At 68.8% G+C, this 54661-nt stretch carries 56 protein-coding genes (2 of these 56 cut by a window edge); 29 read left to right on the forward strand and 27 right to left on the reverse strand.

What is annotated here, in order from left to right; translation table 11 throughout:
- From PGB34_RS15080 to PGB34_RS15110, 7 genes are all read left to right on the forward strand, one after another.
- A protein-coding gene (locus tag PGB34_RS15080) for a branched-chain amino acid ABC transporter permease (RefSeq protein WP_271428926.1) crosses the window boundary here: on the forward strand, positions 1–342 show its 3' end. The gene continues 534 nt to the left of window position 1, outside the view; only the last 342 of its 876 coding nucleotides appear in the window; the start codon falls outside the window, past its left edge; its stop codon occupies positions 340–342.
- A gap of 29 nt (positions 343–371) precedes the next feature.
- Entirely contained in the window at positions 372–1448 is a 1077-nt protein-coding gene (locus tag PGB34_RS15085; protein WP_271428927.1) for a branched-chain amino acid ABC transporter permease, read from the forward strand.
- Positions 1445–2257 carry an ABC transporter ATP-binding protein gene (locus PGB34_RS15090; protein WP_271428928.1) on the forward strand — a complete coding sequence of 271 codons (813 nt, stop codon included), beginning with the start codon at positions 1445–1447 and terminating at the stop codon, positions 2255–2257. The genes PGB34_RS15085 and PGB34_RS15090 overlap by 4 nt, the downstream gene beginning before the upstream one ends.
- Positions 2258–2285: 28 nt before the next feature.
- Positions 2286–3059 (forward strand): ABC transporter ATP-binding protein, encoded by a 774-nt coding sequence (locus PGB34_RS15095; protein WP_271428929.1) that lies wholly within the window; start codon positions 2286–2288, stop codon positions 3057–3059.
- A 46-nt stretch (positions 3060–3105) separates the two neighbouring features.
- A complete protein-coding gene (locus tag PGB34_RS15100; protein ID WP_271428930.1) occupies positions 3106–5043 on the forward strand; it encodes an AMP-dependent synthetase/ligase in 1938 nt (645 codons plus the stop codon).
- Between the two features lie 19 nt (positions 5044–5062).
- Positions 5063–6223, forward strand: a complete 1161-nt coding sequence (locus PGB34_RS15105) for an ABC transporter substrate-binding protein (RefSeq protein ID WP_408647904.1) — start codon at positions 5063–5065, stop codon at positions 6221–6223.
- Positions 6224–6469: 246 nt separating this feature from the next.
- Positions 6470–7444 carry a Bug family tripartite tricarboxylate transporter substrate binding protein gene (locus PGB34_RS15110; RefSeq protein WP_271429171.1) on the forward strand — a complete coding sequence of 325 codons (975 nt, stop codon included), beginning with the start codon at positions 6470–6472 and terminating at the stop codon, positions 7442–7444.
- A gap of 152 nt (positions 7445–7596) precedes the next feature.
- Here PGB34_RS15110 and PGB34_RS15115 read toward each other — a convergent pair whose 3' ends face one another.
- Together PGB34_RS15115 and PGB34_RS15120 are read right to left on the reverse strand one after the other, a co-directional pair.
- Entirely contained in the window at positions 7597–8511 is a 915-nt protein-coding gene (locus PGB34_RS15115; RefSeq protein ID WP_271428931.1) for an alpha/beta hydrolase, read from the reverse strand.
- A 122-nt stretch (positions 8512–8633) separates the two neighbouring features.
- Positions 8634–8864, reverse strand: coding sequence for a DUF3820 family protein (locus tag PGB34_RS15120; protein ID WP_271428932.1), 231 nt, complete (start codon positions 8862–8864; stop codon positions 8634–8636).
- A gap of 299 nt (positions 8865–9163) precedes the next feature.
- Here PGB34_RS15120 and PGB34_RS15125 point away from each other — a divergent pair, with 299 nt between their 5' ends.
- Positions 9164–11098 (forward strand): TonB-dependent receptor, encoded by a 1935-nt coding sequence (locus PGB34_RS15125; protein ID WP_271428933.1) that lies wholly within the window; start codon positions 9164–9166, stop codon positions 11096–11098.
- A 10-nt stretch (positions 11099–11108) separates the two neighbouring features.
- Positions 11109–11828 carry a DUF4198 domain-containing protein gene (locus PGB34_RS15130; protein WP_271428934.1) on the forward strand — a complete coding sequence of 240 codons (720 nt, stop codon included), beginning with the start codon at positions 11109–11111 and terminating at the stop codon, positions 11826–11828.
- 51 nt (positions 11829–11879) lie between these two features.
- Here the strand turns inward: PGB34_RS15130 and phnX are convergent, their stop codons facing one another.
- From phnX to phnC, 8 genes are all read right to left on the reverse strand, one after another.
- Complete coding sequence (gene phnX, locus PGB34_RS15135) at positions 11880–12725, reverse strand: phosphonoacetaldehyde hydrolase (protein WP_271428935.1); 846 nt, start codon at positions 12723–12725, stop codon at positions 11880–11882.
- Positions 12726–12755: 30 nt separating this feature from the next.
- The gene (locus tag PGB34_RS15140; RefSeq protein ID WP_271428936.1) at positions 12756–13886 is read right to left on the reverse strand and encodes a TIGR03364 family FAD-dependent oxidoreductase; all 1131 of its coding nucleotides are present in this window, start codon (positions 13884–13886) and stop codon (positions 12756–12758) included.
- Positions 13883–15586 (reverse strand): amidohydrolase, encoded by a 1704-nt coding sequence (locus PGB34_RS15145; protein WP_271428937.1) that lies wholly within the window; start codon positions 15584–15586, stop codon positions 13883–13885. The genes PGB34_RS15140 and PGB34_RS15145 overlap by 4 nt, the downstream gene beginning before the upstream one ends.
- Complete coding sequence (psrA, locus tag PGB34_RS15150; protein WP_271428938.1) at positions 15583–16677, reverse strand: iron-containing alcohol dehydrogenase PsrA; 1095 nt, start codon at positions 16675–16677, stop codon at positions 15583–15585. The genes PGB34_RS15145 and psrA overlap by 4 nt, the downstream gene beginning before the upstream one ends.
- Entirely contained in the window at positions 16677–17912 is a 1236-nt protein-coding gene (gene phnA / locus PGB34_RS15155; RefSeq protein WP_271428939.1) for a phosphonoacetate hydrolase, read from the reverse strand. Before phnA ends, psrA begins: the two co-directional genes overlap by 1 nt.
- 46 nt (positions 17913–17958) lie before the next feature.
- Positions 17959–18702 (reverse strand): phosphonate ABC transporter, permease protein PhnE, encoded by a 744-nt coding sequence (phnE, locus tag PGB34_RS15160; RefSeq protein WP_408647908.1) that lies wholly within the window; start codon positions 18700–18702, stop codon positions 17959–17961.
- Between the two features lie 83 nt (positions 18703–18785).
- Positions 18786–19739, reverse strand: a complete 954-nt coding sequence (gene phnD, locus PGB34_RS15165; protein WP_271428940.1) for a phosphonate ABC transporter substrate-binding protein — start codon at positions 19737–19739, stop codon at positions 18786–18788.
- Positions 19740–19798: 59 nt separating this feature from the next.
- The gene (phnC, locus tag PGB34_RS15170) at positions 19799–20629 is read right to left on the reverse strand and encodes a phosphonate ABC transporter ATP-binding protein (RefSeq protein ID WP_271428941.1); all 831 of its coding nucleotides are present in this window, start codon (positions 20627–20629) and stop codon (positions 19799–19801) included.
- A 194-nt stretch (positions 20630–20823) separates the two neighbouring features.
- Between phnC and PGB34_RS15175 the strand changes: the two genes are divergently transcribed.
- The 9 genes from PGB34_RS15175 (at position 20824) to PGB34_RS15215 (ending at position 27975) form a co-directional block, all read left to right on the forward strand.
- Entirely contained in the window at positions 20824–21699 is an 876-nt protein-coding gene (locus PGB34_RS15175; protein ID WP_271428942.1) for a LysR substrate-binding domain-containing protein, read from the forward strand.
- 121 nt (positions 21700–21820) lie between these two features.
- Positions 21821–22228, forward strand: a complete 408-nt coding sequence (locus PGB34_RS15180) for a DUF6152 family protein (RefSeq protein ID WP_271428943.1) — start codon at positions 21821–21823, stop codon at positions 22226–22228.
- Between the two features lie 24 nt (positions 22229–22252).
- Entirely contained in the window at positions 22253–22729 is a 477-nt protein-coding gene (locus PGB34_RS15185) for a DUF6644 family protein (protein ID WP_271428944.1), read from the forward strand.
- A 59-nt stretch (positions 22730–22788) separates the two neighbouring features.
- On the forward strand, positions 22789–23361 hold the full coding sequence (locus PGB34_RS15190; RefSeq protein WP_271428945.1) for a DUF3592 domain-containing protein: 573 nt from the start codon (positions 22789–22791) through the stop codon (positions 23359–23361).
- A 48-nt stretch (positions 23362–23409) separates the two neighbouring features.
- Positions 23410–24108 (forward strand): ankyrin repeat domain-containing protein, encoded by a 699-nt coding sequence (locus tag PGB34_RS15195; RefSeq protein WP_271428946.1) that lies wholly within the window; start codon positions 23410–23412, stop codon positions 24106–24108.
- A gap of 133 nt (positions 24109–24241) precedes the next feature.
- On the forward strand, positions 24242–25165 hold the full coding sequence (locus PGB34_RS15200; RefSeq protein ID WP_271428947.1) for a hydroxymethylglutaryl-CoA lyase: 924 nt from the start codon (positions 24242–24244) through the stop codon (positions 25163–25165).
- 247 nt (positions 25166–25412) lie between these two features.
- A complete protein-coding gene (locus tag PGB34_RS15205) occupies positions 25413–26327 on the forward strand; it encodes an acetaldehyde dehydrogenase (acetylating) (protein ID WP_271428948.1) in 915 nt (304 codons plus the stop codon).
- A gap of 10 nt (positions 26328–26337) precedes the next feature.
- A complete protein-coding gene (gene dmpG / locus PGB34_RS15210) occupies positions 26338–27387 on the forward strand; it encodes a 4-hydroxy-2-oxovalerate aldolase (protein ID WP_271428949.1) in 1050 nt (349 codons plus the stop codon).
- Between the two features lie 42 nt (positions 27388–27429).
- Positions 27430–27975 (forward strand): DUF924 family protein, encoded by a 546-nt coding sequence (locus PGB34_RS15215; protein WP_271428950.1) that lies wholly within the window; start codon positions 27430–27432, stop codon positions 27973–27975.
- A gap of 15 nt (positions 27976–27990) precedes the next feature.
- Here the strand turns inward: PGB34_RS15215 and PGB34_RS15220 are convergent, their stop codons facing one another.
- From PGB34_RS15220 to PGB34_RS15245, 6 genes are read right to left on the reverse strand one after another with little or no spacing between them, the layout of a single operon-like run.
- A complete protein-coding gene (locus tag PGB34_RS15220; protein ID WP_271428951.1) occupies positions 27991–28788 on the reverse strand; it encodes a helix-turn-helix domain-containing protein in 798 nt (265 codons plus the stop codon).
- 60 nt (positions 28789–28848) lie between these two features.
- Entirely contained in the window at positions 28849–29727 is an 879-nt protein-coding gene (locus PGB34_RS15225; protein WP_271428952.1) for an alpha/beta fold hydrolase, read from the reverse strand.
- A gap of 31 nt (positions 29728–29758) precedes the next feature.
- Entirely contained in the window at positions 29759–30790 is a 1032-nt protein-coding gene (gene dmpG, locus PGB34_RS15230; protein WP_271428953.1) for a 4-hydroxy-2-oxovalerate aldolase, read from the reverse strand.
- A gap of 13 nt (positions 30791–30803) precedes the next feature.
- Positions 30804–31772: an acetaldehyde dehydrogenase (acetylating) gene (locus PGB34_RS15235; protein WP_271428954.1), complete on the reverse strand. Its 969-nt coding sequence runs from the start codon at positions 31770–31772 to the stop codon at positions 30804–30806.
- Between the two features lie 24 nt (positions 31773–31796).
- Complete coding sequence (gene mhpD / locus PGB34_RS15240; RefSeq protein WP_271428955.1) at positions 31797–32597, reverse strand: 2-keto-4-pentenoate hydratase; 801 nt, start codon at positions 32595–32597, stop codon at positions 31797–31799.
- Between the two features lies 1 nt (position 32598).
- On the reverse strand, positions 32599–33522 hold the full coding sequence (locus PGB34_RS15245) for a 3-carboxyethylcatechol 2,3-dioxygenase (RefSeq protein ID WP_271428956.1): 924 nt from the start codon (positions 33520–33522) through the stop codon (positions 32599–32601).
- A gap of 181 nt (positions 33523–33703) precedes the next feature.
- On the opposite strand from PGB34_RS15245, the gene PGB34_RS15250 reads away from it, so the two are divergent.
- The 10 genes from PGB34_RS15250 (at position 33704) to PGB34_RS15295 (ending at position 42583) form a co-directional block, all read left to right on the forward strand.
- A complete protein-coding gene (locus PGB34_RS15250) occupies positions 33704–34969 on the forward strand; it encodes an aromatic ring-hydroxylating oxygenase subunit alpha (RefSeq protein WP_271428957.1) in 1266 nt (421 codons plus the stop codon).
- Between the two features lie 14 nt (positions 34970–34983).
- Complete coding sequence (locus PGB34_RS15255; RefSeq protein ID WP_271428958.1) at positions 34984–35469, forward strand: aromatic-ring-hydroxylating dioxygenase subunit beta; 486 nt, start codon at positions 34984–34986, stop codon at positions 35467–35469.
- A gap of 76 nt (positions 35470–35545) precedes the next feature.
- A complete protein-coding gene (locus PGB34_RS15260) occupies positions 35546–36514 on the forward strand; it encodes a Bug family tripartite tricarboxylate transporter substrate binding protein (protein ID WP_271428959.1) in 969 nt (322 codons plus the stop codon).
- 11 nt (positions 36515–36525) lie between these two features.
- Positions 36526–37560: an alcohol dehydrogenase catalytic domain-containing protein gene (locus PGB34_RS15265; protein WP_271428960.1), complete on the forward strand. Its 1035-nt coding sequence runs from the start codon at positions 36526–36528 to the stop codon at positions 37558–37560.
- Positions 37553–38527, forward strand: a complete 975-nt coding sequence (locus tag PGB34_RS15270; protein WP_271428961.1) for a PDR/VanB family oxidoreductase — start codon at positions 37553–37555, stop codon at positions 38525–38527. Before PGB34_RS15265 ends, PGB34_RS15270 begins: the two co-directional genes overlap by 8 nt.
- A gap of 276 nt (positions 38528–38803) precedes the next feature.
- Positions 38804–39313, forward strand: coding sequence for a YbaK/EbsC family protein (locus PGB34_RS15275; RefSeq protein WP_271428962.1), 510 nt, complete (start codon positions 38804–38806; stop codon positions 39311–39313).
- 11 nt (positions 39314–39324) lie between these two features.
- Positions 39325–39603, forward strand: coding sequence for a DUF1289 domain-containing protein (locus PGB34_RS15280; protein ID WP_271428963.1), 279 nt, complete (start codon positions 39325–39327; stop codon positions 39601–39603).
- The gene (locus PGB34_RS15285; RefSeq protein WP_271428964.1) at positions 39600–40250 is read left to right on the forward strand and encodes a 2-hydroxychromene-2-carboxylate isomerase; all 651 of its coding nucleotides are present in this window, start codon (positions 39600–39602) and stop codon (positions 40248–40250) included. The genes PGB34_RS15280 and PGB34_RS15285 overlap by 4 nt, the downstream gene beginning before the upstream one ends.
- 315 nt (positions 40251–40565) lie before the next feature.
- Positions 40566–42260 (forward strand): MFS transporter, encoded by a 1695-nt coding sequence (locus PGB34_RS15290; protein ID WP_271428965.1) that lies wholly within the window; start codon positions 40566–40568, stop codon positions 42258–42260.
- Between the two features lie 176 nt (positions 42261–42436).
- Positions 42437–42583 (forward strand): hypothetical protein, encoded by a 147-nt coding sequence (locus PGB34_RS15295; RefSeq protein ID WP_271428966.1) that lies wholly within the window; start codon positions 42437–42439, stop codon positions 42581–42583.
- 262 nt (positions 42584–42845) lie between these two features.
- On the opposite strand, the gene PGB34_RS15300 is transcribed toward PGB34_RS15295, so the two are convergent.
- From PGB34_RS15300 to PGB34_RS15350, 11 genes are all read right to left on the reverse strand, one after another.
- Positions 42846–43814, reverse strand: a complete 969-nt coding sequence (locus PGB34_RS15300) for a 2-hydroxyacid dehydrogenase (protein WP_271428967.1) — start codon at positions 43812–43814, stop codon at positions 42846–42848.
- Positions 43811–44152, reverse strand: coding sequence for an NIPSNAP family protein (locus PGB34_RS15305; RefSeq protein WP_271428968.1), 342 nt, complete (start codon positions 44150–44152; stop codon positions 43811–43813). The genes PGB34_RS15300 and PGB34_RS15305 overlap by 4 nt, the downstream gene beginning before the upstream one ends.
- Before the next feature lie 30 nt (positions 44153–44182).
- On the reverse strand, positions 44183–45475 hold the full coding sequence (locus PGB34_RS15310) for a TRAP transporter large permease (RefSeq protein WP_271428969.1): 1293 nt from the start codon (positions 45473–45475) through the stop codon (positions 44183–44185).
- A complete protein-coding gene (locus PGB34_RS15315; protein ID WP_271428970.1) occupies positions 45468–45953 on the reverse strand; it encodes a TRAP transporter small permease in 486 nt (161 codons plus the stop codon). Before PGB34_RS15315 ends, PGB34_RS15310 begins: the two co-directional genes overlap by 8 nt.
- A gap of 66 nt (positions 45954–46019) precedes the next feature.
- Positions 46020–47069, reverse strand: a complete 1050-nt coding sequence (locus PGB34_RS15320) for a TRAP transporter substrate-binding protein (protein ID WP_271428971.1) — start codon at positions 47067–47069, stop codon at positions 46020–46022.
- A 42-nt stretch (positions 47070–47111) separates the two neighbouring features.
- Positions 47112–48077: an NAD-dependent epimerase/dehydratase family protein gene (locus PGB34_RS15325; RefSeq protein WP_271428972.1), complete on the reverse strand. Its 966-nt coding sequence runs from the start codon at positions 48075–48077 to the stop codon at positions 47112–47114.
- Positions 48074–48877: a hydroxypyruvate isomerase family protein gene (locus tag PGB34_RS15330; RefSeq protein WP_271428973.1), complete on the reverse strand. Its 804-nt coding sequence runs from the start codon at positions 48875–48877 to the stop codon at positions 48074–48076. The genes PGB34_RS15325 and PGB34_RS15330 overlap by 4 nt, the downstream gene beginning before the upstream one ends.
- Positions 48874–49773 carry an NAD(P)-dependent oxidoreductase gene (locus tag PGB34_RS15335; RefSeq protein WP_271429173.1) on the reverse strand — a complete coding sequence of 300 codons (900 nt, stop codon included), beginning with the start codon at positions 49771–49773 and terminating at the stop codon, positions 48874–48876. Before PGB34_RS15335 ends, PGB34_RS15330 begins: the two co-directional genes overlap by 4 nt.
- A gap of 14 nt (positions 49774–49787) precedes the next feature.
- Positions 49788–51521, reverse strand: a complete 1734-nt coding sequence (ilvD, locus tag PGB34_RS15340) for a dihydroxy-acid dehydratase (protein WP_271428974.1) — start codon at positions 51519–51521, stop codon at positions 49788–49790.
- A 23-nt stretch (positions 51522–51544) separates the two neighbouring features.
- Positions 51545–52240 (reverse strand): GntR family transcriptional regulator, encoded by a 696-nt coding sequence (locus tag PGB34_RS15345; protein ID WP_271428975.1) that lies wholly within the window; start codon positions 52238–52240, stop codon positions 51545–51547.
- Between the two features lie 228 nt (positions 52241–52468).
- Complete coding sequence (locus PGB34_RS15350; RefSeq protein ID WP_271428976.1) at positions 52469–53581, reverse strand: ABC transporter substrate-binding protein; 1113 nt, start codon at positions 53579–53581, stop codon at positions 52469–52471.
- A gap of 165 nt (positions 53582–53746) precedes the next feature.
- Here PGB34_RS15350 and uvrA point away from each other — a divergent pair, with 165 nt between their 5' ends.
- On the forward strand, positions 53747–54661 hold the 5' end (the start) of the coding sequence (gene uvrA, locus PGB34_RS15355; protein WP_271428977.1) for an excinuclease ABC subunit UvrA. It continues 4857 nt past the right edge of the window; the window shows 915 of its 5772 coding nt (coding positions 1–915); its start codon is at positions 53747–53749; the stop codon falls past the right edge of the window.

The raw sequence follows: 54661 nt of genomic DNA on the forward strand, positions 1-54661 counted from the left end.
GCCTACTACATGGGCATTCCGGTCAAGCGGCTCAACGGCCTGGTGTGGGGCCTGGCGGCGGCCGTGGCCACGGTGGCCGGCATCCTGCTGGCGCCCATCACCTTCGTGCATGCCAACATGGGCTTCATCGGGCTCAAGGCCTTTCCGGCCGCGGTGGTGGGCGGCTTCGGCAGCCTGCCGGGGGCCATCGTGGGCGGGCTGGTCATCGGCGTGGTGGAGTCCTTCGCGGGCTTCTACCTGCCCGACGGCTTCAAGGACACAGCGCCCTACATCGTGGTGCTGCTCATGCTGATGATCAAGCCCAACGGCTTGTTCGGCGAGAAGCTGCGCAAGAAAGTCTGAAGAGAAGCACCCGAGCACAAGGCCACCCGATGCGTTTCATCTTCAAGACCTCCTACGCGCAAGACATCCAGCTGGCCAAGCATGGCGGGCACCGCTTCTGGTATGCGCTGCTCATGCTGGCGCTGCTGGCCGCGCCCTGGGTGGTGGACGAATACTGGCTCGCGCAGCTGACCTTCGTGCTCATCTATGCGGTGGTGGGGCTGGGGCTGATGCTGCTGGCCGGCTTCACGGGGCAGTTCTCCATCGGGCACGCGGCCTTCCTGGGCACGGGGGCCTACACGCAGGCCGTGCTGGTCAATCTGGGCGTGCCTTTCCCGCTGGCGCTGGTGGCGGCCGCGGCGCTGTCGGCCGCCGTGGGCGTGCTGGTGGCGCTGCCGGCGCTGCGCGTCAAGGGCATCTACCTGGGCATCGCGACCCTGGCCTTCGGCTTCATCGTCGAGGAAGTGTTCGCGCGCTGGGAGCGCATGACCGGCGGCAACGCGGGGCTGCATGTGCATGCGCCCACCCTGTTCGGCCACGACGTGGGCAGCGGCGCGGCTTTTTACTTCGTCTGCCTGGTGGTCGCGGTGCTGTGCACGCTGGGCATCCTGAACCTGCTGCGCGCGCCCACGGGCCGGGCCTTCGTGGCCATCCGCGATTCGGAGATCTCGGCCCAGAGCATGGGCATCCACCTGGCGCGCTACAAGACGCTGTCCTTCGCCATCTCGGCCGCGCTGGCGGGGTTGGGCGGGGCGCTGTACGCGCACAAGATCAGCTTCCTCTCGCCCGACCAGTTCAGCATCCTGCAGTCCATCGACCTGCTGCTGCTGGTGGTGATCGGCGGGCTGGGCTCGGTGCACGGGGCCTTCCTCGGCGCCATCTTCATCATCACCATGCCGCAGCTCATTTCGCTGTCCAAGGACTGGCTGCCCGACACCATCGGCCAGGCGCCCGGGCTGCAGGGCCTGGTGTACGGCCTGGTGCTGATCGCCTTCGTGCTCTTCGAGCCGCTGGGCCTGTACGGCCGCTGGCTCAAGATCCGCACCTGGCTGCAGCTCTTCCCCTTCTACCGCCGTGGCATGTTCAAGCGGCAGAAGTCCTTCACCAAATCGGATCGGCTGAAATGAGCGACGACGTCCTCCTGCAAGCCAGCGACCTGAGCGTGCGCTTCGGCGGCGTGCTGGCCGTCAACAAGGTCAGCTTCGACGTGCGGCGCGGCGAGGTGTTCACCCTGATCGGCCCCAACGGCGCGGGCAAGACCACGGTGTTCAACCTGATCAGCCGCATCTACCAGCCCACCACGGGCCAGATCACCTGGCACGGCGGTGCGCAGCCGCTGACGCTGACCGCGCAGCCCGCGCATGCGATCGCGGCGCTGGGCATCGCGCGCACTTTCCAGAACATCGAGCTGTTCGAGCACGCCACGGTGCTGCACAACCTGCTGGTGGGCCGCCACACGCACCGGCGCACGGGCTTCTTCAGCGAGCTGTTCTTCACGCCCGCCACGCGCCAGGCCGAGATGGCCGCGCGCGAGAAGGCCGAGCAGGTGATCGACCTGCTGGATCTGCAGCACCACCGCGATTCGATGGTGGCGGGCCTGCCCTACGGCGTGCGCAAGGTGGTGGAGCTGGCGCGCGCGCTGTGCACCGAGCCGAAGCTGCTGCTGCTGGACGAACCCTCGTCGGGCCTGAACGTGGAGGAGACGGCCGACATGGCCTTCTGGATCCAGGACATCCAGCACGAGCTGGGCATCTCGGTGCTGATGGTGGAGCATGACATGAGCCTGGTCTCCAAGGTCTCGGACCGCGTGCTGGCCATGAACCAGGGCGAGGTGCTGGCCATGGGCAGCGCGCGCGAGGTGCAGACCGATGCGCGCGTGATCGAGGCCTACCTGGGCACGGTGGAGGATGTGAGCAGCCTGCGGAGGGCCGCATGAACGACACGAACGCAGCCGGGAGCCAGCCATGAGCACCGAGATCCTGCAACTGCTCAACGTCGAGAGCGCCTACGGCCCGATCAAGGCCATCCGCGGCGTGAGCCTGAAGGTGCGCCAGGGCGAGATCGCCACCGTGCTGGGCAGCAACGGCGCGGGCAAGACCACCATCCTCAAGACCATCTCCGGCATCATCGATCCGCGCAAGGGCTCGGTGCATTTCAAGGGCACGGAAATCACGGCCAAGGACCCGGCCTTCATCGTCCAGCAGGGCCTGTCGCACGTGCCCGAGGGGCGCGAGGTGTTCCCGCTGCTGTCGGTCAGGGACAACCTGCTGATGGGCGCCTACACCCGGCGCGACCGCGATGGCGTGGCGCGCGACATGGAAGCCGTGTTCAGCTACTTCCCCATCCTGCGCGAGCGCGCTGCGCAGGACGCCGGGCTGCTCTCGGGCGGGCAGCAGCAGATGCTGGCCATCTCGCGCGCCATCATGGCCGCGCCGCAGCTGATCCTGCTGGACGAGCCTTCGCTGGGCCTGTCGCCCAAGCTCACCAAGGAGATCTTCGAGATCGTGGTGCGCATCAACCGCGAGCGCGGCACCACCATCCTCCTGGTGGAGCAGAACGCCAACATGGCGCTGAACGCGGCCGACCACGGCTATGTGCTGGAGAACGGCCGCATCGTGATGGAAGACAGCTGCGAACGCCTGCGCGAGAAGGACGACATCAAGGAGTTCTACCTGGGCATGAAGGACGACGGCGTACGCGGCGAGCGGCGCTGGAAGAAAAAGAAGACCTGGCGCTGAGGTCCAGGCCCAAGCCGCGCACCGACGCAACCCTAGGAGATGGCGCATGAACGCAGCCCAGTCCCCCGTGCTTGAAGCCGCCGGCAGCACCGGCAGCAGCAGCCCCAGTCACTCCAGCCGTACCCCCGAGGGCCTGTGGGACCTGGACCATCTGCGCCCCAACACCGCCATCGTGGTGCCTGGCGAGACACTGCCGGCCGTGTTCTGGAACGCCGCGGCGCAGCGCGGCGAGCGCGTGTGGATGCGCCAGAAGGAGCTGGGCATCTGGCGCAGCTGGAGCTGGGCGCAGACCGCCGAGGCCGTGCGCGAGATCGCCGCGGGCCTGCTGGCGCTGGGCTTTGCGCGCGGCGAATGCGCGTCCATCCTGTCGAACACGGTGGTCGAATGGGTGCTGTGCGACCTGGCCGTGCTCAGCTGCAGCGGCGTGGCCAACGGCATCTACCCCACCGACGCGGCCTCGCAGGTGCACTACCTGTGCGAAGACTCGCGCACCACCATCCTCTTCGTCGAAGACGAGGAACAGCTGGACAAGGCGCTGGAGGTGCGCGCGCAGCTGCCGCTCTTGCGCAAGGTGATCGTTTTCGACATGGAAGGGCTGCGCGCGCTGCGCGACCCCGACGTGATGAGCCTGGACGCATTGCGCGAGCTGGGCCGCGCGCAGATGCAGGCCCAGGCCGACGAACTGGCGCGCCGCATCGCCGCCACGCAGCCGCAGGACCTGGCCATCCTGGTCTACACCTCGGGCACCACCGGCAAGCCCAAGGGTGCCATGCACAGCCATGGCGGCCTGGTGTACGCCATGCGCGGCTACAACACGCTGATGGCGCAGAGCGAGCACGACGAGCGCATGTGCTTCCTGCCGCTGTGCCACATCGCCGAGCGCATGGGCGGCGAGTACTCGGCCATGTACACGGGCGCGGTGCTCAACTTCGTCGAGAACCCCGAGACCGTGCCCGAGAACGTGCGCGAGATCGCACCCACCGTGTTCACAGCCGTGCCGCGCGTGTGGGAGAAGTTCTACTCGGGCGTGATGATCGCGCTCAAGGAGGCCAGCGGCGTGCAGCAGGCGGCCTATGGCTGGGCCATCGGCGTGGGCCAGCAGATCGCCGATCGCGTGCTGGCGGGCCAGAGCGTCGATGCGGGGCTGCGCTTTCGCTTCCGCCTCGCGCGCTGGCTGGCGCTGGACAACGTGCGCAAGATGATCGGCATCCACCGCGCGCGCTTCCTGGTCACCGGTGCGGCGCCCATCTCGCCCGAGCTGGTGCGCTGGTACCTGGCGCTGGGCGTGCCCATGCTGGAGGTGTGGGGCATGACCGAGACGGCCGGCGCCGCCACGGCCATTCCGGCCGCGCGCATCAAGCCCGGCTCCATCGGCCCGGCCGCGGGCTTCAACGAAGTGCGGCTGGATCCGGCCACGGGCGAGATCCTGGTGCGCGGGCCCAACGTCTTCATGGGCTACCTGAACCTGCCCGAGAAGACGGCCGAAACCATCGACGCCGACGGCTGGCTGCACACGGGCGACGTGGGCCTGGTGGACGAGGACGGGTATTTCCGCATCACCGACCGCATGAAGGACATCATCATCACGGCCGGGGGCAAGAACATCACGCCCAGCGAGCTTGAAAACGAACTCAAGTTCAGCCCCTACGTGACCGACGCCGTGGTGATCGGCGACGCAAGGCCCTACCTGACGGTGATCATCATGATCGACCAGGAAAACGTCGAGAAGTACGCCCAGGACCATGACGTGCCCTTCAGCAACTACGCCAGCCTCACGCGGGCGCAGGAGGTGCAGGACCTGATCCAGGGCGAGATCGACCGCGTGAACGCCAAGTTCGCGCGCGTGGAGCAGATCAAGAAATTCTTCCTGCTCGACACGCAGCTGTCGGCCGAGGACGAAGAACTCACGCCCACCATGAAGCTCAAGCGCAAGCTGGTGCAGGCCAAGTACGCCGCGCAGATCAATGCCATGTATCAATCGTGATTCATCCAAGGAGACCCGCATGACTGGAAAGAGACTGATCGCACTGGCCACCATGGCCCTGGCCAGCCCCCTGCTCCTTGCCCAGCAAGGCGTGAGCAAGGACGAAATCCGCATCGGGACCATCCAGGACCTGTCGGGCCCGCTCGCGGGCTTCGGCAAGCAGTCGCGCAACGGCATGCAGCTGCGCGTGGACGAGATCAACGAGCAGGGCGGCATCAACGGCCGCAAGCTCAAGCTCTTTGTGGAAGATTCGGGCTACGACCCCAAGAAGGCCGTGCTGGCGGCGCAGAAGCTGGTGAACCAGGACAAGATCTTCATCATGGCCGGCCACATCGGCACCGCGCAGAACATGGCGGCCATGCCGGTGCAGTTCGCCAAGAACGTCATCAACTTCCTGCCCATCACGGCCGCGCGCGAGATGTACGAGCCGCACAACCGGCTCAAGTACTCCTTCGCCGCCACCTACTACGACCAGATCCGCCTGGCGCTGCCCACGCTCATCAAGGAAAAGGGCGCCAAGAAGGTCTGCACCATCTACCAGGACGACGAGTTCGGCCTCGAAGTGCAGCGCGGCGCCGAAGCCGCGCTCAAGACCGTGAACATGGAGCTGGCCGAGAAGACCAGCTTCAAGCGCGGCGCCACGGACTTCAGTTCGCAGGTGGCGCGCATGAAGGCCGCCAACTGCGACCTGGTGGTGCTGGGCACCATCATCCGCGAGACCATCGGCACCATCGGCGAAGCGCGCAAGACCGGCTTCAACCCCACCTTCCTGGGCTCCAGCGCGGCCTACACCGACCTGATCCACAAGCTGGGCGGCAAGGCCATGGACGGCATGTACGCCACCATGACCGTGCAGAACCCCTACACCGACGAGAGCAACGACAAGATCCGCTTCTGGGCCAACAAGTACAAGACCAAGTTCAACGAAGACCCGACCGTGTTCTCCGTGTACGGCTATTCGATCATCGACCACTTCGCCACCGTGGCGCAGAAGGCCGGCGCCAACCTGAGCACCGACAGCTTCATCAAGATCATGGATGCCAGCAGCTTCGAACCCGACATGTTCGGCTCGCCGAAGATGAGCTACACCGCCACCAAGCGCCTGGGCAACGACCAGTCGCGCCTGTCGCAGATCGTCGATGGCAAGTGGAAGGTGGTGTCGGGCTACATCGCTCCTTGAACGCGTGATGCCCGCGGGCCGCCATCGCGCGGCCCTGCACAGCGCCAGGCCGCCTTCGGGGCGGCCATTCTTTTTGGCGAGGCCTGGGGACATTGCGGGGACGCGCCCGTTCACCATCAGGCAAACTTCGCCCCGCTGCTGTTGCGGCGGCGCGCCCGGGCTTGTGCCTGCCGGCCGCCGCAGGTTTCGCGCTTCCCCATCCCCTGAGACAAGGTATCCGCAATGACTCTTTCCCGCCGCCGCCTGATGGCTGCCGTGCCTGCTGCCGCCGCCGTGGCCGGCCTGGCCGGCCTCTGTGCTGCCCCCGCTTTCGCCCAGGAGTGGCCCGCCAAGCCCGTGCGCCTGATCGTGCCCTTCCCGCCCGGCGGCGGCACCGACATCCTGTCGCGCCTGATCGCCACCCAGCTTTCCGAGGCCACCAAGTGGACCGTGGTGCCCGACAACCGCGCGGGCGCCGGCGGCACCATCGGCATCGCCGAGGCCGCGCGCGCCCAGCCCACGGGCTATGACCTCGTGATGGGCCAGAAGGACAACATGGTCGTGGCACCCTGGCTCTACAAGAAGCTGGCCTACGACCCCGTGAAGGACTTCGTGGCCGTGGCCCACGTGGCCTACACGCCCGTGGTGATCGTCACGCGCACCGAATCGAAGTTCAAGAGCCTCAAGGACGTGGTGGAGGCCGCCAAGGCCGCGCCCGACACCGTGACCTACGGCTCGCCCGGCAACGGCACCACCATCCATCTGGCCGGCGAGATCTTCAACAGCACCGCCGGCATCAAGATGCGCCACGTGCCCTACAAGGGCAGCAACCCGGCCATGATGGACGTGCTGGCCGGCAACGTGGACCTGATGGTGTCCTCGCTGCCCTCGGCCATCGGCCAGCTCAAGTCGGGCAAGCTGCGCGCCCTGGCCGTCACCTCGGCCAAGCGCAGCACCTCGCAGCCCGACATCCCCACCGTGGCCGAGCTGGGCTTCGGCAAGGACTTCGACGTCAGCACCTGGTACGGCATCTTCGCGCCCGCGGGCACGCCCGCGGCCGTGGTCAAGCGCATGAACGCCGAGGTCAACAAGCTGCTGGCGCGCGCCGAGGTGCAGGCCGCCATCCACGAGCAGGGCGCCGAGTACCAGGCCATGAGCACCGAAGCCTTCAGCACCCTGCTCAAGACCGACGTGCAGAAGTGGAAGGGCATCGTGCAGGCTTCGGGCGCCACCATCGAATAAAGGAAAACACCCCCCAGGCGGCTGCGCCGCTCCCCCCCCCTCTCTGGCGCCTTCGGCTTGGAGGGGGGCGCACCCAGAGGCCTGGCAAAGCCAGTTCCTCGGGTGCCCTGAGGGCTTCGCTGCGCTGGCCGGCTGGATGGCCGTCTCGTTGTTCAGGCCACGAAGCGCGAGAGCGCGGCCTGGAAGGCCAGGGGGTCCATGCCCAGGTGGCCCGCCGCGTAGCCGTCCATGACCAGCCGCAGGTTCGGGTAGTTGCGCGCGCGCAGACGCTGGCCGAAGCGTTGCACGGCTTCGGCATTGCTGGGCGCTTCGGTGCCGTAGGTCAGGAACAGCGTGGCCGGGATGCCGGCCTCGGCCCGCAGCTTGTAAACCTCTTCCTCCAGCGCGTCGAGCTGCGTGCCGTAGCTGCTGTGAAAGGCGCCGTCCGAAGACAGGAAGTGGCTGAAGGCCAGGCTGCCCGCGCGTGCCTGCAGCAGCATCGCGATCACCACAAAAGAGCCACCCAGCGACAGGCCGGAGAGCATGCGCGCGCCCGGGTCGGCGCGGTAGCGCGACTCGATCAGCGGCACCAGCTCCTTGAGCAGGAAGTCGTTGTACTGCTGCGCGCCCGGCAGGTCGTAGTCGGTGCCGCGGCGCGCCGTGTTGCCGATGCCCACCAGGATGGCCTGCTTGCGCGCGGCCGCGGTCAGCGACTGGAAGTTCGCGAAGCGCGTCTGGCCCTGCACGTACACGGCATCGGCGTCCGTGATGTAGATGGTGGGAAAACGCTGCTCGCCGCTGGCGTGGTCGGGCGGCAGATAGACGTTGATCGGGTAGCTGGCTCCATTGGCGCGGGCCGTGAGCCTGAAGTCCTCGTTGCGGCCCACGCCGGGGCTGGGCGCCGGCGCGGGTGCAGGCGAGGGTGACGGTGCGGGGGGAATGGGCAGCAGCGGCACGGCGCCGCCGCCCCCACCGCCGCCCCCGCCGCAGCCGGCCAGGGTGGTGAGCAAGGCGGCACCCGCGCCCAGCACATGCCTGCGAGGCAGCACCAGGGGGGCAGGGGGCGCATCAGGAGGAAGGCGATCCATGAAGACTCCAAGGCAAAGATGAAGTGCATCGCAGAGACCTTGCCGTCGCGGTGTTGCGGCATCCTCCTTTGTCCTCTGCATCCCGCGCGCATGATGCCAGACGCAGGGCCCGGCCTGCGCCTTCAGCGGCCGGTCTCGCGTGCGGGTCGGCGCAGGGGCTGCAGCAGCGGCTTGAGGCCGTTGTGGTCGATCTCGTGCATCAGCTGCAGCAGGCGCCCGATCTCGCCCTTGGGAAAGCCCTCGCGCGCAAACCAGGTGAGGTAGTTGCCCGGCAGGTCGGCGATCAGCGTGCCCTTGTACTTGCCAAAGGGCATGGGCAGCGTGACGAGGCGTTGGAGGTCTTCGGGAGCCATGTGGAGCGTGTGGAGCGCGCTTTGAATTCTGCATCAGCGGCATTCGCCGGTCGCAGCGCACGCATGTCTGTGGGCTGGATCGCCTGCGATGCCTTCGCGCGCTGGGCAGCGCTGCGTACGCCCGCTGGCGTATGGAAGCGGAGTCTCTGACATTTCATACTCCGGCTCCTGCTGCCAATCCAATGACTGGTTCCTGCTTCCCTTTGCGCCGCTCGGCGCTGTCGATGGCCAGCCTCATCGCACTCGTCGCGGCACCCCTTGCCGGCCTCGCGCAAGGCGCTGCCCACGCTCCGCATCCGATGCTCAAGCCCGTCGAGGTCAAGGGCGAAAGCCTGCGCGGCGGCGCGGCCTCGTACTCCACCACCACCCTCGAATCTGACGACATCCAGCAGCTTCATGTGAGCCAGCCGCAGGAGCTGTTCCGCCAGGTGCCCGGCATGAACGTGAACAACTATCAGCTCTCGGGCGTGGCGGACGCCATCGTGTTGCGCGGCTTCGGGGGCGGCGGCCACGGTGGCGACCTGGGCGTGGTGCTCGATGGCATCCCGCTCAATGAGGCGATGTCCCATGCCGACGGCTATGTGGACTTCAATGTCATCGTGCCGCTGGAGATCGAGCGCATGCGCGTGTTCCGCGGGCCGGTGTCGGCGCTGTACGGCAACTTCAACCGGGCCGGGCTGGTGGCCGTCGAAACACGAAAGCGCGGGCTGTACAAAGACCTGGACCTCAGCCAGGGCTCCCACGGCACGCAGGATGCGCAGGCCGCCTTCGGGCTGAGCCTGGGCGAGGGCGAGTCGCTGAACCTGGCGGCGCAGCACCACCGCACGGATGGCTTTCGCAGCCAGTCGCAGGCTGAGCGCACAACGCTGGCCGGGCGATGGACCAGGGCACTCACATCCGATCTGGACCTTGCTTTGTCGGCGCGCCTGCACGCCGCCCATGGCGACTCGCCCGGCCATCTGACGGCCGGTCAGTTCGCCATGGATCCTTACGGCCGGGACCTGCGCGCCATGAACGATGGCGCGCGCAAGCACTTCGGCACGGTGCGCGCGGATGTGAACCACAGCCTCGCGCCTGACCTGCGGCTGCTGAGCTTTGTCTATCACACGCAGCAGGATTTCACGCGCTACTTCTCGCGCCCGGTCGGTGGCAGCGCCTGGCGCCAGCGCGAGGAAAGCTATGAGCGCAAGGTCTTCGGTGCCGGCACCAGCCTCAACGGCAGCACCGCCACGCAATGGGCAGCGCTGAACTGGGTCGCAGGCATGGAGGCCTTTCGCGAAAGCACGCAGTACCAGTACCACGACGGCCTGTACCAGCGTGCGCGGCTCAATCGCGCCGTCAACGACCGCACGTCCAGGCTCAGCAGCCTGTCGGCGTTTGCCGAAGTCGAAGCGCCCATCCATCGCCTGTTCAAGCCCTCGCTGGGCCTGCGCTGGGACCGCTTCACGGGTGGGTGCGACCGCAATGGCCCTGAGACCGGAAGCGAGCCCTGCAGTGCCTTGGCGCGTGTCTCGCACACCAGCCCCAAGCTGGGCGTGCGCGCCGATGTGCTGCCCGCGCTGGAGTTGAGAGTCAGTTGGGCCGAGGGCTTCGCGCTGCCCAACAACTTCGCCAAATACGCGCTCGGTGCATCGCGGCTGGAGACCAATGTGTTCCAGCAGACCGAAGTGGGCGCGCTGTGGAAGCCGGTTCCCGGCGTGGTGGTGGACCTGGCTGCCTATCGCCTGCGCTCGTCTGATGAGATCCGGGCCGTGGCGCCGGGTGTGTACGAGAACTATGGCGCCACGCGCCGCACGGGTGTGGAGGCCAGCATGCTGTGGTCGGCGCGCAAAGACCTGGACCTTTCGCTGAGCTACGGCAGCGCGCATTCGCGTGTGATCGAGAACGGCAACGCGGCCCTGGTCGGCAAAAGCGTGGCCGGCGTGCCCCGCGACATGACGACCGCCACGGCGGCCTGGTCGCCCGTGCCTGCCTGGACCGGCACGCTGAGCTGGCGCCGCGTGGGCCGCTACGCCATCAATGCCGACAACAGCATCCACTACCCGGGTTATGCGACCGTGGACCTGGGCCTGCGCTACCGCTTCGCCGGCGCGCGTCCGCACCAGCTGTACGCCACGCTGTCCAACGTGGCCGACAAGGCCTATGCCACTTCGGTGTCCGTCATCGGCGGCGCGCAGGTCTTTGCGCCCGGCGCGCCCCGCGCCCTCAAAGTGGGCGCGCAATTCCAGTTCTGAAGGAGCCTTCATGCCCGCCCGCCTTTCGCATTCGGCGCTGGTCGCACTTGCGCTGAGTCTTGCCTTTGCCGCCCCGGCGACCCATGCCCACAACGTCTGGCTCACGCCCGAAGCCGATGGCAGCTACATCGTTCAGTTCGGTGGCCACAAGGGGCAACTGGAAGACTATCCCGCGCACAAGTTGACTTCAGTGACCGCGTACGACGCGCGCGCGCACCCGATGGCCGTGCAGACCCAGCCCACGCCGCAAGGCGTGAAGGTCAGGCCGCAAGGCCAGGCCGCCTTGCTGGTGGCGGCGTTCGACAACGGCTACTTCAGCAAGACCGACACGGGCCCCATGGTGAACAAGGACATGACGCAGAACCCGGGCGCGACCAGCGGCGTGCGGGCGCTGAAGTTCCACAAGTCGGTCATTCAGTGGGGCTACGTGGCCCGCATGGTCGTGGGCCAGCCCTTCGAGATCATCTCGGCGAGGGCGGACCACCCGCATGCGGGCTCGCCGATGCGCGTGAAGGTGCTCAAGGACGGCAAGCCGATCGAAGGCGTGCGCCTGTCCATCGGCGAGAACGGCCCACCGGTGCACACGGCCAGGGACGGCACCGCCACAGTGATCCCCGTGCAGGGGCGCAACCAGCTCATGGCCATCCTGCGCATGCCCGTGACCGGCGACCCGAAGACCACCAGCCTGAGCTACGAATACCTGTACGCCTTCGAGGCGCACGCGCACTAGGGCGAGTGGCTGCGTGGAGGCGACCTTGCTGTCGCTGCAGTGCCTTGGCGATCAGGGCCGCTCGCCGCGCGCCAGCCGTGCGGCGATGTCGTCGAGCACGGGCGTCAGCGCCGCCACCGAGTCGATCACGTAGTGCGCGCCGGCGCCCTGCAGCCTGGCCTGCGCGGCCGCGCGGCGCGTGGCCTGCTGGGCCGGTGCCAGTGCCAGCCAGTCGGCCAGCGGCAGGCCCATGGCGTTGCCGCTCACGGACACGCCCACGCTCCAGGTGCCGGCGTTGAGGCCTTCCTCGATGCCCACCTCGGTGTCGTCCACCTTGACCACGGTGTGCGGGTGGCAGATGCCCAGCTCGGCGAAGCAGCGCCACATCATCAGCGGCGTGGGCCGGCCGGTGGCCACGTCGCCTGCGCACACGAGGTTGTCGGGCCGGTAGCCGCCCTTGGCCGCGATGGCCGTCACCACTTCCATGATGGGCCGGTTGTAGCCCGTGGTGGAGCCGATCTTCAGGCCGCGTGCGCGCGCGTCGGCCACGGCTTCCAGCGCGCCGGGAATGAAGCCGGCGAAGTCCGGCACCACCGCGGCGTTGAGCGGCGTGAACACGTCGTAAAGGCGGTCCACGTCGGCATCGCTCAGGCGGCGGCCGTACTCCGCTTCCCATTGCGCATCGACTTCGGGCAGCGTGCCCAGGGCCTTGATGTGGTCCCACTTCGCCAGGCCCATGGGGCCGCGGGCCTGCTCGATGCTGACCCTGATGCCGAACTGTTCGAACAGGCGCACGAAGGCGCCCATGGGCGCGCAGGAGCCGAAGTCCAGGATGGTGCCGGCCCAGTCGAAGACGACGGCGCTCAACTGGTCGGGGGCGGAGGAAACGGCGGGCGGGGTCGGGAGTGTGTTGTTCATGATGTTCTGTGTGAAGGATCTGCGGGGCGGCTACCAGGCGGCGAACACGTCCTCGGCAATGCCGAAGGCGGTGCTGGCGCCCGTGCCGCTGGTGACCAGCACCACGCGCGTGGCGTCGTCGGGCGCGTCGATCAGGCAGTCGGTGCTGGCGGAGGAGGGATAGGTGCCGACCCAGCGCGCGGTGACGGTGGCTTCGCGCAGCCGCAGCGTCTCGCGCAGGTGGCGCAGGATCAGCGCATCCACGCGCTCGCTGGCGAAGGGCTCCAGCACCGGGCCGTAGTGGTGCGAGTCGCCCACGACCAGCGAACCGTCTGCGCTTTGCACCACGATCAGGTGGATGCCGTGTGCCAGCGACTCGCCTTCCTCGCTGCGCATCTGCGCCAGCAGCGGCGCGGCTTCGGGCAGCTTGCTGTAGCCGTGGTAGCGCACCAGGCTCAGGTCGGCCATCACCGAGCCGGGCAGCTTGAAGCCGGGCTCGGGCTGCACGCGCAGCATCTGCAGCTGGCACAGCTGCAGCGCGTGCGGCGCCAGCCGGTCGGCGAACAGGCCGTGCAGTTCGGTGTTGGTGCACACGGCCACGCGCTCGGCGTACAGCGTGGCGCGCGCGGTGCGCACGCGCGGCGTGGCCACTTCCAGCACGGCCTCGCCAAAGCGGAAGACCACGCCATGCGCCTGCGCCAGCCAGCGTGCCAGCAGGCCGATGGCGGTGCGCGACTCCACCCGCATCTCGTGCGGGCTGTAGAGCACGCTCTGGGCGCCGTCGAGCTGCAGGGCGGGCGCGCGGCGCGCGGCTTCCCCGGGTGCGAGCAGCTCGCAGCCCGCGCCCATCTCGGTGCGCATGAAAGCCTCGAGCACGTCGTGCGCCAGCGGCCGGAAGGCGCTGAGGTACAGGCCGTGGTGCACGGCCTCGATACCGGCCTGCGGCGCGACTTCGCCCCAGACCTCGCGGGCGCGCCGCGCGCGCCGCCAGGTGTCGCCGGCGCCCTGGCCGGTCACGGTGATGAAGCCGAAGTTGCGGATCGAGGCGCCGACGCAGGCCGCGTCGCGCTCGAGCACGCAGACCTTCAGGCCGCGCCTGGCCGCGGTGTAGGCGTGGGCCAGGCCGACGATGCCGGCGCCGACGACGATCAGGTCGAAGCGAGGGGAGCTGGGAGATGTCATGACAGGAGCGGATGAGAAGGGGTGCCGCGCGCAGGCGCGGCGGTGAAGACGCAGCGCCCGCCGATGAAGGTGGCGAGGACTTCGATGTCCTTGATGGCTTCGGGCGCGACGCAGCGCGGGTCGCTGCCCAGCACCACGAAGTCGGCCAGCTTGCCGGGCGTGATGGAGCCCTTGTGCGCCTCCTCGCAACTGGCGACCGCGCCGCCCAGCGTCATCACGCGGATCGCATCGTCCACGCCGATGCATTGCTCAAGGCCGTAGGGCGTGCCGTCGCTGCCGCGGCGGCGCACCATGTCCTGAATGCGCAGCAGCGGGTCGGCGGCGCTCACGGGCCAGTCGGAGTGGCCGGCCACCTGCACACCCATCTGCAGTGCCGTGCGGTGCGGGTGCATCATGGCCACGCGTTCGGGCCCGAAGGCCGCAACCTTGTCGCCGTGCTCGTGCATGTAGGAATGGAACACCAGCACCGTGCCGCTGTCGCGGGCGCGGCGCAGGATCGAATCGTTGGTGATGCTGGCGTGCTCGATGCGGTGGCGCGCCGGCGTGCCGCCGGCTTGCGCGGCGTTCTCGTAGGCCGTCAGCACCATGGCGATCTCGCGGTCGCCATTGGCGTGGATGGCGGCCTGGAAGCCCGCCTGCTGGATCGCCAGCACCAGCGCGTCCAGCTCGGCCTGCGTGCGCCTGGGCGGGATGCCGAAGTAGTTGCGGCGGCCGGGGTATTCGGCATGCACCCAGGCCGTCAGGCCCGAAAGCGAATGGCCGTGGAACACCTTGATGCCGCCGATGCGCAGCCGCTCGTCGCCCCAACCCTGTTCAGCCGCGATGCGCGCCGCGTCGCGCAGGTGGTGGTCGAAGAACATGGCGTACACGCGCACCGGGCTGCCGCGTTCGCGCAGCTCGCACAGCCTCTGGTGGTCGGCCGGCGTGATGCCGGCGATGCCGACGCTGGTGATGCCGCGCGCCGCAAAGGAGGCCAGCCGGCTGCTCAGCGCCTGCAGCATGTCCTCGCGCGAGGGCAGGGCCGGCGCCGGGTTGAGGTTGGCCCGCTGCGGGCCGCCACCGTGGCCGCCGGCGTGCCGCGAAGCCTCATGCAGGGCCAGGTGATGCGGCGACACCAGGGCCTGGGCATCCTCGCGCGCCACGCCGGTCGGCTCGCCCGCCTCGTCGCGGTCGAAGGCACCGCCCGCGGGGTCGGGCGTGTCGCGCGTGATGCCGGCATTGCGCAGCGCCAGCGTGTTGAAGCACGAGATGTGGAAGCTAGAGTGGTACAGCCGCACCGGGTGCCGGGTGGAGATGCGGTCCAGGTCGTGGCGCGTGGGGTGGCGGCCCAGTTTGCTGTCCTGGTAGCTGCGCCCGATCAGCCACTGGCCCGGCGCCACGCAGCGCGCACGCGCCTGCATGCGCCCGATCAGCGCCTCCATGTCCGGGGTCTCCGAAGGGCCGAGTTCGGGCACCTCGTGCGGCGAGCCGGCGTGGTAGAGCGGCAGCATGTGCAGGTGCGCGTCGATGAAGCCGGGCACCACGGTGCAGCCCTCCAGGCGCTGCTCTGGCACCTGCGGGCCGGCCTGGCGCAGCACCTCCTCGCGCGAGCCCACGGCCATGAAGCGGCCGCCCCGGACCCAGAACGACTGGGCCTGCGGCTGCCGGCCGTCCACGGTGAGAACCTGGGCCGCGCTGTATACGGCTTCTTCCTTGTTCATGCAGCGTCGGCGCCGATGAAGTTGCGCCCGCGCGCGCCGGTCAGCGCATGCGCCACCATCTGCTGCGCCTCGGCCTCGTCCACGCCGTAGTCGGCAAAGCGCGTGCGCACGCCCAGGCCCTCGATGAAGGTCGCCAGCCGGGCGGGCGCGGCCGCCCGCGGGCCCAGCGCCTGTTCCAGCACGGCATCGCGCCGCGCGTCGCGCCCCAGCGCGCGGCCCAGCACCAGCGGCAGCGGGAAGGCGCAGGCGATGCCGTGCGGCAGGCCGTGGCGCAAGGTCATCTCGTAGGAGATCGAATGGGCCAGCGCGGTGCGCGTGTTGGAAAAGGCCATGCCGGCCTTGAGCGCGGCCAGCGCCATGCGGCCGCGCAGCGCCACGTCGCCGGGCGCGTTCATCAGCGCCGGCAGCGTGACGAAGATCTCGTGCACCGCCGCCACGGCGAAGGTGTCGGAGACCGGGTTGGCGTTCACGTTCCAGATCGCTTCGAGCGCGTGCGACAGCGCATCGAGCCCGCTTTGCAGCGTGACCGCGGCCGGCAGCGACAGCATGAGTTCGGGGTCGATCAGCGCCACCGAGGGCCAGGTCTGCGGCAGGTGCAGCGAGTACTTCTTCTGCGCGGCCTGGTCCCAGATGGTGGCCCACGGCGTCACCTCGCTGCCCGTGCCTGCGGTAGTCGGGATCGCGACCAGCGCCCGGGTGTGCGCGGGCGTGAAGCCCCGGCCTTCGGCCAGGGCCTGCAGCAGCGGTTCGAAGCGGCCGTCCGCGGTGCCCACCATCAGCGCCTTGGCGGTGTCGATGGCGCTGCCGCCACCCAGCGCGATCAGCATGTCGACCTGCTGCGGCCCGCGCCAGAACGATTCGTAGAGCCCGCGCAGTTCGCGCACGTCCGGGTTGGGCCGCACGTCGTCGATCACCCGGACCAGGCTGTCGCCCAGCAACTGCTGCACGCGCCCGACCAGGCCCAGTGCGCCCGCTTCCGGGAAGGTGACGAGCGCACAGCGGCGCCCGCCCACCAGGGCCGGCAGCGAGGCCAGCGCGCCGGCGCCGAAGACGCTTCTGACGGGGTTGAAATAGTCGAGGGTCGTCATCATCAGTGGCGCGCGTGGTTCAGCACCAGGTCGAACACGTCGAAGTTGCGCAGGCGCCGCCCGCGCGCCAGGCCCTGCAGGGGCCGGTTGAACAGCAGCGGCACCTTCTGCTCGGAGATGCCGCCATGCGAGCGCAGCGGCACGTCCAGAGCCGAGAGGTCGTGGTCCGAGGCGCGCGTGCCCAGCACCGTGAGGTGGTCGCCGAGCACCACCAGGTCGCCGATGCGTTCGGCCGGCAGCTCGAAGCGCTCGGCGGCCTGCGCCCGCGTGAGCACCAGTTCCACGCCGGGTTGCCGCGCCAGCAGCCCGGCCATCGCGGCGACGGAGGCCGAGCCGGCATAGACCGTGGCGAAGGAGCCCAGCGCGGCGTGGTGGACCACGTAGGGGTCGGTGATGGGCAGGATCACGCGCGCGCAGTTTTGGCCCAGCGCATCGTCCAGCACCTGCTGCAGGTACACCACCTGCGGCGCCCCGGCCGCGTCGGTCTTGGCGCTCATGCCATGGTCGGCGGTGATGCCGATCACCGCGCCCAGCGCTTCCATGCGCGCGAGGTAGCGGTCCATCATGGCGTAGAAGGCATTGGCCTGCGCCGCATTGGGCGCATGCTTGTGCTGCACGTAGTCGGTGGTGGAGAGGTACATCAGGTCGGGGCGATGCGCCTGCAGCAGCGCTACGCCGGCCGCGAAGACGAACTCGCTGAGCTCTGCGCTGTAGACCGAGGGAAGGGGCCGCCCGACCAGTTCCAGCACCCCGTCGATGCCGCATTCCGCCACGCTGGCCTGATCGGCCTTCTCGGCCGAGAAGCAGATGCCGCGCAGGCCATGGCCCAGCAGCGTGCGCAGCTTGTCCTTGGCCGTGACGGCGGCGACGGCGGCCCCGGCCTGCGCGAAGGCCGCCAGCAGGGTGGGCGCGCGCAGGTAGGCCGGGTCGTTCATCATCACTTCACGGCCGCTTTGCGGGTCGAGGAAGTAGTTGCCGCAGATGCCATGCACCGAAGGCGGCACGCCCGTCACGATCGAAACGTTGTTGGGATTGGTGAAGCTGGGCACCACGCTGTCGCCGATCCAGGCGGTGCCGGGCTGCGAGAGCAGCCTGTCGAGCCAGGGGGTGACGCCGGCGCGGCGGGCCTGTACCAGGTACTCGGGCTCGCAGCCGTCCACGCAGACCACGACCACGGGCGCCCGGGGCCAGGCATAGCGCCGCCCATTGACCTCGACCATTCGTTCTGAAGGGGTCATTTCAGGATTTGTCTTTCTTCGGGAGGGTGCTGCGCACCCGGGGGGCTCAGATGAAGCGCTTGCGCACCTTGGCCGACACCAGGTCGATCAGCGAGACGGTGACCACGAGGATCAGCAGCACGGCGGCGGTCTGCCCGTACTGGAAGCTGCGGATGACCTCGTACAGCACCACGCCGATGCCGCCTGCGCCCACCATGCCGACGACCGAGGCCGAACGCACGTTGGATTCGAAGCGGTACAGCGTGAAGCTGAGCCACAGCGGCAGCACCTGCGGGATCACGCCATGGATCACTTCGACCAGCCGGTGCGCCCCGGTGGCGCGGATGCCTTCCACGGGCCGCGGATCGATGGCCTCCACCGATTCGGAAAAGAGCTTGGCCAGCGTGCCGGTGGTGTGGATGGCCAGGGCCAGCACGCCCGCGAACGGCCCCAGCCCCACGGCCACGATGAACAGCATCGCGAACACCATCTCGTTGATGGCGCGGCAGGCGTCCATGAGGCGGCGCATGGGCTGGTGCACCCAGGCCGGCGCCACGTTCGATGCGCACAGCAGGCCGGCCGGCACGGCCGCCACGACCGCCAGCAGCGTGCCCCAGATCGCGATGTGGATCGTGACCAGCATCTCCTTGCCGTAGATGCGCCAGTCCCTGAAGTCGGGCGGAAAGAAATCGCGGGCGAGGGTGCCGATGTTGCCGGAGTCGCGGATCAGGTCCAGCGGCCGGATCTCGGCGCCGCGCCATGCCCAGGCCAGAAGCCCGAGCACCGCGCCCCAGGCGACGTAGGTCAGCAGACCGGGGCGCTCGCTTTCGGCGCGCTGGCGCAGCCGCTCCAGCGAAGCCGCGCTGGGCGCGCGGTGGTCCAACGCGCTCGCGCTCACAGCTTCAGCGCCGCCAGCTTGGCGTCGATCTCGGCCAGTTGTTTGGCGCGGGTGGCTGCGTCCAGCGCGGCGTCATGCTCGACCTTGCTGCGCTCCTTGAACAGCTCCAGCTGGCGGATGGGCGTGAGCTGGTCGTTGCTGGACTCGCGGAAACCGCCGTAGTTGTAGATGTTCTTGAGGATGGTCTTTTCCTGCTCGTCGCTCTTGGCGTAGTTCAGCACGAACTGCTTGAGCTTGGCCTTGACGGCCGGGTCCAGGTCCTTGCGCCACACGAAGGGGTCACTGGGGATCAGCGGGCTTTCCCACAGCACCTTGATCTGGCTGGCCAGCTCGGGCTTGACCGCCTTGAGCTTGTCGATCTCTTCGGTGTTGTTGGTGGCCACATCGACCTGCTTGGCCAGCACGGCCTGGATGTTGGCGCCGTGGCTGGCGTTGCGCATGGTCTTGAAGGTGGTGCGGTAGTCGATCTTGTTCTTGGAGAACAGGTAGAAGGACGGCACCAGGAAGCCCGAGGTGGAGTTCGGATCGCCGATGCCGAAGTTCAGCGACTTGGCGTTGCGCTGCACGTCCTCCCAGGACTTCAGGGGGCTGTCCTGGCGCGTGATCAGAAGGCTCTTGTAGCCGAAGCTGCCGTCGGCAAACATCACCTGCGCGAAGACTTCGCCGTTGGCGCGGTCGACGGCCTCCATGGCGGCCTTGTTGCCGTACCACGCCACCTGGATCTTGTTGAAGCGCATGGCTTCGACCACGCCGGCATAGTCGGGGGCGTAGAAGGACTTGACCGTCAGGCCGGTCTTCTTCTCCATGTCCTTGAAGAAGGGCTCCCAGCGCTCGCGCTGGGTGGAGGCCGAGTCGGTGGCGATGATGCCGAAGTTGATCTCTTGCGCCTGGGCGGCGAAGGCCGCGGCGGCCGACAGCGCGGCGATGGCGAGGGTGCGGAGCTTGAACATGGGAGTTGCCTTGGGTTGGGGATGAGGGCGGGAAACGGTTGGGGCGGGAGTGGCGACGCTCAGGCGGCCAGCGCCAGGTGGCGCGAGTCGTTGACGGAGGCGTCGGTGCCGGGTTCATGCAGCAGATCGGCCGCGGCCGTGCCGTACAGGTGTTGCAGGAAGCCGGGTGTCAGGGCGGAGCTGGGGCCGTCGAAGACCAGCGCGCCGTCGCGCAGCGCGACCACGCGCTCGCAGTAGCGCTGCGCCAGGGCCACGTGGTGCAGGCTGACCACCAAGGTCATGCCGGCTTCGCGGTTGAGCGCGGCGAGCTGTTCCATGACGCGGTGCGTGGACTGCGGGTCCAGCGAGGCCACCGGCTCGTCGGCCAGCACCAGCTCGGCGCCCTGCAGCAGCACCCGCGCGATGGCGGCGCGCTGCTGCTGGCCGCCCGACAGCGTGGAAGCGCGCTGGAAGGCCTGCGGCGCCAGGCCGATCGCATCGAGCGCGTCGAGCGCACGGGCCTGGTCGGCCTCGGCGTAGCGGCCGCTCAGCGCGCGCCACAGGGGCGCCTCGGCCGCCAGCCCGGTCATCACGTTGTGCATCACGCTCAGGCGGCCGACCAAGTTGAACTGCTGGAAGATCACGCCGATGCGCCGGCGCAGGGCGCGGATCTCGGGACTGATGCGTCCCTTGGCCTGCAGCAGCTGGCCGAAGGCTTCGATCCGGCCGCCGTCGGCGTCGGTGCTTTCAAGGCCGCACAGGCAGCGGATCAGCGTGGATTTGCCGGAGCCGGAGGCGCCCAGCAGGGCCACGCGCTCGCCGCGGCGGACCTCCAGCGACACCTTGCGCAGCGCCTGGTGCTTGCCGAAGCTGCGACTGACGGCTTGCGCGCTCAGGACAGTGGGATTCATGGTGTTCGGGGGCGCAGCGCCGGGGCGGCGATGCGCTGGAAGAAGAAGGAATCCCGGCAGTATTTGGAGGCCGTTTGACAGTTCCGTGACGTTCAAAGCCCCCGAAACAATTCAGTCCATACAAGTTTCTGCAACAAACCATTGATTGAATCTATGGTTTGGGGCGGCCAGCCGGCCCGCCCAGCGAGACCGTCATGCGACTGACCCAACTGCGCTCCTTCCACGCCGTGGCCACCAGCGGCAGCTTCACGGCCGCCGCCAGGAGCCTGCACGTGAGCCAGCCCACCATCACCACCCAGGTCGGCCAGCTCGAAACCCTCTACGGGGTCGAACTCTTTCACCGCATGGGCCGCCGGGCCGTGCCGACGGAGATGGGGGAGCGGCTGCTGGGCCTGTCGCGCCAGATGTTCGACCTGGAGGCCGAGGCCGTGCAGTTGCTGCGCGAGTCGGGCGAGCTGCGCACGGGCCACCTGCGCGTGGCGGCAGTGGGGCCCTCGCACGTGACGCGCATGCTGGTGTCCTTCAACCAGTGCTACCCCGGCATCAAGGTGTCCGTCAGCACCGGGAATTCGCAGGAGGTGCTGGCGCGGCTGGCGAACTACAGCGCCGACGTGGGCGTGCTGGCGCAGGTGGCGCAGGACAGCCGCTTCGTCTCGGTGCCCTACAGCGAGCATGCCGTGGCCATCTCGTGCTCGGCGCAGCACCGCTTCGCCCAGCGGCGCAGCATCAGCATCAGGGAGCTGGAGGGCGAGCGGCTGATCCTGCGGGAGCAGGGCTCGACCACGCGCAAGGCCATCGAGACGGCCCTGCAGGCCGCCGGCGTCAGGCCCGAGGTGGTGATGGAGATCGCCAGCCGCGAGATCATCCGCGAGGCGGTGCTCCAGAACGTGGGCATCGCGGCCGTGTCGGAGGTGGAGTACGTGCCCGGCCCCGGCCTGCGCGCCGTGCGCCTGAACGACGCCACGGTGCGCACCTACGCCCATGTGGTCTGCCTGGCCGAGCGGCAGGAAGGCGCCCTGGTGCGCGCCTTCATCCGTTGCGCGCAGCAGGGGCGGCCGCAGGCGCCATGACGCTGCCGCGCGGCTCCTGCTGCCCGGGCGCACCTTCCAATGCCCCGCACCCACGCGCTGGATTGCCCACCCCCGCTATGCTGGCCGCACGCCTGCTTCACACACACAAGGAGTGCTTCCCATGGCTACTGTGCAAGAGAAGAAGCTTTCGCAGCGCGCGCGGCGTGCGGTGCTGCCTGTGCTGCTGCTGGCCGTGCTGGCGGGCACCGCCGCGCAGGCCCACCATGGCTGGTCGTGGGCCGATGGCGAGCAGATCACGCTCAACGGCACGCTGGAGGCCATTTCGATGGCGCCGCCGCATCCCACCCTGCGCGTGAAGGCGGCCGACGGGCGCAGTTGGCAGGTGGATCTGGGCAACCCCTCGCAGACGCAACGCTCGGGCTTCACGGGCGAGACGGCCAAGGTGGGCGACGCCATCGTGGTGCTGGGCAACCGCCACCAGGACCATGCCAGGCTGCACATGAAGGCCGTGCGCATCACGCTCGACGGCAAGCCCTACGACATGTACCCCGAGCGCATCCGCAACTGAGCGCGGCGCGCTGCAAAGCGGCTCGTGGAAGCCTGGCTGACACTGATCGGCGCCTGGCCCGGCGCGCGCTGGCTGCAGGGTTCGGGCACGGCCTACCTGTTCGTCAACACGGCCCACATCCTGGGCCTGGCGCTGCTGCTGGGCGCCATCGTTGCGCTGGACCTGCGCCTGGCCGGCTGGCTGCGGGGCGGCGCTGCGCTGGCCGTGCTGGCGCCCACGCTGTCGCGCACCGCGGCTGCGGGCCTGGGGCTGGCGCTGCTCACGGGGCTGTGGCTGTTCAGCGTGCGGCCGGTGGAGTACGTGCAGAACCCGGCCTTCCTGTGGAAGATGGGCCTGCTGCTGGCCGCGCTGCTCAACGTGGCCTGGCAGCATGCGGCGCCGGGCTGGCGCGGGGTGCTGGCGGGCGCGCGGCCCGCGGCCGGCGTGCGCTGGCGGGCCCGGCTGTCGCTGCTGCTGTGGCTTTCGGTGCTGCTCGCGGGGCGGTGGATCGGCTTTCTCTGAGCCTCCTCGTCCGGCCGATGCCGAACAGCCGATGGGGCTGCGTTCGTCTTGTGCCCAGAATGCAGGCCTGCACCAACGGCACGGCCATGCGCTTTGCACCCAACACCTCCTTCGGCATGAAGCTTGCGCTGTGGGCCTTCGCCCTCGTGGTGGGCGGGGGCTTCGCGCTCGTGCTCTTCGGCGGCGGCGGCTGGCTGCTGTACCTGGGCGGCGGCCAGGTGATCGAGGGGCTGCAGTCCCGCGGCTGGCCCTCGGCGCCAGCGCAGGTCGTGCATGCTGGCGTCGTGCAAAAGACCAGCGGGCGCACGCGCAACGCCAACGGCAAGGTCTATGCCGTGGAGCTGCGCTACACCTTCGAGCTGGCGGGGCAGCGCCATGCCGGCACGCGCCGCAGCCTGGACGACGAAGGCAAGCTGCTGGGCCAGGAACATGCAGAAGGGATCGTGCGGAGCTTCCCGGTGGGCAGCCGCGTCACGGCCCACTACGACCCGGACTCGCCCGCACGCTCGCTGCTGACGCCCGGGGTGCCCGTCACGGGTGTGCTGCTGATCCTGTTCGGCCTGGGCCTGTGGATCTGCGGCCTCTTGCCCTTGTGGTGGATGCGCCCGCGGCGCCGGGCGGCGCGGCGCTGAGGCTTTTTGGGCGGCGCTGCGCGCGGGCCGGTTGATAGGATCGCCCGGATGATCAACCGCCGCCACTGGCTGAGCGCCGCCGCACCGGGCCTGATGCTGCTGCAGCTGGCCAACACCCCTCGCGCCCTGGCCCAGAGCGGAGCAGATGCCGCCATGAATTCGACCCCCTTGCACCGGGCCGTGCAGGCCAATGACCTGGGCAGGCTGCGCCAGCTGCTGGCCGCCGGCGCGGCGGTGGACGCACGCGACGCGCAGGCCCGCACGCCGCTGCTGCTGGCCACGCATGCCAACCTGGTGCCGGCCGCGCGCCTGCTCATCGAGGCCGGTGCCGACGTCAACGCCAAGGACGCGATCCAGGACAGCCCCTACCTCTATGCCGGCGCGCGCGGGCACCTGGAGATCCTGAAGCTCACGCTGGCGCATGGCGCCGACCTGCGCAGCACCAACCGCTATGGCGGCACGGCGCTGATCCCGGCCTGCGAACGCGGCCATGTGGAAACCGTGCGCACCCTGATCGCGGCCGGCATGGACGTGGACCATGTGAACCGCCTGGGCTGGACCGGCCTGCTCGAGGCCATCGTGCTCAGCGATGGCGGGCCGCGCCATCAGCAGATCGTCAAGCTGCTGATCGAGGCCGGGGCCGATGTGAATCTGGCCGATCGCGAAGGCGTGACGCCGCTGCAGCATGCGCGCCAGCGCGGCCACAGCGAAACCGCGCGCCTGCTGGCCGCGGCCGGCGCCCGCTGAAAGAGAAAAGCGCGCCTGACCCTGCGCATGACCCTGCGCCTGGCGCGATTTGCAACGATCTTGGCAGACGCGGTGCGCCCGGATCGCGTAGCCTTGCAGAGCCCACATGCCCCAGATTCAGAGACGACACCCCATGGCTTCCTATCCCTCTCGCGTGAAGATCATCGACGTCGGCCCGCGCGATGGCCTGCAGAACGAAAAGCAGCCCGTGCCCGCGGCTGTGAAGGTGGAGCTGGTGCAGCGCCTGCAGGCGGCCGGCCTGAAGGAGATCGAGGTCACCAGCTTCGTGAGCCCGAAGTGGGTGCCGCAGATGGCCGACAACGCGCAGGTGCTGCACGGCATCGAGCGCCAGGCCGGCGTGCGCTATTCGGTGCTCACGCCCAACATGAAGGGGCTGGAAGCCGCGCTGGCCGCGCCGCGCGCCGAATGGCCCGACGAGATCGTGGTCTTCGGCGCCGCCAGCGAGGCCTTCAGCCAGAAGAACATCAACTGCTCCATCGCCGAAAGCATCGAGCGCTTCGCCCCCGTGGTGGAGGCCGCGCGCGCGCAGGGCATCGCCGTGCGCGGCGCCATGAGCTGCACCGTGGGCTGCCCCTATGAAGGCGAGATCGCGCCCGAGAAGGTGGGCTACCTGGCCGGCCTGATGAAGGGCATCGGCGTGCAGCGCGTGGACGTGGCCGACACCATCGGCGTGGGCACGCCGCTGAAGGTGCAGCGCGCCATCGAGGCCACGCAGGCGCACTTCGACATCGCCGAGATCTCGGGCCACTTCCACGACACCTACGGCCAGGCGCTGTCGAACACGCTGGCCGCGCTGGGCATGGGCGTGTGGAACTTCCAGTCCTCGGTGGCCGGCCTGGGCGGCTGCCCCTACGCCAAGGGCGCCACGGGCAACGTGGCGACCGAAGACGTGGTGTACCTGCTGCAGGGCATGGGCATCGACACCGGCATCGACCTGGACGCGCTGATCGACGCCGGCGTCTACATCAGCCAGGCCCTGGGCCGCGAGCCGCATTCGCGCGTGTCCAAGGCCATCCGCATCAAGCGCGCGGGCTGAACGCGGGCCGCGAGGCCGTCCTGCGCGCGCGCCTTCGGCACCGCAGCCGGAGTTGATCATTTGATGAAGCGGCACTGCAGCAAATGATCAACTGAGCATCCGGGTCCACCCCAGGTTCTGGCCTTTCTGGCCCTGCGCCTTCTTTCAAATCAAGGACTTGGCTTCCTGGCATGCCTCTTGCCCCTCAAGCGGCGGGCGGCGCACTTGTCGTCCATTTCAGATGGATTGAGCAAGTGAAGGAACTCCCATGAGCAAGAAGATCAAGTGCGCGCTGATCGGGCCCGGCAACATCGGCACCGACCTGCTGGCCAAGCTGCAGCGCAGCCCGGTGCTGGAGCCGGTGTGGATGGTGGGCATCGACCCCGGGTCCGACGGCCTCAAGCGTGCGAAGGAGATGGGCCTGAAGACCACCGCCGACGGCGTGGACGGCCTGCTGCCGCATGTGCTGGCCGACGGCGTGCAGATCGCCTTCGACGCCACCAGCGCCTATGTGCATGCCGAAAACAGCGCCAGGCTCAACGCGCTGGGCGTGCTGATGATCGACCTCACGCCGGCGGCCATCGGGCCTTATTGCGTGCCGCCCGTGAACCTCGCGGCGCAGCTCGACGAGCACCCGATGAACGTGAACATGGTCACCTGCGGCGGGCAGGCCACCATCCCGATGGTGGCCGCGGTTTCTCAGGTGCAGCCCGTGGCCTATGGCGAGATCGTCGCCACCGTGTCCAGCCGCTCGGTGGGGCCGGGCACGCGCAAGAACATCGACGAGTTCACCCGCACCACCGCAGGTGCGGTGGAACGCGTGGGCGGCGCGGCCAGGGGCAAGGCCATCATCATCGTCAACCCGGCCGAGCCGCCGCTGATCATGCGCGACACGGTGCACTGCCTCACCGAAGACGAGCCCGACCAAGAGGCCATCACCGCCTCGGTCCACCGCATGATCGCCGAGGTGCGCAAGTACGTCCCCGGCTACCGGCTGGTCAACGGCCCGGTGTTCGACGGCAAGCGCGTGTCCATCTACCTCGAGGTCGAGGGCCTGGGCGACTACCTGCCCAAGTACGCCGGCAACCTCGACATCATGACCGCCGCCGCGGCCCGCACCGCCGAGCTGTTCGCCGAGGCGATGCTCGACGGCCGCTACCAACCCGAACCCGTCGCAGCCTGAGGAGAGCGCCATGAGCCTGCAAGGAAAGAAAGTCACGGTGCACGACATGACGCTGCGCGACGGCATGCACCCCAAGCGCCACCAGATGTCGCTGCAGCAGATGATCGACATCGCCACCGGCCTGGACGAAGCCGGCGTGCCGCTGATCGAGGTGACGCACGGCGATGGCCTGGGCGGCAGCTCGGTCAACTACGGCTTCCCCGCGCACAGCGACGAGGACTACCTCGGCACCGTGGTGCCGAAGATGAAGCAGGCCAAGGTCTCGGCGCTGCTGCTGCCGGGCATCGGCACCGTGGAGCATCTGCGCATGGCGCACGAGCTGGGCGTGCACACCATCCGCGTGGCCACGCACTGCACCGAGGCCGACGTGTCGGAGCAGCACATCACGATGGCGCGCAAGCTCGGCATGGACACCGTGGGCTTCCTCATGATGGCCCACATGGCCAGCCCCGAGACGCTGGTGCGCCAGGCGCTGCTGATGGAAAGCTACGGCGCCAACTGCCTGTACGTGACCGACTCGGCCGGCTACATGCTGCCGGAGGACGTGACGGCGCGCATCGGCGCCGTGCGCGCGGCGCTCAAGCCCGAGACCGAGCTGGGCTTCCACGGCCACCACAACCTCGCGATGGGCGTGGCCAACTCCATCGCCGCGGTGGCCGCAGGCGCCAACCGCATCGATGCGGCCGCCGCGGGCCTGGGCGCCGGCGCGGGCAACACGCCGATGGAAGTCTTCGTCGCGGTGTGCGATCGCATGGGCATCGTCACCGGCGTCGACGTGTTCAAGATCCAGGACGTGGCCGAAGACCGCGTGGTGCCGATCATGGACCACCCCATCCGCGTCGACCGCGATTCGCTCACGCTGGGCTATGCGGGCGTGTACTCCAGCTTCCTGCTCTTTGCCAAGCGCGCCGAGCAGAAGTACGGCGTGCCGGCGCGCGAGATCCTGGTCGAGCTGGGCCGGCGCGGCATGGTGGGCGGGCAGGAGGACATGATCGAGGACACAGCCATCACGCTGTCGCGCAGCCGCAAGGCCGCGCAGGCGATGACGGCGACGGCTTGACGCGCGGCGCCAGTGGCGCAGGGCGGCTTGCATAATCCGCCCATGCCTCTTGCCGCCTCCGACATCCTGCGTTTCTGGTTCGAGGAATGCACGCCCGCGCAGTGGTGGAAGGTGGACGCCGCCTTCGACGCGCAACTGCGCGCGCGCTTCCTGCCCGTGCTGCAGGCGGCCGCCCAGGCCGAGCTGCACGGCTGGCGCAGCACGCCCGAAGGCCGGCTGGCCGAGGTGATCGTGCTGGACCAGTTCTCGCGCAACATCTTCCGCGGCACGCCGCAGGCCTTTGCGCAGGACGCGATGGCCCTCGCGCTGGCGCAGGAGGCGGTGCAGCGCGAGGCGCATCTGGCGCTGAAGCCCGACGCTCGCGCCTTCCTGCTCATGCCCTTCATGCACAGCGAATCGCGCGCGATCCATGTGTGGGCGCAGCAGCTGTTCCGCGACTTCGCGCCGGCCGGCAACCACGAGTTCGAGCTCAAGCACAAGCTGATCGTGGACCGCTTCGGCCGCTACCCGCACCGCAATGCCATCCTCGGGCGCGCGTCCACGGACGAGGAAATCGAGTTCCTGAAGCAGCCGGGTTCCAGCTTCTGACGGTGCAGGCGCCGCTCAGCCCTTGGCCGCCAACGCCTCTTCGATCCGCGCCGCCGCGGCTTTGAGCGGCGCGACGAGCTTGAGCAGCGCGTCCTGCCCCTTCACGGCACGAAGCAGGAAGGTCAGGTTCATCGAGCCCAGCACGCCTGTGTGCGCGCGCAGCGGCACGGCCACCGCGCCGAACTTCGGCTCCACTCCCCATTCGCCGATGTTCACGCCGTAGCCTTGCGCGCGCGTCTGCCGCACCAGCGCAAGCACCTGCTTCGAATCGCGCGCCAGCGCGGCCTGCTCGTCGTCGCGGCTCCTGAGCATGTCCAGCAGCACGCTGCGCTCGTCATCGCATACATGCGCGAAGTAGGCGCGGCCGGCTGCCGTGGAGAGCATGGGCATGTGCCTGCCCGGCATGCCGGGGTGGAAGGACAGGCGGCTGTACAGGCGCGTGGAGGCGCGGACGACCATCTCCTCGCCTTCGGGCACGACGAGCGAACAGGGCCAGACCACTTCCCTGGACACTTCCCGCATGTCGGGCCAGGCGGCCTCGACGAGCGAGACCGTGTCCCTGAAGCCGTAGCTCAATTGCTGGACGCGGAAGGTGAGGCGGTAGTGGTTGGTGGCGGCGTCGTGCGAGAGGAAGCCCTCTTCGCGCAGGGTTTCCAGCAGCCGCTTGAGCGTGGTCCGGTGGATGCCGGTCTGCCGCCCCAGCTCCGAGATCGAGCCGGAGCCGCTGGGCAGCCGGTTGAGTGCCGACAGCAGGTCCAGCCCCTTGACCAGCGATTGGCAATGGCGATAACCGCCTTCGGAATTCGAACTCATGCCGCATGATGCGCCAGCGGGCCGGATGCGGCCAGTCTGGCGCGTCAGGCGTCGTGCGTGCTAGGTGCCCTGGCCCTCGCCGCGGCCCAGGAACTGCAGCACCATGCGGTTGAACTTGGACGCATGCTCCCACTGCGCCCAGTGGCCGCACTGGTTGAACACATGCAGCTGCGCGTTGGGGATGCCCCAGATCAGACGCAGGCCGATGTCCAGCGGCACGAACCGGTCGTCGCGGCCCCAGATCACCAGGGTCTCGCTGCGGATCTCCGAAAGGCGGTGGCCGTAGTCGGTGAACTGCTTCGGAAAGACCTGCAGGCTCTTGGTGAAGTTCTCGAGGTGGTCGCGGCGCGCGAGGATGTTGGCCAGGCGCTGCTGGTACAGCTCTTCGGTCAGGCTGCTGGCGTCATAGACGAACACGTTCATCATGCGCTTGAGGTTCTCGACCGTGGGCTCGCGGTAGAGCGCGCCGATGAGCTTGATTCCCTCGGTGAGCATCGGCACAAACTGGCTCGGGCCGCCCGTGCCGCCGCCCATCAGCACCAGCTTGCCGACGCGCTCGGGGTTGGCCAGCGCAAAGGCCACGGCGCTGTGCGCGCCCATCGAGTTGCCGAGGATGTCCACGCGCGCCACGCCCAGGCCGTCGAGCAGGCCCTTCAGGCAGCGCGCATTGAGGTCCGAGCGCGAGCCGGTGCTGATGATGGTGTCGCTCTTGCTCCAGCCGGGGCAGTCCAGCAGCAGCACGCGAAAGCCGGCTTCGGCCAGCGGCTCGATGTTGCGGTGGAAGTTGGCCCAGCCGCTGGCGCCGGGGCCGGAGCCGTGCAGCATGACGACGACCTGCTCGCCCTGGCCGACATCGTTGTAGTGCAGCTTCAGCGGCTGGCCGTTCTCGGTCACGGTGATGAAGCGGCTGGTGGATGCTTCGGAAATGGAGGTGCTCATGGGGTTCTCTGGTGGAAAGAGGGGGGCCGGCTCAGGCCGCGGCGGTTTCCTGCTGGCGGCTCAGCAGGTCCAGCGCCACGTCGACGATCATGTCTTCCTGGCCGCCGACCATGCGGCGCCGGCCCAGTTCGACCAGGATGTCCACGGTCTTGAGGCCGTACTTCGCGGCCGCGGCTTCGGAATGCCGCAGGAAGGAGCTGTAGACGCCCGCGTAGCCCAGCGCCAGGGTTTCGCGGTCCACGCGCACCGGGCGGTCCTGCAGCGGGCGCACGATGTCGTCGGCCGCGTCCATCAGCCGGTGCAGATCGGTGCCGTGGGCCCAGCCCAGGCGCTCGGCCGCTGCGACGAACACTTCCAGCGGCGCATTGCCCGCGCCGGCGCCCATGCCGGCCAGGCTGGCGTCGATGCGGTCGCAGCCTTCCTCGACCGCCACGATGGAGTTCGCCACGCCCAGGCTCAGGTTGTGGTGGGCATGCATGCCGGTCTGCGTCTCGGGACGCAGCAGGTCCTTGAACGCGCGAAAGCGATCGCGCACGTCCTGCATGCCCAACGCGCCGCCGGAATCCACCACGTAGCAGCAGGTCGCCCCGTAGCTTTCCATCAGCCGGGCCTGCTGCGCCAGGGCCTGCGGCGTGGTCATGTGGCTCATCATCAGGAAGCCCACGGCCTCCATGCCCAGGTGGCGGGCGTACTCGATGTGCTGCCTGGACACGTCGGCCTCGGTGCAGTGCGTGGCCACGCGCACCACGCGCACGCCGGCCTCGTAGGCTGCCTTCAAGTCATGCACGGTGCCGATGCCCGGCAGCAGCAGCGTGGCGATCTTTGAGTGCTTCACGACGCTGGCGACGGCGGCGATCCACTCCAGGTCGGTGTGTGCGCCGAAGCCGTAGTTGAAGCTCGAGCCCTGCAGGCCGTCGCCATGCGCGACTTCGATCGAATCGACCCGCGCCTCGTCCAGCGCGCGGGCGATCTGCCGGGCCTGCTCCAGGCTGTACTGGTGGCGCACGGCATGGCTGCCGTCGCGCAGGGTCACGTCGGAGATGTAGATTTTCCGGGGGGTCATCGGGCGGGTCTCCTTAAACGGCCACTGGCGTTGCGCGGGCGCCGGCGCGCATCACGGCTGCGATCTGCTCGGCCGTGCGCAGCGCGGCGCTGGTCATGATGTCGAGGTTGCCGGCATAGGCCGGCAGGTAGTGGGCCGCGCCCTCCACCTCCAGGAAGATCGAGGTCTTCAGGCCAGTGAGTGCGTCGCCCACGCCGGGGATCCGGATGGGGCGTTCGATGCGGTCGAACTGAACGGCCTGCTTGAGCCGGTAGCCTGGCACGTAAGCCTGCACGTCTGCCGCCATGCGCGCGACCGAGTCGGCGATGGCCGTTTCGTCGGCCGGCTCGCTGAGCGTGTAGACGGTGTCGCGCATGATCAGCGGCGGCTCGGCCGGGTTCATGATGATGATGGCCTTGCCCTTGGCGGCGCCGCCCACCACTTCGATGGCCTTGGAGGTGGTCTCGGTGAACTCGTCGATGTTGGCGCGCGTGCCGGGGCCGGCGCTCTTGCTGGCAATGCTGGCGATGATCTCGCCGTAGTGCACGCGGGCCACGCGTGAGACGGCCGCCACCATCGGAATGGTGGCCTGGCCGCCGCAGGTGACCATGTTGAGGTTCGACGCGTCGAGGTGCTGCGCACCGTTGACCACGGGGATGCAGTACGGGCCGATGGCCGCGGGCGTGAGGTCGATGACGCGGATGCCGGGCTTGGCCGCGCGCAGCAGCGCATCGTTCTTCGGATGGGCGCCGGCCGAGGTGGCGTCGAACACGAAGTCGATGTCTGCGAACTCGGGCATGCGCAGCAGGCCTTCCACGCCTTCGTGCGTGGTCGCCACGCCCATGCGGCCGGCGCGCGCCAGGCCGTCGGAGGCCGGGTCGATGCCGACCATGGCGCTGATGGAAAGGTTCTGGCCGTGGCGCAGGATCTTGATCATCAAGTCCGTGCCGATGTTGCCGCTGCCGATGATGGCGGCCTTGAGTTTGTTGTCTGCTTGGGTCATGGGGCTGGAGTGTGGGAAGGCTTCTCAGGCCGCGAAGCGGGCGCGCACGCTGCCGATGCCGCTGATGCTGGCTTCGAAGGCATCACCGGCCCGGGCCGGAACCATGGGGCCGAGCGCGCCGGTCATGACGAGGTCGCCTGCCCGCAGGGGCTCGCCCAGCGCGGCCATCTTGCGCGCCAGCCACACCGCGGCGTTGAGCGGGTGGCCCAGGCAGGCGGCGCCCGAACCCTCCGAGACCACCTCATCGCCGCGCTGCATGCGCATCGTGCACAGCTTCAGGTCCAGGCCCTGAAGCCGGATGGGCACCGCGCCGAGCACCACGGCGCCGCTGGAAGCGTTGTCGGCGACCGTGTCGACGAAGCGGATGTTCCAGTCGGCGATGCGGCTGCCGACGATCTCGATGGCCGGCAGCACGTAGGCGGTGGCGGCGATCACATCGACCAGCGTTGCGTCGGCATGGACGATGTCCCTGTCCAGCACCAGCGCGATCTCGGCTTCGACCTTGGGCTGCAGCACGGCCCGGGCCGGCACTGCTTCGTCGTCGCCGTAGACCATGTCGGCAAACAGCGTGCCGAAGTCGGGCTGGTCGACGCCCAACTGCTTCTGCACGGCCAGCGAGGTCAGGCCGATCTTGCGGCCGACGATTCGTTGGCCCTGCTGTTGCTGCGCGAAGCGCACGTTCGCGCGCTGCACGGCATAGGCCGCGTCGCCGTCGGGGATCTCCTCGCGCAGCGGGGCGATGGGGCTTCCGGTCGCTTGCGCCTGGCGCAGGCGCAGCGCCCAGGCTTCGATCTGTTCGGGAGTGCTGGGGGTGCCGCTGGGCATGTCAATTCCTTTCAACAAACAAGATGCCGTAGCCGGCGATGAACTCGGGGATGGCCTGGTAGTGGCGCAGGCGGCAGTGCGTGGCGCCGCTGGCGCCCAGCGCCGCGCGGGCGACCAGCCAGGTCTTGGATTCGTGCGCAGACAGCCCCGCGCGCGCATCGATTGAGGCTTCGGGCCACTGCAGCAGCGGCCCGAAGGCACCCGATTCCATGGCGTCCATCCACTGCCGGTCCCACTCGGGGTTCAGGGCCTTCATGCCGGAACTGCCGCTGGCCAGCGCCATGCCCGCCGCCATCACGCGCTGCGTCTTGACTTCGCGCTCGGCCGGCGTGGGCTCCTGCCGCACGGTGATGCGTTCGCGCACTGCTGGGTCCGGATGGCTCAGCGTGGGCACCGGCGGCTCGTGCGAAAGGCCGCCCGAGCCGATGAGCAGCGTGCGTTCGGGCAGGCCGTCGAGGAAGCGGCCGATCTCCAGGCCGAAGTCGCGGCAGCGGCCCAGGCGCGGAATGCCGGGCTGGGCCACGGCGTTCAGGAAGATGGGAATGAGCGGGGGCGTCTCGAGCGCGTCGCCCCACAGGAACTGCAGGGCTTGCGCGAAGCCGTGGTCCACGCGCATGCGCCGTGAGACGGCCATGTCGAAGTCCGCGTCCATCAGGTGTTCGGCCAGCGCGACGGCGGCATCGCCATCGACGTTCAGCGGGCCGGCCGGCGTCAGGTAGTCGCCCACGGCGGTTGCCGCGCTGCCGATGCACAGCGGCGGCATCAGCTCGTTGAAAAAGCCGTTGTAGTGGTCGGGGCCGACCAGCACCACGCGCTGCGGATCGAAGGCCTGCACCGCGGCGCGCGTGGCCGCGATGGCCTGCTCCAGTTCGCTCAGAACCTCGGGAGCCACCGGGTTGAGACCCAGCAGCGGCGTGTGGGACATGCCCAGAAATGCGCGGTGTGTTGGCACTTGTCGTCTCCTAGTGGACGAATTCTGGAAGCAAATCCGCGCCAGCAGGGTGCACATGGTGCACCTTGCGCGATGCCATCGTTGTTCCGGCCGGACGCGACTCTTAGCATTCGTGCCACTCAAGACGCATCGGATCGACAGGAGACCCCCACGCATGGAAACCCCAACTCCCACAAGCTTCGCCACGATGGTGGACGAGCAGGCCGCCGAGTTCCGCGTGCAGACCGCGGCCTACCGGGGGCCGACCGTTTTCGAGGCCGAGATGGACCGCATCTTCTACAAGAGCTGGGTCTATCTCTGCCACGAAAGCGAAGTCGAAAAGCCCGGCGATTTCAAGTCCACGCAGATCGGCACGCGACCAGTGATCGTGGCGCGCGACCGTGATGGCCAGATCCACGCTTCGCTCAACGCCTGCCCGCATCGCGGCGCCACCGTGTGCCGCGAGGAAAAGGGCAACACCCGCGCTTTTGTGTGCCCGTACCACGGCTGGTCTTTCCGGCCCTCGGGCGCGCTCATCGGCATTCCCGACGAGGCCCGCTATGCGGAAGGCTTCTGCAAGACCGACAAGAACCTGAAGGCCGTGCCGCGCGTCGCCAGCTACGGTGGCCTGGTGTTCGGCTCCTTCAACGCGGAGGTGGTCGACCTGGAGACCTGGCTGGGCGGGGTGAAAAAGCACATCGACATCTGGCTCAAGCGCGCGAGCGGCAGCCGCTATCGCGTGGCCACCTCCCACAAGTACGGCTACGACGGCAACTGGAAGTTCCAGACCGAGAACATCTACGACGGCTACCACCCCGGCTTCGTGCACGGCTCGGCCTTCCGGACCGTCAAGAAGTTCGAAGGCTCCTTCGTCAACCGCGAGCTCAACACCGCGGTGCGCCAGCAGGGCTTCACGCGCGGCTATCCCGAAGGCCACGGCACCCTGGAAGCCGGTGCGCCGCTGGAGTCCGGCGGCATCGACGCGCAGGTGCTGGCCGACTACGAAGGCCAGCTGCGCGAGCGCTATGGCGAGGAGGGCGCGGCCGAGGTGCTGACAAATCGGCAGTTCCTGGTGTTCCCGAACCTGGCGATCTTCGACTTCAACATCCGCGTCATCCAGCCCGTCAGCCATGACCGCACGGAAGTGATCTCGTACCCGGTGCTGATCGAGGACGCGCATGAGCAGATCAACTCCAACCACATGCTCGATGCGCAGACGCGCGTGGGCACGGCGGGCATCCTGTCGGCCGACGACATCGACGTGTTCGCGGGCGGGCAGAACGCGCTGAAGGCGGGCGGTTTCGACTGGATCACGCTCAGCCGCGGGCTGGCGAAGGAAGAGATCAAGGACGACGGCGAGCGCGTGGGCGTCTACAGCGACGAAACGCCTCAGCGCGCCTTCTGGCGGCGCTGGAAGGCCATGATGGGGGCAGCGGCGTGAAGCGGGAGCAAGGCATGCAAGAGACGATCCAATCCCTGGTTCAACGCGAGTGCAGGCTGCTGGACGAAGGCCGGCTCGACGACTGGCTGCAGCTGTATGCGCAGGACGCTACCTACTGGGTGCCCATCGACGAGAACGCCGATCCGCTCAAGGAGTCTTCGGTGATCTTCGACGACCATCTGCGGCTGGCCATGCGGGTCGAGCAGATCATGCGCCAGAAGCGCGTGTCGCAGACGCCCGGCTCGCAGTCGATGCGCATGGTCTCCAACCTCGAGGTGACGGACCTGGGAGACGGCCAGGCGCAAGCGCGCTATGCGATGGCGGTGTTCGAGGTGCGATCGGGCGACTGGCGCCAGCAGGGCCTGGGGCAGACGCGCATCTTTCCGGGCCACTGCACGATGAGGTTCCGGCAGCACGAGGGCGACTGGAAGATCACCAACAAAACCCTGGTGCTGCTCAACCGCAAGCAGCCCATCGTCGGCCTGTCCTTCATCCTGTAGCGACCGGCTCCGCTCTGCGGTGCGTCCGGCACGCCGGGGCGTCGCGCTCCCCCACGACACAAGCATTCAAAGAGACATGAATAAAAGCCTGACCCACACCCTGACGCTCGCCCTTGCCGCCACGCTCGCGATGGCGAGCGCGCAGGCGCAGCCCGACTTTCCCAACAAGGCCGTGAAGCTCGTCGTGCCCTTCGCGCCCGGCGGGTCCTCCGACAGCTCGGCGCGCATCCTGGCCGAGCAGCTTTCGGTGAAATGGAAGCAGCCCGTCATCATCGAGAACAAGCCCGGCGCCAACGGTTCGCTGGCGGCTTCGTTCGTGGCCAAGTCGCCCGCCAACGGCTACACGATCCTCTACACGCCCGTGTCCATCGGCACGATCAAGCTCTTCGTCAAGAGCCCCGGTTTCGACCCCCTGAAGGACCTGACGCCCGTGACGCAGGTGGCGCGCGGCGATTACGTGCTGAACGTGCAGAAGGACCTGCCGGTCAACACCATCGGCGAGTTCGCCGACTATGCGCGCAACAACGCCGGCAAGGTCTTCCACGGCTCCTTCGGCGGCGCCTCGCAGATGGCCTTCGAGCAGCTCGCGGGCATGCTGAAGTTCAAGGCGATCGACGTGCCCTATCGCGGCGAGGCGCCGGCCTTTGCGGCGCTGATCGGCGGCGAGACCCATGCCATGTTCTCGACCCTGACCACGGCACGGCCCTTCATCGAGGCCGGCCGCGTCAAGGCGCTGGGCCTGGCCTCCAAGTCGCGCTCCCCGCTCGCGCCCGACATCAAGTCGGCGGACGAAAGCGGCGCCAAGGGCTTCCATGTCGACTTCTGGTTCGGCCTCACGGTGCCTGCCGGCACGCCGCCGGAGGTGGTGCAGAAGCTCAATGCCGACGTGAACGAGGTGCTGGCGCGCGCAGAGGTCAAGGAGCGCTTCCTCGGCATGGGCCTGAGCGCCGCACCGACGAGCCCGCAGGAGTTCGGGAAGATCATCAAGTACGAGAGCGAACGCTGGGTCGACACGGCCCGGCGCATCGGTCTGCAGCCTCAATAAGGGGACGGTGCATGCTTGCCCTGTGCAAAGTCGAACGCGGCCCCAACGGCCTGGCGGTGCTGGAACGCGCACCGCGGGAGCCTGCGGAAGGTGAAATCCAGCTCAAGGTCCATGCGGCCGGCGTCTGCGGCACTGACATGTCGGTCTACCACGACGCGGGCGCCTTCGCCCGGCGCGTGAAGCTGCCCACCACGCTGGGCCACGAGATGAGCGGCACGGTGGTGCACGTCGGCCCCGGCGTGCATTCGGTGAAGGTGGGCGACCTGGTCAGCATCGACAGCCACATCCCCTGCTGGGAATGCCGCGCCTGCCGCACGGGCCGCGCCCATGTCTGCCCGAACACGCGCTACCCCGGCATCGACATCGACGGCGCCTTTGCGCAGTACCTCACCGTGCCAGCCGCCATCGCCTGGGTCAATCCGCCGGGCACCTCGGTGGTGGATGCGGCCCTGCTGGAGCCGCTGGGCATCGCGGTGCATGCCACGCTGGAAGGCTCGGGCGTGAGCGGACAGACCGTGGTGGTCAACGGCTGCGGGCCCATCGGCCTCATGAACGTCGCCGTCGCCCGCCACTTCGGCGCGCGGCGCGTCATCGTGGTGGAACCCAACGCGGCGCGGCGCGCCACGGCCGAGCGCATGGGCGCCGACGTGCTCATCGACCCCGTGGCGCAGCCCCCGGCGGGCGTGGTGCAGGCGCTGACCGGCGGCGCGGGCGCGGACGTGGTCTTCGAGTACACCGGCAGCGCGCAGGGCGTGCACAACTGCTTTGCCATGGTGGGCGCGCTGGGCGACGTGCGCTGGTGCGCCACGCCCTCGGCCCCGATGGAGTTCGACTTCGGTGCGTGGCGCAAGGGCCGCCCGACGATCTACAACATCCATGGCCGCCGCTTCTGGGACACCTGGGAGGTGGCGGCGCCGCTGGTCTACGACAAGCGCATCGACCTGGCGCCCATCGCGAGCCACCAGGTGCCCCTGGCCGAAGGCGCGCGCGCCTTCGAGCTGATCCTGAGCGGCGACGCAGTCAAGCCGGTGATCCTCTGTGACTGAGACGGTAGAAGAAAGCACCCTGCCGCTGCGCGTGCAGCGCATCGACGACGTCGCGCTGGGCGTCAAGGCCTTCGAGATGGCCCACGCGGACGGCCTGCCGCTGCCGCCCGCGCAGGCGGGCGCGCACATCGAACTCCAGTTGCCCGGCGGGCTGGCGCGCAGCTACTCGCTGCTCAACGCGCCGGGCGAGACGCAGCGCTACGTGATCGCCGTGCATCGCACGCCCGACAGCGCGGGCGGCTCGCGGCACATGCACGAGTCGCTGAACGTGGGCGATGCGCTCGTCGCGAGCGCGCCGCGCAACCACTTCGCGCTGGACGAGGCGGCCCGGCACACCTGCCTGATCGCCGGCGGCATCGGCATCACGCCGCTGCTGTCCATGGCTCACCGGATGAACGCCACGGGCCAATCCTGGGAACTGCATGTGTGCGCGCGAACGCCGGCGCATGCGGCCTTCGCTGACGAGGTGCGCGCGCTGGCGGCGGCAGGTGCCAACGCCTCCTGCCACTTCCACTTCGACCAGGTGCCGGGCGGGCAGCCGCTGGACATCGACGCGCTGGTCCGCAGCCAGCCCGATGACGTCCACTTCTACTGCTGCGGCCCCACGGGCATGCTCGCGGGCTTCGAAGCCGCCACCGCGCATTGCGCGCAGCGGCGCCATGTCGAGTACTTCGCGGCCAAGGCCGAGGCAGCCGTGGCCGGCGGCTTCTCGGTCGAGCTGGCGCGCAGCAGGCTGACGCTGGAAGTCCCGCCGGGCCGCTCCATCCTCGACGTGGTCCTGGACGCCGGGATCGCGGTGGCGACCTCCTGCCGCGAAGGCATCTGCGGAAGCTGCGAGACGCGCATCCTCGAAGGGGAGGCCGACCACCGCGACGCACTGCTCTCGCCCGAGGAGCAGGCGCTGAACCAGAGCATGATGATTTGCTGCTCGGGTGCCAGAAGCCGCAAGCTGGTGCTTGACCTGTAGCGCCGCAGGGTTGCGGGGCCTGCCCCCGGATGCGGCGGGCAGGGGACGGGGATACTCCGGCCTCCCTCTCTCGAGCGCTCCTGCAGGCACAAAAAAGAACATCAGGGATTGGCATGTCTGGCTGGCCTTCACGCTCTTGGTGGCGGGCGTGGGCATGGGCGCGAGCCTGTTCCTGGTCAAGCGCGCTGCGGCCTGAAGTGGGTAAAGTCGCGGTTCGCGCGCGGCGCCTGTGCAGCGCCAGCGCGCCTTCAACTTCATCACCTGCCTGATCTTTCCATGTGTGGAGCCGAACTCCAGGCGCTGCCCGAAGGCGTGCAGCGCGTCGCCCGTCATCTGCAGGATGCCGGCCATGCCCATGTCCCGCGCATGCTCGATGACGCCGCGCGCACTGCCCAGCAGGCGGCCGACGCGCTGGGCATCGCGCTCGGGCAGATCGCCAAGAGCATCATCTTCAAGCGCAAGTCTGACGGCGTGGCAGTGCTGGTCATCACCTCGGGCGACCGGCGCGTGGACGAGAAGAAGGTGGACGCGCTGGTGGGCAAGACCGGCCGCGCCGATGCCGAATTCGTGAAGGCCCGCACGGGCTTTTCCATCGGCGGCGTGTCGCCCGTCGCGCATCTGGAAAAGCCCGTGGTGCTGATCGACGCCGAGCTGTTCCGCTTCGACGAGATCTGGGCCGCGGCCGGCCATCCGCATGCCGTGTTCCGCCTGCGGCCGCAAGACCTGGCCGCGCTGACCGGCGGCGCACCGGTGGCCGATGTGGTGCAGGCCCCTGTGGCGGGCTGAGGGCGGGTGTGATGTCCCAGGGCTTGCCCGGCCACCATGACGATCCGCATGCGGTGCTGCGCGAACGCGCGCTGCAGGTGTGCGCACAGCCGCCGGCCGAGGACGCTCCCGTGCCTTCGCCCTGCGTATCGGTGTGCAGGCTCGACCCGGAGCGCATGGGCTGCGAAGGCTGCCTGCGCACGCTCGACGAGATCCGCGCCTGGCGCACGATGGACGACGCGCAGCGCCTGGCCGTGTGGCGCCTGATCGAGATGCGACTTTCAGCCCTGCAGGAGACACCCACGCCATGAAGCACATCGACTTCTACCTGGACTTCATCTCGCCCTACGCCTACCTGGCCTTCGAGCACCTGCCGCAGGCGCTCGAAGGGCTGAGCTACAGCGTGGACTACCGGCCCGTGCTGCTGGGCGCGGTGATCCGCCACCACGGCCAGTTGGGGCCCGCGGAGATTCCGGTCAAGCGCAGCTGGACCTACCGACATGTGATGTGGCTGGGGCACGCGCACGGCATTCCCATCGACATGCCGGCCACCCACCCCTACAACCCCTTGCCGCACCTGCGGCTGGCGCTGGCGGCCAGCGGTGCGGCCCACACCAGCCGGCTGTTGACCGAGACCCTGTTTCGCGAGGTCTGGCGCGGAGGCGCCGAGGCGGCCGACCCGGCACGGCTGGCGGCGCTGCAGGCCCGGCTGGCGCCCGCGCTCGCGCCCGACGACGCGGCCGTCAAGGCCCGGCTCAAGGCCAACACCGAAGAAGCGCTGGCGCGCGGCGTCTTCGGCGTGCCGGCCTTCGTGGTGGACGAACAGCTGTTCTGGGGCTTCGACAGCCTGCCCGCGCTGCGCGCCTATCTGCAGGGCGACCCGTGGTTCGCCGGCCCGCAGTGGCGCGATGCGGACCAGCGGCCTTCGGCACTGGCCCCCGCCGCGCCGCGCGCCTGAGCGGCGCACGGCGATTGGCGAGCGGCACCCCTCGATCGGTGCCTGCGCCTGTCGCGCGGCGCCACTCAGTGCTTTCCCGAGGAGGGGGCCTGGAAGGTGCGCATTCCTGCATGCTGAAAAAAAAGGCGCGGGTTAGTCTCTAAATCGTCAGGAACGGTTCAGTTTGGCGCAAGGAATCGGTCAGTCGGCCTCCCAAGAATGCGTGCAGGCCTGAGCGATGGGCCCGGGGATGTGCGTCACGGATCGCGCGGCATGCCGCGCGTGCATGCGTGAAGCGCACCCCAACCAGCAATTCAAGACATCGAGGAGACAAGCATGGCAGCCACACTGGATTCGAAGGGAGTGCCGCATCCCGCGCCACGACCCATGTCCGCCGAGGAGAAGAAAGTCATCTTCGCCTCGTCACTCGGCACGGTGTTCGAGTGGTACGACTTCTACCTGTACGGATCGCTGGCGGCCATCATCGCCAAGCAGTTCTTCAGCGGCCTGGATGCAGGCGCTGCCTTCATCTTCGCGCTGCTGGCCTTCGCGGCGGGCTTCCTGGTGCGGCCCTTCGGCGCCATCGTGTTCGGTCGCCTGGGCGACATGATCGGGCGCAAGTACACCTTCCTGGTCACCATCCTGATCATGGGCCTGTCGACCTTCATCGTCGGCCTGCTGCCCAGCTACGCCACCATCGGCGTGGCCGCGCCGGTGATCCTGATCGTGCTGCGCATGCTGCAGGGCCTGGCCCTGGGCGGTGAGTACGGCGGCGCCGCCACCTATGTGGCCGAGCACGCGCCGCACGGCAAGCGCGGGGCCTACACCTCGTGGATCCAGACCACCGCGACGCTGGGCCTGTTCCTGTCGCTGCTGGTGATCCTCGGCGTGCGCACCGCGCTGGGAGAGCAGGCCTTCGGCGACTGGGGCTGGCGCATTCCCTTCCTGGTCTCCATCCTGCTGCTGGGGATCTCGGTGTGGATCCGCCTGAGCCTGAATGAATCGCCGGCCTTCCAGAAGATGAAGTCCGAAGGCAAGACCTCCAAGGCGCCGCTGGCCGAATCCTTCGGCCAATGGAAGAACCTCAAGATCGTGATCCTGGCGCTGGTGGGCCTGACGGCCGGCCAGGCGGTGGTCTGGTACACGGGCCAGTTCTACGCGCTGTTCTTCCTCACGCAGCAGCTCAAGGTCGATGCCACCACGGCCAACCTGATGATCGCGGCCGCCTTGCTGCTGGGCACGCCCTTCTTCATCGTCTTCGGCTCGCTCTCCGACAAGATCGGCCGCAAGCCCATCATCATGGCCGGCTGCCTGCTGGCGGTGGTCACCTACTTCCCGGTTTTCAAGATGCTGACCGAGGCCGCCAACCCCGATCTGGCACGCGCCCAGGCCACGGCCGGCGTGACGGTCACGGCCGACCCGGCGACCTGCTCCTTCCAGGGCAATCCGGTGGCGCGCGAGATCGACTTCAAGAGCTCGTGCGACATCGCCAAGCGCTACCTCGTGCAGAACTCGGTGAGCTACGAGAACGTGGCTGGCCCGGCCGGCTCACCTGCGGTGGTGAAGATCGGCGAGAAGAGCGTCACGGCGCCCGTGGGCAACGTGGTCAACCTGAAGTTCGACGAAGCCTCGGCCAAGTCCATCGCCGCTTTCAAGAAGGAAGTGGCCGACGACCTGAAGCTGGCCGGCTACCCGGCCAAGGCCGACCCGGCCAAGATGAACAAGGTGATGATGATCGTCATCCTGTTCTGGCTGGTGCTGCTGGTGACCATGGTCTACGGCCCCATCGCGGCCATGCTGGTGGAGCTGTTCCCCACGCGCATCCGCTACACCTCGATGAGCCTGCCGTATCACATCGGCAATGGCTGGTTCGGCGGCCTGCTGCCCACCACCTCTTTCGCCATCGTGGCCTCCACCGGCAACATGTACAACGGCCTGTGGTACCCGATCGTCATCGCCGGCATCACGCTGGTGGTGGGCACGCTCTTCGTGCGTGAGACGAAGGACGTGGACATCTACGCCAATGATTGAGTAGCAACCCCCAGGCCGCTTCGCGGCTCCCCCTTCTGATTCCCGAAGGGGGCGCACCCGGAGGCCCGGCAGAGCCGGTTCCTCGGGTGCTCTGAGTGCTTCGCTGTGCTCGCCGGGGCGGGCTGGACGCCCACCCTGAATTTTTCAGCTCACCTCTCCATCTGAAGGACTAACCCATGTGGAAGATCGTCGTCGGCTTTGTCATCTTTGCCGCCATTTCCCTGTTCGTGATCATGAAGGCCGGCGACAAGATCGAGATGGGCGGCGAGCAGCACACGGGCGACATCCAGCACGCGCCCAGCACCACCACGCCGGCCAAGTAAGGCCCGCCCTGAACCGGTCCTGACCAAAAAAGAGAGGCCTCCAAGGAGGCCTCAAAAGTTGGAATAAGGGCGGTGCTCTATCAGGGAGGGAAAAGGCCCCGCCGTAGCGCACAAGGCGCCTTCCGGAAGCCCGAGGCTTGCACCTTGGGCTCGAGTTAATTCTAATTTCTTAGTTTTCCTGTGAATAGCCAAAAAGTCACAGAGCGTGGCGCGGGCAGTGGCGCACGGCGCATGATGTCTGATGGCCCGCTACCCTCAGCCTCTAGAACGCCGCCGTCTTCAACTCACCGTGCTGCACAAAAGCCGCCACATTGGCCAGCAGCAGATCGCCCATGGCGCGCCGGGTCTGCTGGGTGGCGCTGCCGATGTGGGGCAGCAGCACCACGTTGTCCAGTGCCATGAGCGCTTCGGGCACCTGCGGCTCGTGGGCGAAGACGTCGAGGGCGGCGCCGCCCAGTTGGCCTTGCTGCAGCGCCTGGACCAGCGCGGCTTCGTCCACCACCGAGCCGCGCGCGATGTTGACCAGGTAGCCCGCAGGGCCCAGCGCAGCCAGCACCTTGGCATCGACCAGTCCGCGCGTGGCTTCGCCGCCGGCGCAGGCCAGCACCAGAAAGTCGCACCACTGCGCCAGCGCTTCGAGCGAGGGCTCATGCGCGTGCGGCAGGCCGGCGACGGGCCGGCGCGTGTGGTAGCGGATCTCCATGTCGAAGCCCGCCAGGCGCCGCGCGATGGTCTGGCCGATGCGGCCCATGCCCAGCAGGCCCACGCGACGGCCGCTCACGCGCGTGCCCAGTGCGCCGGGGCCGCTGCGCGGCCAGTCGCCGCGGCGCACCAGGCGCTCGGCGCGGCCCATGCCGCGCGCCACGTCGATCATCAGGCCCACCGCAAGGTCGGCCACGCAGTCGTTGAGCACGTTGGGCGTGTTGCTGACGGCAATGCCGCGGCGCTGCGCGGCATCGAGGTCCAGCGTGTCCAGGCCCACGCCCAGGCTGCATACGGCACGCAGGGCGGGCAGCGCGGCCATCTGCGCATCGCTCACGCCTTCGGTGGCGGTGGTCACGAAGAGCGTGATCTGCGCAGCCTCCGGCGACGCGAGCAGGGCCTGCAGCTGGGCAGGCGTGGCGGCATCGAGGCTGCCGGGGTAGCTGTTCTGCAGCGCGGCCTTGAGCGGCGGCGGCACGGTGGGCGCGAGCAGCAGCAACAGGCGATGGGAGGGCTGGGCGTGGGTCATGCGTTCTTGGCTTGCAGGGCGGCGAAGGCTGCGAAGTCCACTTCGCGGAAGATGGCGTTGTGCTGGGCGCGCACCTGGTCGGCCTGCAGGCTGCGCGTACGGTAGGCCAGCCAGCGCGCGTCGGCTTCCAGCGCGGCGCGGCGTGCGTCGCGCTCGGCCAGGTCGCGGTAGCGCCAGGCATGCACCACCTGGTTCTGCTCGCCGATCTCGCTGGCCAGGTAGAGCACGGGTTCGCCCAGGTGGCTGACCTGGACGGCGCGGCCTTCCGCGGCATAGAGCGCAAGGAACTCGCGCATGGCACCCAGGCGCAGGGTGTAGGTTCGGACTTCGATGATCATTTTTTTGGTCTTTGATTTTTTCTGCTGCGCTCAACCCAGGTACCTGGGCAGCAGGAGCGTGATGGCCGGGAAGGCGATCAGCACCGCCAGGCGCAGCACGTCGGCCACCACGAAGGGCGCGATGCCGCGGTACATGGTGCGCAGCGGCACTTCGGGCAGCAGCTGCTTGAGCACGATGATGTTCATGCCCACGGGCGGCGTGATGAAGCTGATCTCGGTGACCACCACCACGATGATGCCGAACCAGATCAGGTCGAAGCCCAGGTGCTGCACCAGCGGGTAGAAGATGGGCACCGTCAGCAGCACCATCGACATGCTCTCGAGCAGGCAGCCCAGCACGATGTAGATGAAGCAGATGGCGACGATCACCAGCAGCGGGCTCAGGTTGAAGTGCGCCACCCATTCCTGCAGGTCGGTGGGCATGGTGGTGAAGTTGATGAAGTTGGCGAAGATCAGCGCGCCGATCAGCACCATGAACAGCGACCCCGTGGTGCGCGCCGATTCCAGCAGCACTTCCTTGAGCACGGCCCAGTTCAGCCGCCGGCGCAGCAGCGCGAACACGAAGGCGCCGCAGGCGCCGATGCCCGCCGCCTCGGTGGAGGTGAAGATGCCGCCGTAGATGCCGCCCATGACGATGCCGAAGAGCAGCAGCACGCCCCACACGTCGCGCAGGGCCTGTAGGCGCTGGCGCCAGTCCATGCGTGCGCCGGGCGGGCCGGCATCGGGCTGGCGCCAGATGGTCCAGCGCACGGCCAGCATGTAGAAGCCGATGGCCAGCAGGCCCGGCAGCACGCCGGCCGCAAACATCTTGCCGATGCTCTGCTCGGTCAGGATGCAGTACACCACCATCACCACCGAAGGCGGAATCAGGATGCCCAGGGTGCCGCCCGCCGCGATGGAAGCCGAGGCCAGCGCCGGGCTGTAGCCCAGGTTGCGCATCTCGGGATAGGCCACCTTGGACATGGTCGCCGCAGTGGCGAGGCTGGAGCCGCACACGGCGCCAAAGCCGCCGCAGGCCACCACGGTGGACATGGCCAGCCCGCCCTTGCGGTGGCCCAGAAAGGCGTAGGCCGCGCCGTAGAGTTCCTTGGACAGGCGCGCCTGGGTGATGAAGTTGCCCATCAGCACGAACAGCGGCACCACCGAGAGCATGTACTGGAAGCCGCTTTCGTAGACCACGGAGCCGGCCATGGAGTAGGCAGAATCCCAGTTGCGCAGATAGGCGGTGCCGGCCAGGCCCACCAGCGTCATGGCGAAGGCCACGGGCACCTGCAGCAGGATCAGCGCCAGCAGCACGGCAAAGCCGATCAGCGCCTCAAGCATGGGAAGCCTTTGCGCCGCGCAGGGTCTGCACGAAATGGCTGGCGTGCACCAGCGCGTTGAGGAACAGCATGGTGCTCATGAAGAAGACCACCGGCGCCAGCGGAATGCCGAGCATGGTGGTCTGGTCGTTGAATTCGGCCGCCGAGCGCGCCTGCTCCCAGGAGACGGCGCCCAGCAGCAGGCTGATGGCCGTGGCCGCCAGGTGGCTGAACAGCTGCTGCAGCCGCAGCGCGCGCGCGGGCAGTTGCGTGGCCAGCAGGTCCACCGCCACATGGCCATGCGCGCGCGTGGCCAGCACGATGCCGCTGAAGATCACGGCCACCATCAACACCTCGGTCAGCTCCACCGAGCCGCGCACGGGGAACTTGAAGACATAACGGCCCAGCACGTCCACCAAGGTGAGCAGGGCCAGGCCCGCCAGGCTCAGCTCGGCCACGCGGCGGATCAGCGCCTCGACAAGGACAAGAAGTTTTTGCATGCGGCAGTCCTTCCCGGTGGCCGCGCGCAGGCGCCACCGGGTGCTCGGTCAGATGAGTGAAGCTTCTTAGTTGCCCGCTTCGGCGCGCTTGAGTTCAGCGCGGAAGTCGGCCAGCACCTTGGGGCCGTCCAGTCCGGCCTTCTTGGCCGCATCCAGCCATTCCTGCTCGAACTTCGCGGTGCGCGCCTTCACGTCGGCAATCAGCTTGGGGCTGGCTTCGGTGAAGCTGACCTTGGCGGCCTTGAGCTTGGCCAGCGCGGCCTTGTCCTCGTCGCCCCAGGCCTTGCCGCCCATGCGCGCGATGTGCTCGCCCGAGAGCTTCATCAGTGTTTCGCGGTCACGCGGCTCCAGGCGCTCAAAAGCCTTTTCGTTCATCACGATGCCGTGCGAATCGGAATAGAGGCCGCCCGGGAAGGTGGTGGCGAACTTGATCACTTCGTCCAGCCGGAAGGAGGTGACCGACTCGGGCGGGAAGAACACGCCGTCCACCACGCCCGTGCTCAGCAGCTCATAGGACTCGGGCGCGGGCTTGACGATGGCATTGGCTTCCAGGGCGGTGGCCACGTCGGCCGACATGCCGCCGCCGATGCGCACCTTCAGGCCCTTGAAGTCCTCGATCTTCTCGACCTTGGTCTTGGTGGTGTACACGCCGCCCGGGCCGTGGCCGTACACGCCCAGCAGCTTCACGCCGCGGTGCTCGTTGGCCGCGCGCAGGTACTTGTCGTAGATGCGCCAGGTGGCCAGCGAGTTGGCTTCGGCCGAGTTGCCCGAGAAGGGCAGCGTGGGCAGCTTCATCAGGTCGAAGCGGCCCGGGTAGTAGGAATGCGAGACGAAGGCCAGGTCCACCGCGCCACGGCGCACGGCGTCCAGGTGGCCCACCGGGTTGGTCACGGCCTTGGGCAGGAAGTTGATCTTCACGCGGCCCTCGGTGGCTTTCTCCACCTCCTGGCCCCAGGGGATCATGAAGTTCTTCATGAGCACATGCGTGGGCGGGATCCAGCTGGAGTAGGCCAGCTCGACCGGCTTGTTCTGCTGCGCCGCCGCGGGCAGGGCGCAGAGCAGGCCGGTGGCTGCAACAACAAGACCGGCGAGAAGGGCATTCGTTTGAATTCGCATGGCAGGGTCTACAGGGCTAGGGTGGGGGAAAGGGGATGGGCTTCAGGCAGGCGCCATCGCGCGCTGCAGGAGCTGGTCCAGCGAGGTGTCGGGCACGAAGCCCAATGCGCGCGCGGTGGCGCTGTCGTGCGTGGGCCAGCGCGCGAACTGCGGGATCAGCGTGGGGTCGGGCGCGTAGCGGATGCGCTGCGCCACGCTGGTGCCGTGCAGGCGCATCAGGCCGGCCACCACTTCGGCCACGGTGGCGCGCAGCGAAGGCAGGGTCCAGGCGCGCGTGGCGGGCAGGGCGTGCGCATCAAGGCGTGCCGCGTGCAGCAGCGCGTCCACGCAGGCCGGCAGCGAGAGCAGCCACAGGGTGCCTTCGGCGTCCACGGGGCAGTCGTAGTCGCGGCCTTCGGCCAGTTCGCGGATCAGGTCGCTGGCGAAGGAGGAACGCGCGCCGTTGGGGCCGGCCGGCCGCGTCACGATGCTGGGCAGGCGCGGCGAGCGGCCGTCGATCCAGCCGCGGCGGCTGTAGTCGGCCAGCAGCACTTCCACGGCCAGCTTCTGCGCGCCGTAGCTCAGCGTGGGCACCAGCGGCGTGGCGTCGTCGATGTGCGCGGGCAGCGGCAGCCCATAGACGCCGATGGAGCTGGCCTGCACCAGGCGCGGCGCGCGGCCGCTGGCCTGGGCCTGGGCACGCAACGCCTCCAGCAGGTCCAAGGTGGCTTGCAGATTGACCGTGAGGCCCAGGCCGAATTCGCGCTCGGCCTGGCCGCTGGTGATGGCGGCCAGATGAAAGACCAGGTCGGGCGCGCCTTCGAGCGCCTGGGCTTGCACAGCGGCATCGGCGATGGAGCCCGTGACGAGTTTCAGGGCCGGGTGCGTGGGCAGGCGGGCCGGGTCCAGCGTCAGGTCCACCAGCGTGAGCCGGCTCAGTGCGATGGGCGAATCCGGGCCGCACAGCCGGCGCACCAGCGCCTGGCCCACGAAGCCGGCCGCACCGGTGATCAATACCTTCTTCGTCATGCAATCACTCCTTCGGCACGCAGCGGCGCGGCCCAGGCCAGGCCTTCGGCGGGCGTGCCGCGCGGGCGGTATTCGCAGCCCAGCCAACTGCCGTAGCCGGTGGCGGGCAGCTCGCGCACGGCCTGCAGCAGCCCGTCGCGTGAGAGGTCGGGCTCGTAGCGATCGGGCGCGCCGGCAATCTGCACATGGCCGATCCAGTCGCGCGCGGCGGCCAGCGTTGCACGCAGGTCCAGGCCTTCCCTGGCGCAGTGGTAGTAGTCGAACTGCAGCCGCAGATGCGGCGAGTCGAACTCGCGCAGGATGGCGATCACCTGCGCGGGCAGGTGGTACAGGTAGCCGGGCATGTCGGCGCGGTTGAGCGGCTCGAGGTTCAGCGTCAGGCCATCGACTTCGGCCGCGGCCAGGGCGTGCGTCAGGTTCTGCCGCAGGGTCTGCTGGCAGGCATCAGGCGCATGGCCTTCGCAAAAGCCCGCCATCACATGGATGCGGCGGCAGCCCGTGGCTTCGGCCACGGCGCGCGCCTGCGCGAAGCTGGCGCGGAACTCGGTCTGCGCGCCCGGAATGGCGGCCCAGCCCAGGCGGCCCGGGCTGTCCGGTCTGAAGGGTGTGTTGATCAGCACCAGCTGCAGACCGAGGCTGCGCAGCGCATGCGCGTAATGCGCGGGCGCATGCGCATAGGGCGCAAACATCTCGACGCCGGCAAAGCCGTCCGCCGCGGCGGCGGCCAGGCGCGCGTCGGGTGCCAGCGCGCCGTAGAGCCAGTCCAGGTTGGCGGCCAGTTGCAGCAGGGGCGCGTTCATCCCTGCCGCGCCTGCTGGAGGAAGGCCTCGCGCCGCTGCGGCGTCATCAGGCTCACCACGGCTGACAGCTCGGCCGGGCCCAGGCCCGCGGCCTCGGCCATGCGCAGCACCTGCTGCACGGTGCCCGTCAGCGGCATGGGGGCGCCGCTGCCCTGCGCCACGGCGGCCACGGTGTCGATGTCCTTGAGCATGGTGTGCAGCGCGCCGATGATCTGCGGCTGGGCCTGCGCCATGCGCGGCGCAAAGACCTGCAGCGGTTTGGAATCGGCCCAGCCGCCGGCCAGCGCGGGCGCCAGCCTGTCCACGGCGATGCCGTTGCGTTCGGCAAAGCCGATGGCTTCGGCCAGTGCCACCACGGCGCTGGCCACCAGCATCTGGTTGCACAGCTTGGTGGCCTGGCCCGCGCCGCTTTCGCCCATGTGCGTGATGTTGGTGCCATAGGCGCGCATGGCCGCGAAGGCCTGGCCCAGGTGGCGCTGCGCCCCGCCCACCATGATGGCCAGCGTGCCGGCTTCCACACCGCCCACGCCGCCCGAGACCGGCGCATCGAGCCAGTCCGCATTGCAGGTGCTGCGCAGGCGCGCGGCCAGCTCGCGCGTGCGCTGCGGGTGGATGCTGGAGTGGTCCGCGACCCAGCGCAGGCCCGGCGCGCCGGCCACGCCCTGCGGGCCGAAGACCACGGCCTCGGCCGCATCGGCATCGAACAGGCACATCAGCACACCGTCGGCGCCGGTGGCGGCCTCGGCCGGCGTGGCCGCGGCAATGGCGCCCAGCGCGCGCAGCGGTTCCACCTTGGCGGCCGATCGGTTCCACACGCGCACCGTGTGGCCCGCGGCCAGCAGGCGCCGCACCATGGGCGCGCCCATCAGGCCCAGACCGCAGAAGGCCAATGTCATGGGGCTCGCTTCGCTCATGCTGCGTCTTCTCCCACCGGGGGGTAGGGCCATTCGGCCAGGCCGGAATGCGTGACCGCGCCCAGGTGCGTGGGGCCGACCAGCTTGGCGAATTTCTCCAGCGCACCGGCCAGGCGTTCGCGCTGGAAGGGCTGCCATTGGCTGCGCCGCTGCGCCAGTTCGGCGTCGGGCACGTCCAGCGTGATCGTGCCGGCGGCCGCGTCGATGACGATGCGGTCGCCCTCGCGCACCAGCGCGATGGGGCCGCCTGCGGCTGCCTCGGGGCTGGCGTAGCCGATGCACATGCCGCGCGTGGCGCCCGAGAAGCGGCCGTCGGTCAGCAGCGCCACCTGTTCGCCGCGGCCCTGGCCGTAGATGGCGGCCGTGACGGCCAGCATCTCGCGCATGCCCGGGCCGCCGCGCGGGCCTTCGTTGCGGATCACCAGCACATCGCCGGCTTCGTAGGCCTGCGCGGCCACCACCCTGGCGCATTCCTCCTCGGTCTCGAACACGCGCGCGCGGCCGTCGAACTGCAGCGACTTGAGGCCCGCGATCTTGATCAGCGCGCCATCGGGGCAGAGGTTGCCCTTGAGCACCACCAGCCCGCCCGAGGCATGCAGGGGCGTGGCCGATTCGCGCACGATCTCGCCGTCTGCGCCGGGGAAGGCCGCCAGTTCCTCGGCCAGGGTGCGGCCGGTGACGGTCATGCAGTCGCCGTGCAGGTGGCCGCTCTTGAGCAGCGCGTTGAGCACCACGGGCACGCCGCCGATGCGGTTCAGGTCCTTGGCCAGGTACTTGCCGCCGGGCGAGAGGCTGGCGATCAGCGGCGTGCGCTTGAAGACCTCGGCCACGTCGTCGAAGGTGAAGGCGATGCCGGCCTCGTGCGCGATGGCCGGGATGTGCAGCGCGGCGTTGGTGGAGCCGCCCGTGGCCGCCACGGCCGCGCAGGCGTTTTCCAGGCTCTTGCGCGTGACCAGCTCGCGCGGCAGCGGGCCGCCTTCGCTGATGATCTGCATCACGCGCCTGCCGGCGCGGCGCGCCAGCGCCAGTCGCTCGCTGTAGACGGCCGGCAGTGTGGCCGTGCCCAGCAGCGACAGGCCCATGGCCTCGCCCACCATGGCCATGGTGTTGGCCGTGAACTGGCCGGGGCAGGCGCCCACGGTCATGGCGCAGGTGCGTTCGATCTGGTCCAGCTGCTGCAGGCTGATGGCGCCGGTCTGGTAGCGGCCCGTGCCTTCGATGGCCGTGAGCACGGTGCGCTCCTCGCCTTCGGGCGAATAGCCCGGCAGCATCGAGCCGCCGTACACGAAGATGGAGGGCACGTTCAGCCGCACCATCGCCATCATCATGCCGGGCAGCGTCTTGTCGCAGCCGCCGAAGGTGACCAGCCCGTCGTAGGCATGGCCGCGCACGGCCAGTTCCACGCTGTCGGCGATCAGCTCGCGCGAGAGCAGGCTCATGCGCATGCCGTCGTGGCCCATGGAGGTGCCGTCGGACACCGAGATCGTGGTCATCGCCACTGGCACGCCGCCGCCTTCGGCCACGCCCAGGCGCGCGCTGTCGGCCTGCGGCGAAAGCGACTTGGAGCAGGGCGTGTTGTCGCCGGCCGTGCTGATGATGCCGACCATCGACTTCTGCATGTCCTCGTCGCCCAGGCCCGTGGCGCGCAGGAAGGCGCGGTGCGCGGCGCGCGAGGGGCCGTCGGTGACGGCGCGGGAGCGGTGCTTGTGGAGCGACTTGTCTGAACTCATGTCTGGTCGTGGGTTGGGGGGCGTCATTCGATATTCAGCCTGTCAAAAATCCAGCTGATGTCTTCTTCGATGTGCCGGCGCGCGGCGGCAGCGTCGCCGGCCCGCAGCGCGGCGATGGTCTGTTCATGCAGATGGTCGGCCGGCTGCTCCTCCGTGTGCAGGAACTCGCGCGTCGCGCGCAGGTAGGCGCCCGACTGCAGCCACAGGCTTTCAATGGTGGCCATGAGCACGGGCGACTGCGCGGCCTGGTACAGCGTGAAGTGGAAGACCAGGTTCTTCTCCAGGCTCACGGGCACGCCTTCGCGTGTGCGCCGGGCCTCGGTGATCTCGCGCGCCAGCTGTTCCAGCTCGTCGAGCTGGGCCGCGCCGATGTGGGGCGCCGCCCATTCGATGGCCGTGCCTTCGATCAGCAGTCGGTTGCGGCGGATGTCCACCAGCTTCTCGCGCGTGATCAGCGGCACCCGCGTGGTGCCGTTGGGCAGCGGCTCCAGGCCCTGCTGTGCCACCAGGCGGCGCAGCGCTTCGCGCACGGGCATGGTGCTGGTGCCCAGCGCATCGGCCAGGTACTGGATGCCCAGCGGCTGGCCGGCGCGGTATTCGCCATGCATGAGCTTGTTGCGCAGCGCCTGGTAGACCGACTCGTTGACCGAGGAGCGGGTGATGGGCGTGAGCAGGCTCAGCGCGTCTGGCGCCTGCGCGTCGGGCTGCACGGAAATCATGTGGATCGTCGATCTGTGATGTTTGATCAAGTATTAGGGCGAGCGGGGACCGATGGAATCGGCGTTATCCCGCCCCGTGTCGCCGATGCATCGCGAAGGTGCGTCGGCGGCGGCTGTTGTGGGGCCTGCATGCAGGTTGCATGCCACGTCAATGCCGCGGGCGCCCGTCTGGCGCGCCGCCGCTGAACGAGCGGCCGGCTGCGCCGCTGGCTGGCGGCGCGCCCGCGTTCAGCGCTTGAAACGCCCCTCGCTGATGATCGACAGCTCGGCGAAGTCGATGCCCGTGTGGTCCTGCGGCGAGTAGCTGACTTCCAGCCCGCCGCCCAGGTCGAGGCCGCGGATGCTCTCCAGCGCGGCCTGCAGCTTGGCCCGCGTGGGCTTGGGACCGGCGCGCCGCAGGCCTTCGACCAGCACCTTGGCCGAGGCATAGCCTTCCAGCATCGCGGGGGAGAGCACCGAGTTCTGGGCACGCGCCAGCTTCGAGGCCTCGTTCACCATTGGGTGCGCCATCGCCCGCTCGCTGGGGAACACCTGCGCGACGATGACGCCCGCGCTGTCGGTGCCCAGGTGCTTGATGAAGCCGGCCGAGGCGTTGTTCGACAGCGTGAGCACCTGCGCGTCGGAGCCCGCCTTGCGCAGCGCCCGCACGCCGTCGGCCACCACGGCGGCCGAGCCCATCCACAGCACGGCCTGCACCTTGGCGCCGGTCAGCTTCGACACGATGGCCGCGTAGTCGGGCTTGTCGCGGTCGGCCGGCACCACCACGGTGGGCGACTTGCCGGCCTTGGTGAAGCCGATCATGGCGCCGGCCAGCCCGTCTTCGCCGAAGGAGTCGGCCGCATGCACCACGGCCACGCGCTCCAGGCCCACGGTGAACTGGTGCTGGATCGCCTTTTCCGCCTCGCGCTGGTAGGTCGAGCGCACGTTGAAGATGTTCTTGAGCACCGGCTTGTGCAGCACCATCGCACCGGTGGACGGGCCCACCAGCGCCACGCCGTGCCTGTCGAGCAGCGGCACGACCGCCTGCGTGTGGGGCGTGCCGCGCGTCATGAACAGCGCCAGCACCTTCTTCTCCTCGACCAGCACACGGGCGTTCTCGGTGCAGCGGGCCACGTCGAAGGCGTCGTCCATGCGCACCATCTCCACCTTCTCGCCGTGGATGCCGCCCTGGGCATTGACCTGGTCGATGACCAGGTTGGCGCCCACCACGGTTTCGTTCACGCTGGCCGACACAGAGCCCGTGAGGCCGGCGGTCTGGCCGATCAGCAGCTGCCCGTGGGCGGACAGCGCGGCGCCCAGCAGCAGGCCGGCGGCAAGAATGCGGAGGGTTGCGTGGTTCATTCGATGCTCCCTGGTTTATTGAGTCATTTTGTTGGACACGCGTATGTATCAAACCGTGACAAATTCGAGGTTATGGAAAGCCCTCTCCTGCGGCCGAACATGTGACGCATTGCACACTTGGCATGCCCCCGCTTCCTAGAATGCCTGCCCCCACCCGAGGCACGCATGACACAGGGCTCCATCCGGATTCGCGGCGCACGCCAGCACAACCTTCGCAACCTTGACCTTGACGTTCGCACGGGCGAACTGACCGTCGTGACCGGGCCCAGCGGCTCGGGCAAGTCCAGCCTGGTGTTCGACACGCTGTATGCCGAAGGGCAGCGCCGGTACGTCGAGACCTTCTCGGCCTATGCGCGCCAGTTCCTGGACCGCATGGACAAGCCGGCCGTGGACAAGGTGGAAGGCGTGCCGCCGGCCATCGCCATCGACCAGACCAACCCGGTGCGCAGCTCGCGCTCCACGGTGGGCACGATGACGGAGCTCAATGACCACCTGAAGCTGCTGTTTGCGCGCGCCGCCCAGCTGTTCGACCGGCAGACCGCGCTGCCGGTGCGCCATGACACGCCCGACACCATCTATGCCGAGCTGCAGCGCCGGGCGGCGGCCTCCGGCGACCCACGGCTGGTGGTCACATTTCCGGTCGAACTGCCCGGCAGCACCACCGAGGCCGAGATCGAACAATGGCTCAGCGCCAGCGGTTTCACGCGCGTGCAGGCGCAGCGCGAAGTGGCCACGCCCACGGGGCCGCGCAAAGTCCTCGATGTGGTGGCGGATCGCTTCCGCTTTTCGTCCTCCGAGCGCGCGCGTGTGGTCGAGGCCATCGAGGTCGCGCTCAAGCGTGGCACGGGGCGCGTGACGGTCTATGCGGTGCCCGCTGAAGAGGGCGCAGAAGCCGAGATGTGGAAGTTCTCGACCGGCCTGCACTGCCCCGAGAGCGACATCCGCTATGCGGACCCGATCCCCTCGATGTTCAGCTTCAACTCGGCCGTGGGCGCCTGCGAGGCCTGCCGCGGCTTCGGGCGCGTGATCGGGGTGGACTTCAACCTCGTGATCCCGAACGAGCGGCTGACCCTGCGCGCG

The organism is Xenophilus arseniciresistens, assembly GCF_028023875.1.
GTDB lineage: Bacteria > Pseudomonadota > Gammaproteobacteria > Burkholderiales > Burkholderiaceae_C > Xenophilus > Xenophilus arseniciresistens.

Excerpts from the sequence above, each read along its gene's own strand:
- PGB34_RS15085 (WP_271428927.1), top strand. The coding sequence starts at position 372 with ATGCGTTTCATCTTCAAGACCTCCTACGCGCAAGACATCCAGCTGGCC.
- PGB34_RS15090 (WP_271428928.1), top strand. The coding sequence starts at position 1,445 with ATGAGCGACGACGTCCTCCTGCAAGCCAGCGACCTGAGCGTGCGCTTC.
- PGB34_RS15095 (WP_271428929.1), top strand. The coding sequence starts at position 2,286 with ATGAGCACCGAGATCCTGCAACTGCTCAACGTCGAGAGCGCCTACGGC.
- PGB34_RS15100 (WP_271428930.1), top strand. The coding sequence starts at position 3,106 with ATGAACGCAGCCCAGTCCCCCGTGCTTGAAGCCGCCGGCAGCACCGGC.
- PGB34_RS15105 (WP_408647904.1), top strand. The coding sequence starts at position 5,063 with ATGACTGGAAAGAGACTGATCGCACTGGCCACCATGGCCCTGGCCAGC.
- PGB34_RS15110 (WP_271429171.1), top strand. The coding sequence starts at position 6,470 with ATGGCTGCCGTGCCTGCTGCCGCCGCCGTGGCCGGCCTGGCCGGCCTC.
- PGB34_RS15115 (WP_271428931.1), bottom strand. The coding sequence starts at position 8,511 with ATGGATCGCCTTCCTCCTGATGCGCCCCCTGCCCCCCTGGTGCTGCCT.
- PGB34_RS15120 (WP_271428932.1), bottom strand. The coding sequence starts at position 8,864 with ATGGCTCCCGAAGACCTCCAACGCCTCGTCACGCTGCCCATGCCCTTT.
- PGB34_RS15125 (WP_271428933.1), top strand. The coding sequence starts at position 9,164 with ATGCTCAAGCCCGTCGAGGTCAAGGGCGAAAGCCTGCGCGGCGGCGCG.
- PGB34_RS15130 (WP_271428934.1), top strand. The coding sequence starts at position 11,109 with ATGCCCGCCCGCCTTTCGCATTCGGCGCTGGTCGCACTTGCGCTGAGT.
- phnX (WP_271428935.1), bottom strand. The coding sequence starts at position 12,725 with ATGAACAACACACTCCCGACCCCGCCCGCCGTTTCCTCCGCCCCCGAC.
- PGB34_RS15140 (WP_271428936.1), bottom strand. The coding sequence starts at position 13,886 with ATGACATCTCCCAGCTCCCCTCGCTTCGACCTGATCGTCGTCGGCGCC.
- PGB34_RS15145 (WP_271428937.1), bottom strand. The coding sequence starts at position 15,586 with ATGAACAAGGAAGAAGCCGTATACAGCGCGGCCCAGGTTCTCACCGTG.
- psrA (WP_271428938.1), bottom strand. The coding sequence starts at position 16,677 with ATGATGACGACCCTCGACTATTTCAACCCCGTCAGAAGCGTCTTCGGC.
- phnA (WP_271428939.1), bottom strand. The coding sequence starts at position 17,912 with ATGACCCCTTCAGAACGAATGGTCGAGGTCAATGGGCGGCGCTATGCC.
- phnD (WP_271428940.1), bottom strand. The coding sequence starts at position 19,739 with ATGTTCAAGCTCCGCACCCTCGCCATCGCCGCGCTGTCGGCCGCCGCG.
- phnC (WP_271428941.1), bottom strand. The coding sequence starts at position 20,629 with ATGAATCCCACTGTCCTGAGCGCGCAAGCCGTCAGTCGCAGCTTCGGC.
- PGB34_RS15175 (WP_271428942.1), top strand. The coding sequence starts at position 20,824 with ATGCGACTGACCCAACTGCGCTCCTTCCACGCCGTGGCCACCAGCGGC.
- PGB34_RS15180 (WP_271428943.1), top strand. The coding sequence starts at position 21,821 with ATGGCTACTGTGCAAGAGAAGAAGCTTTCGCAGCGCGCGCGGCGTGCG.
- PGB34_RS15190 (WP_271428945.1), top strand. The coding sequence starts at position 22,789 with ATGCAGGCCTGCACCAACGGCACGGCCATGCGCTTTGCACCCAACACC.
- PGB34_RS15195 (WP_271428946.1), top strand. The coding sequence starts at position 23,410 with ATGATCAACCGCCGCCACTGGCTGAGCGCCGCCGCACCGGGCCTGATG.
- PGB34_RS15200 (WP_271428947.1), top strand. The coding sequence starts at position 24,242 with ATGGCTTCCTATCCCTCTCGCGTGAAGATCATCGACGTCGGCCCGCGC.
- PGB34_RS15205 (WP_271428948.1), top strand. The coding sequence starts at position 25,413 with ATGAGCAAGAAGATCAAGTGCGCGCTGATCGGGCCCGGCAACATCGGC.
- dmpG (WP_271428949.1), top strand. The coding sequence starts at position 26,338 with ATGAGCCTGCAAGGAAAGAAAGTCACGGTGCACGACATGACGCTGCGC.
- PGB34_RS15215 (WP_271428950.1), top strand. The coding sequence starts at position 27,430 with ATGCCTCTTGCCGCCTCCGACATCCTGCGTTTCTGGTTCGAGGAATGC.
- PGB34_RS15220 (WP_271428951.1), bottom strand. The coding sequence starts at position 28,788 with ATGAGTTCGAATTCCGAAGGCGGTTATCGCCATTGCCAATCGCTGGTC.
- PGB34_RS15225 (WP_271428952.1), bottom strand. The coding sequence starts at position 29,727 with ATGAGCACCTCCATTTCCGAAGCATCCACCAGCCGCTTCATCACCGTG.
- dmpG (WP_271428953.1), bottom strand. The coding sequence starts at position 30,790 with ATGACCCCCCGGAAAATCTACATCTCCGACGTGACCCTGCGCGACGGC.
- PGB34_RS15235 (WP_271428954.1), bottom strand. The coding sequence starts at position 31,772 with ATGACCCAAGCAGACAACAAACTCAAGGCCGCCATCATCGGCAGCGGC.
- mhpD (WP_271428955.1), bottom strand. The coding sequence starts at position 32,597 with ATGCCCAGCGGCACCCCCAGCACTCCCGAACAGATCGAAGCCTGGGCG.
- PGB34_RS15245 (WP_271428956.1), bottom strand. The coding sequence starts at position 33,522 with ATGTCCCACACGCCGCTGCTGGGTCTCAACCCGGTGGCTCCCGAGGTT.
- PGB34_RS15250 (WP_271428957.1), top strand. The coding sequence starts at position 33,704 with ATGGAAACCCCAACTCCCACAAGCTTCGCCACGATGGTGGACGAGCAG.
- PGB34_RS15255 (WP_271428958.1), top strand. The coding sequence starts at position 34,984 with ATGCAAGAGACGATCCAATCCCTGGTTCAACGCGAGTGCAGGCTGCTG.
- PGB34_RS15260 (WP_271428959.1), top strand. The coding sequence starts at position 35,546 with ATGAATAAAAGCCTGACCCACACCCTGACGCTCGCCCTTGCCGCCACG.
- PGB34_RS15265 (WP_271428960.1), top strand. The coding sequence starts at position 36,526 with ATGCTTGCCCTGTGCAAAGTCGAACGCGGCCCCAACGGCCTGGCGGTG.
- PGB34_RS15275 (WP_271428962.1), top strand. The coding sequence starts at position 38,804 with ATGTGTGGAGCCGAACTCCAGGCGCTGCCCGAAGGCGTGCAGCGCGTC.
- PGB34_RS15280 (WP_271428963.1), top strand. The coding sequence starts at position 39,325 with ATGTCCCAGGGCTTGCCCGGCCACCATGACGATCCGCATGCGGTGCTG.
- PGB34_RS15285 (WP_271428964.1), top strand. The coding sequence starts at position 39,600 with ATGAAGCACATCGACTTCTACCTGGACTTCATCTCGCCCTACGCCTAC.
- PGB34_RS15290 (WP_271428965.1), top strand. The coding sequence starts at position 40,566 with ATGGCAGCCACACTGGATTCGAAGGGAGTGCCGCATCCCGCGCCACGA.
- PGB34_RS15295 (WP_271428966.1), top strand. The coding sequence starts at position 42,437 with ATGTGGAAGATCGTCGTCGGCTTTGTCATCTTTGCCGCCATTTCCCTG.
- PGB34_RS15300 (WP_271428967.1), bottom strand. The coding sequence starts at position 43,814 with ATGACCCACGCCCAGCCCTCCCATCGCCTGTTGCTGCTGCTCGCGCCC.
- PGB34_RS15305 (WP_271428968.1), bottom strand. The coding sequence starts at position 44,152 with ATGATCATCGAAGTCCGAACCTACACCCTGCGCCTGGGTGCCATGCGC.
- PGB34_RS15310 (WP_271428969.1), bottom strand. The coding sequence starts at position 45,475 with ATGCTTGAGGCGCTGATCGGCTTTGCCGTGCTGCTGGCGCTGATCCTG.
- PGB34_RS15315 (WP_271428970.1), bottom strand. The coding sequence starts at position 45,953 with ATGCAAAAACTTCTTGTCCTTGTCGAGGCGCTGATCCGCCGCGTGGCC.
- PGB34_RS15320 (WP_271428971.1), bottom strand. The coding sequence starts at position 47,069 with ATGCGAATTCAAACGAATGCCCTTCTCGCCGGTCTTGTTGTTGCAGCC.
- PGB34_RS15325 (WP_271428972.1), bottom strand. The coding sequence starts at position 48,077 with ATGACGAAGAAGGTATTGATCACCGGTGCGGCCGGCTTCGTGGGCCAG.
- PGB34_RS15330 (WP_271428973.1), bottom strand. The coding sequence starts at position 48,877 with ATGAACGCGCCCCTGCTGCAACTGGCCGCCAACCTGGACTGGCTCTAC.
- PGB34_RS15335 (WP_271429173.1), bottom strand. The coding sequence starts at position 49,773 with ATGACATTGGCCTTCTGCGGTCTGGGCCTGATGGGCGCGCCCATGGTG.
- ilvD (WP_271428974.1), bottom strand. The coding sequence starts at position 51,521 with ATGAGTTCAGACAAGTCGCTCCACAAGCACCGCTCCCGCGCCGTCACC.
- PGB34_RS15345 (WP_271428975.1), bottom strand. The coding sequence starts at position 52,240 with ATGATTTCCGTGCAGCCCGACGCGCAGGCGCCAGACGCGCTGAGCCTG.
- PGB34_RS15350 (WP_271428976.1), bottom strand. The coding sequence starts at position 53,581 with ATGAACCACGCAACCCTCCGCATTCTTGCCGCCGGCCTGCTGCTGGGC.